We start from the raw sequence: 55429 nt of genomic DNA on the forward strand, positions 1-55429 counted from the left end.
CCGCCCCCGCAGCGGTTCGAGGCAGGGACCCCGATGATCACCGAGGCGATCGCGCTCCATGCCGCCATCGATTATGTCGATGCGCTCGGCCCCGATCGTCTGTTCGAGCATGAGGCAGGTCTGGCGCGCAAGCTTCGGGAAGAATTGCGTAAATCCAATGCCGTCACGTTGTTCGGGCCAGAGGAAAGCGCAGGTATCGTCTCCTTCGCGCTCGAAGGGGTTCACCCGCACGATCTCGGCACCATATTGGACGAAGAGAATGTCGCGATCCGCGCCGGCCACCACTGCGCACAGCCGCTGATGGACCACCTCGGCGTTCCCGCTACCGCGCGGGCCAGTTTCGGCCTCTACAGCGACGAAAGCGATATCGAAGCGCTGCTGCGCGGAATTGAAAGGACCCGGAGGATTTTCGGATGAACAAGCCTTCCGACGAACAGGATTTCATCGCTGCCCCATCGCCTGCCGATACGGTGGTCGGCAAACCACCACGCGCGCGGGTTTCGGACGCCGTCGACCCTGACGAGACCGCGGGCGAAAAGCTCGAGCGCAAGCGCGACTATCTCGAAGGCTTTCTCCAGAAGCAGCCTGAGGCCGAGAGCGCCACGGGTGCAGGCGGCAAGCTGCAGCAGGCGGTGATCGAAGCGCTCAAGGAAATCTACGATCCCGAAATCCCGGTCAATATCTATGACCTCGGCCTAATCTACGGCGTCGAGGTGGATGACGAATGCGATGTCACCGTCATCATGACGCTCACTACGCCGCACTGCCCGGTCGCAGAAAGCATGCCCGGCGAAGTCGAGCTGCGCGCGGCAAGCGTACCGGGCGTGCGCGATGCAGAGGTAAACCTGGTCTGGGATCCGCCCTGGGGTCCCGACAAGATGACCGACGAAGCGCGCCTCGAACTGGGGATGCTGTGATGCGCGACGCCAAGACCCGCCCCGCCCCCAAGGCAGCCGTGATCCTTACTCCCGGTGCGGAAAAGCGCATTGCCGAACTGATGGCGAAGGCTCCCGAGGATGCCATCGGGGTCAAGCTGTCCACCCCGCGTCGAGGCTGTTCCGGACTTGCCTATTCGGTCGATTACGTCACCGAAGAAACCAAGTTCGACGAGAAGATCGAAACGCCCGGCGGCACTTTCTACATCGACGGGGCCTCTGTGCTGTACCTGATCGGTAGCACGATGGACTGGGTGGAGGACGATTTCTCCGCCGGCTTCGTGTTCGAAAACCCCAACGCCAAGGGCGCTTGCGGCTGCGGCGAGAGCTTCATGGTCTAGATTGACCAAGGTCCGGCTGCGAATGCACCCGGCCTGCGCTTCCGGTGCTCACGGACTGAATGTCCGATGCGCGCCGGTTCTCGTCGGGGCACCTTCTCGCTCGAACCTGGCCCAATCTACCTTCTGAGTGCTCTCACACAGGCGGCCCGATCGACATCCTCGCCATCGCTCGCGCGGCGGGCTTCGACATGCGTTGCGCTCGGCTGTCCGCCCGGACGCAGCGGGTAGAGGTAAATGTCGAGCACGCAGGGCGCGCCGCTGAACTGCAGCTTCATCGCATCGCCCTCCTTCACCTCCAGCCGGGGGGCGCCGAACATATTGGCGAGCGCCGTCGCATCGCGCCCGATCACCCCTTCGAGGCCAGGCTGGTCCATGACCTTGGGAGCAATGAAACCCCGCGATGACGGGGCGGGCTGTACCGGCTGCTGCGGTGGCGGGCGCGTGGAGGTGACCGGCCTTTCGGCTGGGCGCGTCTCGTAGCTTGCAGGCACGCTGACACAGGCCGACAGGCTCGCCGATAGCGCGACGAGGCCGAGTAGACTACGCAATTCCGCCTCTCCCGCGGTGGACCATATGGGTTGCGCTCGCCGCGCCAAGGACGGGCGCGAGCAGGTTGAGGAACGGGACCATCAGCAGCCCCGCAATTGCCCCGCCGAGAACGAAACGCCGGCCCTGCCCGAGCGGGGCGATTTCGGTCTCGTCCTGCCGGTGGCGAAGCCAGACCATGTCCTGCAATTCGCGCCCGAGGAGGAAGGCATTGACCGCCCAGAACAGGATCGCGGTCCCGATGCCGGTGACCAGCAGCAGCGCTGCAAAGGGCAGGGCGATAATGTTGGCGAGCACGGCGCGCGTCGTCGACTTGATGCCATTGGCCATTTCTTCGCGCAGCGCGAGCGACCGTGCGTTGCCCGCCTCTTGCGGATAGTGCCGCGTTTCGACCGCCCGGACGACGTCTTCGGCAAAGAACTGCAGCACGAATAATGCGACGAAGCGGAACAGCAGCCATGCTCCGATCAAGGTGGCGAGGATGGCGAGCAGCGCTCCGGCACCGCCTCCGCCCTCCATTCCCGCCCATACGAAGAAGGCCTCGAACCCGAAACTCGCTGCCCAACCCAGCACGAGAAAGATTGCCAGTGTGATCATCAGGCTCTTGCCCAGGACCTTGAGGATCGCCGGATCGCCCAACTGGCTGAAAGACAAGGCTAGGGCACGGGGGAGCGACATCATCGTGGGGCCGGAGATCGCTTGGCCGGCGCCACAAGTCAACGCCGCCCTTGGCGATCACGCGACGAACCGCTAACCGCGCCCGACGAGATTCCCCCAAGCCCAAGATTCCCACTGGAGTATACATGACCGACCCCCGTTACGACGTCGTCGCGATCGGCAATGCCATCGTCGACGTGATGGCACCCTGCGAAGACGAACTCATCGAGGAGCTGGGTCTCGCCAAGGGCGGGATGACCCTCGTCGATACCGAGCGCGCGAAAGAGCTTTACGATGCCATGGGGCGCGCGACGGAAATTTCGGGAGGCTCGGCGGCCAACACCCTCGCCGGAATGGCCGCGCTGGGTGCGCAGTGCGCATTCGTCGGCCAGGTCGCCAAGGACCAGCTGGGCGATATCTTCGCGCATGACATCCGCGCAGTGGGCATCGATTTCGACACGCAGCCCCGCGAAGGTGACCCGCCGACCGCGCGCTGCCTCATCTTCGTGACGCCCGACGGCGAGCGGACGATGAACACCTTCCTCGGCGCGAGCCAGTTCCTGCCGCCCGCCGCCTTGGACGAGAACCTCATTGCCAGCGCAGGTGTGCTCTATCTCGAAGGCTATCTCTGGGACCCCGAAGAACCCCGCAGCGCCATGCGCCGCGCGATCGACGTGTCGCGCAATGCGGGCCGCAAGGTGGCCTTCACCGCTAGCGAGAGCTTCGTGATCGACCGCCACGGCGACGATTTCCGGGCGCTGATCGACGAAGGCAAGATCGACATCCTCTTCGTCAACGAACACGAACTTGCGACGCTTACAGGCGAGGATGATTTCGACGCGGGCCTCGCTGCCCTGGAAGACAAGGTCCCGACCCTGGTCGCCACCCGCAGCGCCAAGGGTGCAGTCGCGATCGAGAACGGCAACCGCGCCGAAGTCGCTGCCGAGCCGATCGACAAGGTCGTCGACACCACCGGCGCAGGCGACCTTTTCGCCGCAGGCTTCCTCACCGGCCACACGCGCGGCGAGAATCTCGAAACCTGCCTACGCATGGGCGCAATCTGTGCGGGCGAGATCATCAGCCATATCGGTGCCCGCTCCGAAAAGGATCTGAAGGCGCTGGTGGCGGAGAAGCTGGGCTGAGTTGCACTTCGCGCAAGTTGACGAAGTACATCCGCCCCGCCGGCTGATTCGTTTCCAAGGGCGCAACTGCAAAAAACCACGAAAGCCCCGCTGCCAAGGCGGGGCTTTTTTAGTGCGTCATAGGCGCGCTTTTTCAAGGAGCCGTCCCCGCCGTACCGTAGCGGCAGAGCTGTAGGAAAGACATTTCCGCCCCTCCTCGGGCACGAAAGAATTTCACTTCGCAACCTTGCGCCGCCGCCGTGCATGGTGAAGGAAATCCCGCGACGCAGCCCGCAAATCCGGGCGCGAGAGGATGACCAGCGGAGAGCGACGCAATGAATCTCGATTTCACCCCCGAAGAGCAGGCTTTCCGCGACGAAGTGCGCGCCTTCATCGCAGAAAACTATCCCGAGCACCTTGGCGATGTGGGCCTGCGCGAAGACCTCTCGCGCGAGGATTTCCTCGCCTGGCACAAGATCCTCGGCGAAAAGGGCTGGTCGGTCCCCGCATGGCCCGAGCAATATGGCGGCACCGGCTGGACCCCGACCCAGCGCTATATCTGGTCGGAGGAGAATGCGCGGGTGAATGCGGTCATGCCGCTGCCCTTCGGCGTGTCGATGGTCGGCCCCGTCATCTATACTTTCGGCAATGAAGAGCAGAAGGCGAAGCACCTCCCCGGCATCCGCAGCGGCGAGGTGTGGTGGTGCCAGGGCTATTCCGAACCGGGCGCAGGCTCCGACCTCGCCTCGCTCAAGACAACCGCGGTGCGCGATGGCGACCACTATGTCATCAACGGCCAGAAGACCTGGACCACGCTGGCCCAATATGCCGACTGGGGCTTCTTCCTCTGCCGCACCGATCCGGATGCCGCCAAGCCGCAGGAAGGCATCAGCTTCATCCTCGTCGACATGAAAACGCCCGGCGTCGAAGTGAAGCCGATCAAGCTTCTCGACGGCGGTTACGAGGTCAACGAGACCTGGCTCACCGACGTGCGCGTGCCGGTCGAAAACCTCGTCGGCGAAGAGAACAAGGGCTGGACCTACGCCAAGTTCCTGCTCGCCCATGAACGCAGCGGCATTGCAGGTGTCGCGCGCTCGAAACGCGGCGTGGAAAAGCTGCGCGAAATTGCTGCCAACGAAACGCTCGATGGCGCGCCGCTGATCGAGGACTTCGATTTCGCCCGCAAGGTGAGCCAGCTCGAAATCGACCTCGCCGCGCTCGAAATCACCGAACTGCGCACGCTGGCGGGCGAGCAGGCGGGCAACGGCCCGGGACCGGAAAGCTCGATCCTCAAGATCAAGGGCACAGAAATCCAGCAGCGCCTGACCGAGCTCACGCTGGAGGCGGTCGGCAGCTATGCCGCGCCCTATTATCACAGCATCGCGAACGACGACGGGAGCAACGAATATCCGGTCGGCCCCGACTATTCGGCGCATGCGGCGGAAACATATTTCAACATGCGCAAGACCTCGATCTACGGCGGATCGAACGAGATCCAGCGCAACATCATCACGAAAATGATCCTCGGCCTCTAAGGCCAGAGTTCTAGCGGAGAGAGACCCCGTGGATTTCAACTTCACCGAAGAACAGGACATGGTTCGCGACGGTCTGTCGCGCCTCGTCCGCGAGCAGTACGACTGGGAAACGCGCCGCAAGGCCATCGAGAGCGAGGCCGGATGGCGGCCCGAGATCTGGGCGCAGCTGGCCGAGCTAGGCATCCTCGGCATGCCCTTCAGCGAAGACGTCGGCGGCTTCGGCGGCGGCGCGGTCGATGCGATGATCGTGATGGAGGAATTCGGCAAGGGCCTGGTGGTCGAACCCTTCGTCCCCACCGTGGTCTGCGCGGGCGGCTTCCTCAAGCACGCGGGCAGCGAGTCCCAGCGCGAGGAGCACCTGTCCGCCATCATCGACGGCAGCCGCGTCTTCGCCTTCGCCTATGCCGAACCGCGCGGTCGCTATGACTATGCCGACCTTGAAACCACCGCGAAGAAGGACGGCGACGGCTACGTGCTCAACGGCCACAAGGCCGTCGTCATCGGCGCGCCCTGGGCGAGCCATTTCGTCGTCACCGCGCGCACCGGAGGCGATCGCCGCGACCGCGAGGGCGTGAGTGTCTTCATCGTCGACAAGAGCGCGGACGGCATCACCACCCGCGATTACGAGACCGTCGACGGCCGCCGTGCCTCGGAAGTCTATTTCGAGAACGTCTCGGTCCCCGCCGATGCGCTGATCGGGGAAGAGGGCGGTGCCCTGCCGCTGATCGAGCAGGTCACCGACGAAGCCATCGCCGCCCAGTGCGCCGAGGCCTGCGGAGCGATGAAGGTCGCGCACGCCATGACGCTCGAATATTCGAAGCAGCGCAAGCAGTTCGGCGTTCCGATCGGCAAGTTCCAGGTCCTCCAGCACCGCATGGTCGACATGTACACCGCTTACGAGACCGCGGTTTCGCTGACCTATCTCGCCACGATCAAGCTCGACGCAGGCGAAAAGGAGCGCAAGCGCGCGGCCTCGTCAGCCAAGGTCGGCGTCGGCCAGTCGGCGCGCTTCATCGGGCAGGAAGCGGTCCAGATCCACGGCGGCAACGGCGTGACCGACGAATATGCGGTGGGTCACTACTTCAAGCGGCTGACGATCTTCGAGAACGAATTCGGCAATGTGGACCACCATTTGAAGCGGCACGTTTCGCTGGGTTGATTGAGAAAATCCGAGGGGCCGTAGGTGCGGCTTCTCGGACCAACCGTGCCGGTTGCGGTCAGTCCGCTAACGACCCGATTGCGGTTCTAGACCTCACCTTCGAAGCTCGCCATAAGCTGACCTCGAAAGCTAATCGCGAGATAGTCCGATGCGCGTCGAACTCAGTTGCTGGCTTCCCAAGAAACCGGAATGGGTTTGGGAGCGTGTGCAGCAGTCCTCTACTTTAGACTTCGTGGCGGGACCTCTCATTCAATTTCGACCAAAAGCATCCGCCTTTCCGTCTGTTTGGAAAGAAGGAGACTATGCTGCCAGCATGCGCCTTTTTGGTGTCCTTCCAGTCGGCAATCAAACTATTGGGATCGAGTATCCTCCCGATGCACCACCGATGACGTTGCGGGACAATGGACATGGCACCATGGCCAAGAAGTGGGACCATTGGATTTTTGTCCGGTCTGAAGGAGAGGGAACTTACTATACTGACCGCGTGGACGTATCCGCTGGCGTACTCACGCCATTTGTGGCCCTCTTCGCAAAGCTCTTCTATTCTCATCGCCAACGCAGATGGAAGAAGCTGGCAGATTTGGCATAATATGTCTCTTATCGACAGATTGGCGCGCTAAGCAGACCGGCAGCTTTCCACCCAATTTCAGTCCTATCGGTTAACTCTCGCGTTGCCCGATAGCTGACATTCCCGGCGGCCGATCAATTCACCCATGCCGCTCGCGGCGCGCTTCGCGCACTGGCAGAACAAAGAAGCCCCGCCTCGGTTGCAAGGCGGGGCTTTTCTTTAGTGCAACCGCCGCATCAGCGCCGTTCGAATTCCTCGATCAGCGAAAGGATGTGGCCGCGGTGCGCGCGGGTTTCCGCGTTGGCCGAGCCGCCCGAGGCGATCGCCTTTATCTCCCTGATGCTGGCGAGTGCTGCCGAGCGCGCGACATAGTCGAAATTCGGCTGCGCCTGCGGCCCGACCGGTGTCTGCTGCATGCCGCCGCCCTTGCCGCCAGCGACCGCGAGCAGGCGGGTGACATATTCGATCTGCAGGTTCTGGCGGTAGGTGTTGACTGCCCCCGCCTTGTCGGCATCGAATACCATCCCGGTCAGCTCGTCCATGTAGCTGGCGACCGAATAGGTCCCGCCATATCGGCGTGCATCGGTCAGGCGCGACAGCACATTGGGGTGGAGCAGGTGGTTCAGCAGGCCGCGCTGCATCGTCAGGGCGCGGTCATGCGGCTGCGGGTCGATCCGCTCGCCAAACGCATTGAATCCGCGCCGCTGGATTTGCAGGCGGTTCAGCAGGTTCTCGCCTGCCGCGAAGGCATCGGGCGCGAGGGCGATGCGGTATACAGTCGCCAGGGCACGTCGCTGCTCTGCCGCGGGGACCGGGACGAAGGGCTGTTGCGCGCCCGACTGGCCGACATTGGAGCGGTTGTTGAATACCCCGCCGATCCAGCGCGATGCCACCTCGGCGGCGCGATATTTCTGCTGCGACAACAGGGCGTAGCTGGTGACCAGCGACTGGTAGCTGTCGCCCGGTTCGAGCACGCGGTCGGGCAGGTCGAGCATGGCCTGGTCCATCAGTGCGGCATGCTGCCCGGCCCAGGTGATCGGATCGTCCGACAGGTCGTTGATCATCACGCGGGGATCGATGTGGCGGCCGGGTGCGCGCAGGTCGTCGGCATCGTTGCCGAAAGCCAGTTGCGGCTCGGTCGAACGCGCGAGGATGCCGTCGATAGCGGCGTTTTCCGGGGTGTAGCCGAACTGGATCGCCCAGATGTCATAGGGGCCGGGGCGGTCGATGGCATACTGGCCCTGCGTTTCACCAGGCCGCGCGAGGTTGACCGCGGGATAGTCCATGACCGAATTGGTCGGGAGGACGCCCGGCGTGTCCAGCGCGTCGAGATCGACCGTGCTGGTGGAGCGCATGTTGTGGTTGAGCCCCAGGGTGTGACCGATCTCGTGGATGATCAGGTAATACAGATACTGGCGCACGAGCGGGTCGTTCTGCACCTCTGCCACGCCCTGCGCCGAGGCCAGGATGCGCGCGGTCATCAGATCCGCCTTGAGGCGGTCGCCGAGGTCGCAATCGCGGCCCTGGTGGTCATGCCCGGAACTCGCCGATTGTGAGCCGAAGATATCGGTCAGCCGCACGCCGCGGGTGATGAAGCTGTATTCGAGCATGATGTCGGCGCCGAGAATCTCGCCGGTCCGCGGGTTGGTGAAGCTGGGCCCGTAACCACCGAAAGGCGGATTGGGCGAGGAGGTCCAGCGAAGCACGTTATAGCGCACGTCGCCGGCATCCCACCGGGCATCGTCGGGCTGGATTTCCACCCGGATCGCGTTGGAGAACCCCGCCGCTTCGAAGGCCGTGTTCCACGTGAGCGCCGCATCGCGGATCATCCCGCGCAATTCGAGCGGTGTGGTATTCTCGATCCAGAAGGTGATCGGTTTTACCGGATCGGAGATTTGTGCGCCCGGGTCCTTTTTCTGCAGGCGCCAGCGATTGATGACATCGCGGTAGGGCGTGAAGGAATCGGAGGTGAGGTCGTCGACCTGGCTGGTGAAGTAGCCCACCCGGTAATCGTCGAAGCGCGGTTCGAATCCCGCTTCGGGCATTTCAAGGAAGGAATGCTGGACCAGGATCGCCACCGAACGGGCATCGGTTATGTCGGGGTTGCCGTAATTGACGGGCTTGGGATTGTCGAAAACATACTCGACGCGGAAATCGGTGTTTTCAGGGAAGTTGATCGCTTCGGCTATACGCGTCTTGTCCTTGGACAGCTCGCCAAGCGCGAAACTTTGCCCCGGTTTGGAATCCGGGTCCTGCCAGGGGCGAACCTGGTGGAGCGATTCGTTTTCGAGCAGCTCGTCGGCCGAAATCAGCACGCGCCGGCCGTCCTTGCTTTCCGCGGCAATGGGCAGATTGGCGAGCGGTGCGCGCGCGACATTGGCCGTGGCTGCACGCGAAATCGCATTGTCGGGATCGAAGTAATAGCTGGTGTTGATCGCCTCCACCTCGACACGGTCGAACCGGCGGTTGAAGCTCACGATCCGGTTGTCGCGGAAGTTGCCGCGGAAGTGGCCCGCTTCGACGGGACCGTTCTCGGTGTAGGTGAAGTAGATGAATTCGTCGCCCAGCTGCGAGGCGTCGATCTCCATGTAGATTTCGCCGGTTTCGGGGTCGCGATAAAGGGGAAACAGTCCCTCGGTCTTGGTGAAATCGGAAACGAAGGCGGCAATATCCTTCTTTTCCTCCTCGCCGGATTCCTTGTCCTTATCCTTGTCCTTGGCCTGCGCCCCGGTTGCCGAAAGCAGCGCCGCACTGGCCAGCAAGATCCACTTTTTCATCCGATTCCTCTCCTTGAAATATATTTTGTTCCGGCCTTCAGCCGTGCCGTTCGCGGCGCACTTCCCTTTGCCCGATATCACGGCGGCAGAAGCCGTCTCGGAAATCTATCGCGTCGACGGCTGCATAGGCCGCGCGCTGGGCTTCGGTGGCGCTTGAGCCCTTTGCGGTGACGTTGAGCACGCGGCCGCCGCTTGCGACGAGCTGGTCGCCCTCGCGGCTGGTCCCGGCGTGGAAGACCTTGGCGCCGTTTGCCTCGGATTCTCCCAAGTCGATGCTGCCGCCCTTCTTCGGCGTACCGGGATAGCCCTCTGCCGCCATCACCACCGTCAGCGCAAAATCGTCGCTCATTTTCGGCGGTTCGATCTCGCCCAGCCGTCGCTCGGCGCAGGCGAGCATCAATTCGACGAGGTCGCTCTCCAGCCGCATCATCAGCACCTGGCATTCGGGATCGCCGAAGCGGACGTTGTATTCGATCAGCTGCGGGCCCGATTTGGTCAGCATCAGCCCGGCATAGAGCACGCCGGAATAGGGCATGCCTTCCTCGCGCATGGTGCGCACGGTGGGCTCGATGATTTCCTTCATCGCCTGTTCGCGCAGCTTGTCGGTCAGCACGGGGGCGGGCGAATAGGCGCCCATGCCGCCGGTGTTGGGGCCTTCGTCGCCATCGCCCACGCGCTTGTGGTCCTGCGCGCTGGCGAGCGGCACGATGGTCTCGCCGTCGGTGAGTGCGAAGAAGCTGGCCTCCTCGCCGGTCAGGAATTCCTCGATCACCACCTCGGCGCCCGCGCTGCCGAACTTGCCATCGAACATCTCGGACAGCGCGTGCTGCGCCTCCTCGCGCGTTTCGGCGATGACCACGCCCTTGCCTGCTGCGAGACCATCGGCCTTGAGCACGAAGGGGGCATCGAAGCGCTTCAATTTACCCCATGCCTCTTCGAGCGAGGCGGTGCGGTAGTATTTGGCGGTGGGGATGCCTGCGCGCTCGCACAGATCCTTGGTGAAGCCCTTGCTGCCTTCGAGCTGCGCGGCGGCTTTCGAGGGGCCGAAGCTGAGGATGCCAGCTTGTTCGAGGCTGTCGGCCAAGCCTTCGACCAGCGGGCCTTCGGGGCCGATCACGACGAGGCCGATGGCCTCTTCCTCGCAGAACTTGACCACGGCCGCATGGTCGCTGCTATCGAGCGGGACACAGGTAGCGCATTCTTCCATGCCGGGGTTGCCGGGGCTCGCCCACAGCTTGTCGCACATCGGCGATTGCGCCAGTTTCCACGCCAGCGCATGTTCGCGCCCGCCGCTGCCGAGCAAAAGGATATTCATGGCCGCAGATTTCCCACCCGATGATGACACTGACGGTCTGGTAGCGAAGCCCCGCCCCGGCGACAACGCCGAGCCGCTGTCGGTGAGCGAAATCTCGAACATTCTGAAGCGCACGGTGGAGGACCGCTTCGGGTTCGTCCGGCTGCGCGGCGAATTGTCGGGGGTGAAGCGCGCGGCCTCGGGCCATCTCTACGCGGCGCTGAAGGACGAAAAGGCGGTGATCGATGCGGTCATGTGGCGCGGCAATACCCAGCGCCTGCCGTTCCAGCCGGAGGACGGGCTGGAAGTGATCGCCTCCGGAAAGCTGACGACCTATCCGGGGCGCAGCAAATACCAGATCGTTGTCGAGCGGATGGAACTGGCGGGCGAGGGGGCCTTGCTGGCGCTGCTCGAAAAGGCCCGCGCAAGGCTGGCGGCAGAAGGCCTGTTCGACGAGCGGCGGAAGCGCGCGCTTCCTTTCCTCCCGCGCACCATCGGCGTGGTCACCTCGCCAACGGGTGCGGTCATTCGCGACATTCTCCACCGGCTGGCGGACCGTTTCCCGAGCCGCGTGGTCGTGTGGCCCGTCCTGGTGCAGGGGCAGGGTGCTGCATCGCAGGTCGCGAATGCCGTGCGCGGGTTCTCGGCAATGCCGGAGGGCAATCCCGACCGGCCCGACCTCGTCATCGTTGCACGCGGGGGCGGCTCGATCGAGGATTTGTGGAGCTTCAACGAGGAAGAGGTGGTGCGCGCCATCGCCGAGTGCACGATCCCGACGATCAGCGCGGTGGGGCACGAAACCGACACCACGCTCGCCGATTTCGCCGCCGACCGCCGCGCCCCCACGCCCACTGCGGCGGCGGAGATTGCCGTGCCGGTCCGCGCCGAACTTGCCGCCACTCTTGCCGATTTCGGCGCCCGCAAGAAACGCGCGATCCTCAGGCCCGTGCAGCTGGGCCGCGAAAGGCTGGAGGCGCGCGCCGACCGGCTGCCCTCGCCCGAAGCCCTTCTGCAGCCGCAGGCGCAGAGGCTCGACGATCTGGCCACCCGCCTCGGCCATGGCCTGCGCGAAAGGGCGGCACGGGCACGCGAACGGCTGCAATCGGACCGCGCGCGGTTGAACGCGCCGCTGCTCAAGAGCCGCCTCCAACAGGCGCAGGAGCGATTAGCGGCGACCTCGCGGCTGATGGTCTCGCTCGATCCCGATAATGTGCTGAAGCGCGGCTATGTACGCGTGGTCGGACCGGAAGGGCGCACACTGACCGATGCGGCTGCTGCGGCAAAGCACGCGGCGCTGACGCTCAAGTTCCGCGATGGCGATGTGGCCGTTTCCACCGGCGAAGCCTCGCCGCCCGCCGCTGCACCCGCCCCCAGGCGCAAACCGGCGAAAAAGGGAACGCCGCCCGCACAGGACGATTTGTTTGGTTAGGCTTCAGCTGCTAGGGCGCGACCCATGTTGATGAACAAGAATTCCGGCCCCTCCTCCGGCGAGGCCAAGCTGCACTACGGCCCCAACGGCTTTCGCGTCCTGCGCACCGGCAACCACGTGTTCTGCGCGGCAAGCGGCGTACCCATCCCGCTCGAGGAATTGCGCTACTGGTCGGTCGAGCACCAGGAGGCCTATGCCACGCCGCAGCTCGCGACCGAGCGGCTGAAGCCGTGACGCTCTATCGGGTCGCGCCTTTCCTCTTTTTCGCTACGACTGCATGTGCCCTGTCTGCCGAGCCCGTCGCCCGGCCGGAGCCTGCACCCACGCCGACTCCGTCGACGGCCTCGGGGCCTGCGCGCCCGCCTGCCGGGCAGCTGCCGCCCGCCATCCCTGCACCGCCAGCTCCGGTGCGCGAGGAATTCCGCATATCCGGCAAGCTTGAACAGGGCGGCTGGATCAAGGGCCTCGTCCCGATGGGCACGGTATCGGCGCGGCTGGGCGATGAGGAGATCGATTTCGATGTGAATGGCGCGTTCTTCGCGGCATTCGATCGCGATGAAGGGCCCGTGGCGCAGCTCGAAGCGACGCTTGCCAGCGGGAAAGTCGTGACCCGCGAGCTGGCGATCAAGCCGCGCTCCTGGGACATCGAGCACGTCAATGTCGCGCTCCGGCCCTCGACATCTTCGGAGGCGTTTCGCAAGCGGCGCGCCGTGGAGCTCGAAGCCATCTGGACCTCGCGCCAGAAGGATACCGATGCACAGGGGTGGCGAAAGGATTTCATCTGGCCCGTCACGGGGCGCATTTCGGGCCGCTTCGGTTCGCAGCGCATCTATCGCGGTGAGCCCGGCAGTTATCACTCGGGCCTCGATATCGCTGGCGGCGCCGGTACGACCTATGTTGCACCCGCAGACGGCACCGTGGTGCTGGCAGAGCAGGATTACAGTCTCGAGGGGCAATTGCTCATCATCGATCACGGGCAGGGACTGAACAGCGCCTTCCTCCATTCTTCGGCGCTGCTGGTGTCCGAGGGGCAGGCGGTGAAGCAGGGGCAGCCGCTGGGCCGCATCGGCTCTTCGGGCCGCGCAACCGGGCCGCACCTTCACTGGAGCCTCGTGTGGAAGGACAAGCGGCTCGATCCGCTGCTGTTCCTTCCGCCCATGCCCTGACGAAAGGCGCGCCCATGGGGGCCAAACGCAAATGGCTGGCCGTGCTGGTGGCGCTAGCGCTCGCGCCCGGGACTTTCCTGCGCAGCGAGGTCGTGCGCGATTATGGCTCGCCGGTCACGATGACGGAGCTTGCATTCGAGGCGGCAACGAGCGGACCCTTGAGCCTCGAGGGGGTGTGGCAGCTATCCAGCGAGAACGACTGGTTCGGCGGATATTCGGCACTGGAAAGCCTGCCCGATCGTTCTTTCTTAGCTGCGAGCGATCGCGGGCGGCTGTTGGAAATCCCGATGCCGAGCGAACAAACGGGCGTGCCGCAGATCACTTCGTTGCCGGGCTTCCCGCGCTTGCCGGAGGACCGGGCGGATGTGGAGGCGCTGGCCATCGATCCTGCCACCGGCCGGAGCTGGGTCGCGATCGAGACCAACAACCGTATCCGCCGCTTCTCGCCCAGCCGCCCGCGCCATTCGCATAATAGGCCGGAGGCGATGAAGCACTGGCCGCTCAATGCCGGGGCGGAATCGATGGTCCGCATGCCGGGCGGGCGTTTCCTCGTCATCGCCGAGGCGGATATGGGCGGAGGGCGGCATCGCGGACTGCTCTTCTCCGGCGATCCGGTCGAAAGCGACGAGGTCACGCGTTTCGTGCTTGAGGGAGAGGAGGGCTATACCCCGTCCGACGCGGCAAGACTGCCCGACGGCCGCGTGGTCGTGATCCTGCGCAAGCTCGCCTTCGGCTGGCCCTACAGCTTCAAGGTGAGGCTGGCGGTCTTCGATCCAGCGATGATCAGGCGCGGAGCCACCATCGGATTGCGACAGGTGGCGACGATCGACACGCCCTTCCCGACCGACAATTACGAAGGCATCACCGTGACCAGCGAGGATGGCGGGGACTGGATCGCCTGGATGATCTCGGACGACAATTTCAACCGCTACCAGCGCACGCTGCTGCTCAAGCTGCGCTGGGCGAGGAACCCCTCGCAGACACGGCAAAAGGCGCGCAGGTAGACCCCGCGCGCCTTTTCGTATCCCGATAGGATCAGCGCCGAAGCGCCGCCAGCTCTTACGAAGCGGCGGCAGCCTTCTTCAGCTCGCGCTTCACCTTGAGCGCGTTGGCCGAAAGCTTCTCGTCGCTGGTCTTCATCAGCCAGTTGTCGAGGCCGCCATTGTGCTCGACCGAACGCAGGCCCTGCGTCGAGACGCGGAACTTGAAGCTGCGGTCCAGCTTTTCGCTCATCAGCGTGACGTTCTGCAGGTTGGGCAGGAAGACGCGCTTGGTCTTGTTGTTGGCGTGGCTCACATTGTTGCCGACCTGGCGGCCCTTGCCGGTGAGTTCGCAAATACGCGACATGATAAGTCTCTTCGTTCGAATGGGCGGGCGAGTTCCCTTGGCCGCGACAAGCGGGTGCGGGGCTCATTATTCCCGGAAAGCGGCGCGCATAGCGGCGGGTAGCCGAATCGTCAAGCACGTTGCGCCTTGCCGGGGCGCGGGCTAGCGAGGCGGCAGATATGTCGTCCTGGACCCTTCCGCAACCGATGAAACGCGCGCTCGACCTCGCCGAGGCGAGTGCGGCTACGGGCGAGGTGCCGGTGGGCGCGGTCATCACGCGCGGCGGGGAGATAATCGCCGAGGCGCACAACGCCCCGCGCGAGACCTGCGATCCTACCGCCCATGCGGAGGTCCTGGCGATTCGCCGCGCGGCCGAGGCGCTGGGGCAGGAACGCCTGACCGACTGCGAACTTTGGGTCACGCTGGAGCCCTGCGCCATGTGCGCCGGCGCCATCGTCCACGCGCGGCTGGGCAAGGTCTATTACGGCGCGAGCGATCCCAAGGGCGGTGCGGTCGAACACGGCGCGCGGGTGTTCGAGCAGGAGCAATGCCTGCACCGGCCCGAGGTCTATTCGGGAATGGGCGAGGCGAAAGCGGCAGAGCTGCTGCGCGCTTTTTTCAGCGCGAGGCGCTAATCATTTCCTCATAGACCGATCCTAAACGGCATGTCTGGAGGAGGGTTTGCATCATGGACGGCAAGACAATGCTTTGGCTCGGCGTCGCTGTCATCGCTTTCGGCGGCTACAAGCTTTTCGGAGTGATCCCCGGCATCGGGCTGGCGGTGGCCGGCGGGATTTGGGCCTCGCGACAATAGGCGGCAGGCCTCACTTCCAATGACCGCGCCAGCCCCGCGCTACGCGTAGGTTCTCGCAGGCGCTGCCAAAAGCATCAGCGAAACATCATCGTCCCATCATGGCTATAGCGGCCGCTTCCCAGCATCTTCACCACCGATTGGTGCGAGGAGGTGTCCATGCAATGTGCCCATGGTATCAAAGTCTTTGTTGCAGCGCTGTCGGTTCTTGCGCTCGCCGCGTGTGGAGGTGACGATTCACCTGCAAGCGCACCCCCGTCGAGCGAAGGTGGTGGCGGCAATACGCCCGACCCACCTGCGACGGCGAATCTTCCGCTCGCACCCTTCGGGCTCACTCAGGATATGCAATTCGAAATGGTCGGCTACCAGACCGTTTCTCGGTCGGATGAGCCGGATCAGCTCGCACTGGCAGGAGACAAGGGCTCGCTTGAATGGTCGTCCTCGGAAAAGACCTACCTGATCTCGCTCGCCGACCTTGGCAGTGGCAAGCTCGTCTATACTTTCTCCGGTGAGGATCGCAATCCGAGTGCCTTTTCGATTGTCCAAGCGGACGGAACGACGGCCGGAGCGTACGTGACCCTGCTTCTCGACGGTGAGAGTTCGCGCAAGATCTACTGGCAATCGGCAGACGGGGTTACGCCCTTCGTCTACGCTGAAGCAATCTACGGCATCCCTGTCCCTGCGGGCAGCCTGCCGGACACGGGTTCCAGGATTTTCGTGACCGACACGAGCCCGCAAGCTGCAATCGAGGTCGATTTCTCAACGGGCAAGGTAAGCGGATCGATCACCAGCTATTTCGACGGCGGCGGCTTCTACCCGCCCGGCCCGAAGGAGACGGCAATCCTCGAGCCTGCCGACATTCTGCCCGATGGCACATTCGTCGCGAAGCTGACGATCGAAGGCGCACCCAGCCAGGGCTTGCTTCGCGGTCGCCTCTTCGGGGCCTCGGCAAACGAGATTGGCGTCTATTTCGATGCACCCGTACGCTGGGATCAGAGCGGCACCTGGGCGCGGTGGAGGACAGTTTTGCGATATCCGGTCTGTGCCACCTGCAATTGAGGCGAACGGCAGTTGTCGGATGGTGCCCGGCCTTTGGCAGAGGCGCTAGAGTCCCCGCCAGATCTTCGCCGGCCTGTCATTTCCCGCCCCGTATAGGGAGGTATTGCAGCGGGTCGGCATGAAGCGCTCGTCGTAGCAGAGGCGCACCTCTTCCAGCCAACCCTTCTTGTCGAGGTGCACGCCGATGGCCTCGGGAAACCAGCCCGGATTGGCGTCGGCGAGGCGCGTTCGGATCTTGCCTGCGGTGAGATTGTCCTCGCGGCTGATGCGCACGAAATCGGGAAAGCGCAGGCCATTGTACAGGATGCGGGTGACCTTGAAATAGGTCTCCGGGCGGCGCGTCATGCAGGTGCCGTGCTTGGCCCATTCATGCACGAGCAGCGCCGCGTCGGGGGTCATGCAGAGGTTCCTGCGCGCCTCGCTCGCTGGCAAGTCCCCGCCGCCGCACCATTGCGGCCATGTGTCTCCGCTTTCGGGCCACAGGCCGTGGACGGTGAAACCGAAGCGACCCTCGCGTCCCGAACACTGGCGGGCATGCTTGGCCGAGCTTTCGCGGAAGCGGCAGAATTCGGGCGACCACGTCAGCGCCAGCGTATAGCCGGTAACCGGCAGGCGGCGCGGGCGCTCGGTTTCCGGCGCAGGCAGCTCGACCCTTTGCGGAAGCCGGCACTGGAAGGATTGTGCCTGCGCGACCTGCGGCAATGCCGCTGCCGCGCAGGCGATACCTATCTTCGATATGAGGCGTCTAGGCGCCACGCTTGGCCGCGAACCATTCCTTCGCGTCCGGTTGGAACAGCATGTAGATCGCCGCGATGGACATGATCGTGCTGACGATGCCGGTGATCTGCATCATGTCGAACCCGGTGGTCGAAAGCCCGACGAAGATGCCGAAAATGCTCCACAGGACGAAGAGGATCAGGATCCATTTGACGAACTCGATCCGCAGGATCGAGATCAGGAACCACAATGCCATGCTGATGCCCACGCCGAAGACTACGCCGGCGATGATCGCGCCGCTGCCTATGCCGCTGTCGGCTTCGATGCCCTGTGTCGCCATTTCCGCATTCATCTGGTCCATCATCATGTCCCAGCCGAAAACGATGCCGAGCAGGCCTACGACGACCGAGCCGATATAGAGCAGGTCGAATTTCTTGATTGAATCGGGTTTTGCCACACGTCCCTCCCTGATGGCATCTGCGATGCGGGAGGGAGTGCAACGCTTTTACAGCGGCGTAAAGTCCAAACCGATATCGGCTGCGGGCGCGCTCTGGGTGAGGCGGCCGACGGACACGTAATCGACGCCCGTTGCGGCCTTGGCCCTGATCGTATCGAGATTGATCCCGCCGCTTGCCTCGGTGGGCACGCGGCCGGCGACCAGCGCCACGGCCTCGCGCAAGGTGGGGGGCTCCATATTGTCGAGCAGCAGGCGGGTCGCGCCTGCCTCCAGCGCGGGTTCGATCTGGTCGATCCGGTCGACTTCGCAGATGATGTCCTCGACCCCTGCCTCGACCGCCCGGCGCACGGCCTCGCCGACCGAACCGGCCACGAGCACGTGGTTGTCCTTGATCATTGCCGCATCCCATAGGCCCATGCGGTGGTTCGCCCCGCCGCCCATGCGCACCGCGTATTTCTCGAGGTGGCGCAGGCCGGGAATGGTCTTGCGCGTATCGAGCAGGGTGCAATCGGGATTGTCCATCGCCGCCACATATTCGGCGACCATGGTGGCGATACCCGAGAGGTGCTGGACGGTGTTCAATGCCGCGCGCTCTGCGGTGAGCATGGCGCGCGCATTGCCTTCGAGCCGCATCAGGTCGGTGCCGGAAGGAACGCTGGCGCCTTCGTGCACGAGGATGTCGATTTGCATGTCCGGGTCGAGCGCGCGGAAGAACGCTTCAGCGACCGGCAGGCCTGCAACATGGATCGCGTCGCGCGTGTCCATGACGCCGGCGAACCGCGCATCGACCGGGATCACGCTTTCGCTGGTGACGTCATGCCCCCCGCCCGGCAGCCCTTCTCCGAGATCCTCGGCCAGCGTGTCTCGAACGAAGCTTTCGATGTCGAAGCCGGGGAGGGTGAGTTCGTCAGTCATCGCTTCCTTTCGCAAAGGTCTTGGCAAGGCCCTCGGCAACGCGAGCCCGGATTTCGGGCAGGCCATCCTCGATAAGCTTTACCGCTCTACCTGTGGTGAGCGAGGGATCTTCGCCTTTGAGCGGCTTAATCTTGCCGCCGATCCCGCGCATGACCTTGTAGGAGGGCTTGTCGTCCTCGCCGAAAATCCGGACGATATAGATCCAGCTGGCCGTCTGCCCGGTCAGCGAGAAACGCATGATCTTGATTTCGCGCGTGATCACTTCGACCGTGCATCCGCTTGAGCCGCCGGCCAGCGGCGGTGAGGATTGGCTGAAATTCAGGACGTCGGGTATCGGTGCGGCGCGCTCGAGGGTGAAGTTATATCCATCGAGCACAAAATTCGCGAACAGGTTTTCGAGGATCGCGGCCTGATTGTCTTGCGCGAAGGTTTCCGCGAAAGATGCTGCATTGGGCAGGCTCGAATAGGAAAAGACAACCGAATCCGAGCTGACCGACTGCGCCACCACATAGTCGGTCGGTACGAGCCGCAGAGTGCACTCGCGCGCGTTAGCAGGCACAGCGGCAAGCATCGCCGCCATGACCGCGCCAAGGATCGAGATTATTCGCATGCCCCCCATCACGTTTGTCAGTGGACGAAGCGCGCCACGACGTCACGATAGCTGCGTGACACCTTCACCTCGGCGCCGCTGTCGAGCACGAGGAAGCATTCGCCATTGGTGTGCGGCTTGACCTGGCGGACCTGGTCGAGGTTCACGATCGTGCTGCGATGCACGCGCTGGAAGGTGCGCGGGTCGAGGCGGCGTTCGAGATCCTTCATCGTCTCGCGCAGGATCAGCGAATTGTCGCCGGTGTAGATGCACATGTAATCGCCTGCGGCCTCGATATGCTCGATCGTGTCGACCTCGACGCGGAAGATCTGGCCGCGGTCCTTGACGTTGATCAGCTTCTCGTAGCGGCCGGAAGCTTCGGTATCGCCTTCGTCCATGTCCTGTGCGGCTTCCGGAGCCACTTCGGACAGGACACCGCGCAGGCGGTCGGCTTCATCGGAGCTTTTCTTTTCGGCAAGGCGCTGGCGGACGCGTTCGATCGTGTCGGCGAGCTTGTCCTCGTCGACCGGTTTCATCAGGTAATTGACCGCATTGGCCTCGAAGGCGCGGATCGCGTGTTCCTGGAAGGCAGTGACGAAAACGAACAGCGGCGGTTCGATTTCCATCACGCCCTGGACCACGGAGAACCCGTCGAAGCCGGGCATCTGGATGTCGAGGAAGACGAGGTCGGGCTTCAGCGTCTTGATCGCGCGGATCGCCTCGCGTCCGTTCTGGCAGGTTTCGATCACCTCGACATCCTCGAAAGGTTCGAGCCTCAGCTGGAGGCCCTGGATGGCGAGTTTTTCGTCGTCGACGAGGATCGTGCGGATAGTCATTTTGCGGTACTTACCTTGGTGGGGGCATTTGCAGGGGTAACGCCCGTGGCGCTGGCTTGTTTCAGCGATTGTGTCGCGGGCGAAGCGGCAGACGGCTCTTCTTCGTCGGCCAGTTCATGCGGAATCTCGATCAGGACGGTGAAACCGCCGCTTTCCGGGCTGCGGATTTCGAAGCGATGGTCATCGCCATAGGCCTGGCTCAGGCGGTCGCGGATGTTGGCGAGGCCGACCCCGGTGGAATCGCGGCGCTTGTGCGTGGCCATGACGGCAGGCAAATCGTCGGCCACCCCGCCCACATCGACGCCGGGGCCGCTGTCGGCGACGGTGATGCGCAGTCTCGGCCCGACAATCTGGGCGAGAAGCGAGATCTCGGCGCCCTCTTCCTGCGGGCTGACGCCGTATTTGATCGCATTTTCGATCAGCGGCTGGAGCAGCATGGAGGGAATTTGCGCCTTGGCCGCGCGTTCCTCGACGCGGAATTCGGTTTGCAGGCGCTCTTCGAAACGCATGCGTTCGATTTCGAGATAGAGCTTCAGCGTCTCCACTTCCTGCTCGACCGACACCTTGCCTCCCGGCTGGGTGACAAGCGTATGGCGCAGGAAACTCGATAGCCGCGTCAACATGGCATTGGCGGGCTTGGTCTGGTTCAGGAGGACCAGCGTGGAGATGGAATTCAGCGTGTTGAACAGGAAATGCGGGTTGAGCTGGTAACGCAGCATGGCCAGCTGCGCGCTCGTCGCCTGCGCTTCCAGTCGTTCGAGCCGGTCGGCCTGCTGCTCGACCTGGAGGAAGAAATTGATCGCGTAATACAGCGCCGACCATGCGCCGAGCAGCGTCAGGTCGAAGAAGTAGATGCCGATCAGGATGCGGACGAAGCCCGTTTCCGCTGCTGGACGGGTCAGCCCCAATACCCAGCTGTCGATGAAGGCGAAGATGCCCACCGCGACCGCCAGCGCCGCAGCCGTACCGCCCCATGTCACCAGCGGCCTCTGGCGGATCAGATAGGCATAGACGACCGACAGGATCAGGCTGATCGAAAAACCCGTGATCGTCGCGATCAGGATGACGAAGAAAAACTCGAGCGGCTGGCCGTTGGCAAAGGCCGACATGGCGCGCAGCAGTGCCGATCCGCCCCAGCCTGCCAGCTGGAGGTTCCAGAACGCCTGGTTCTTGTTGTCGAAGAACGGCGTGGGATTGAGCGGCAACACTGCCATCGGCTGAGCCTCCTAGCCCAATTGCGCGCAGCTTTGCCAGCCGCTACTCTTCTTCAGGTAGTTGGAGAGAGCCGATGAACAAGCCCGAAAACCTCGCCCATTCGCTGGCCGAACGCGCCAAGTTCCGCGAAATGAAGGAGGGGACGAAGGAAGACTGGGCGATCATCGGGGCGGAATACCGCGCTTTTGCCAAGGATTTGCCCGACCGCGTGCTCGACCATCTGAAGCTGCTCGACGGCGATTTCGGCGGCTTTCCCGTGTGCCGGCTCGAACATTCGCTGCAGACCGCGACTCGCGCGCATCGCGACGGGCGCGACGAGCAATATGTCGTGATGGCGCTGCTCCACGACATCGGCGATACGCTGGGAAGCTACAACCACCCCGAGGTCGCCGCCGCGATCATCAAGCCCTTCGTGTCCGAGGAAGTGCACTGGATCTGCCAGAACCACGGCGCTTTCCAGGGCTATTACTATTTCCACCATCTCGGCATGGACAAGGACATGCGCGAGAAATTCCGTGATAGCCCTCATTTCGAGGCCTGCGCGGAATTCTGCGAGAAATACGACCAGGCCGCCTTCGATCCCGATTACGAGAGCGAAAGCCTCGAATTCTTCGAGCCGATGGTCCGCCGCGTGATGGAAAAGCCGCTTGCCTCGATGTACAAGGCGGCTGTCGAGGAATGAGCGCCTAACCCTCGCCGTCTTCGATGATCTGCGCCAGCGCTTCATAGCCGATAGCGCCTTCGAACGGTCGGTCACCGTAGATCCAGCTGGGCGTTCCGGTAAACCCGAGCTGGTTGGCAAAGCCGGCATTGCGCGCCAGTTCAGCAGTCGCTTCGTCGGACGCGCCGAATTCCCGCGCCGCTTCCATGTCGAGCCCGGCTGCCTGCGCCGCAGCGGCAATGTTCTCCGCCGTCGGCTGACCGGTCTCGAACATCGCGTGGTAGAATTGCTCGTACTTGCCCTGCTTGGCCGCGGCCAGCGCCATGCGGGCCGGAACGTCGCTTCCCTGGAACACGGGCCATTCGCGCACCACCACGCGCAGCTCGGGATCGGCGGCGATCAGCCGGTCCACATCGGCCACGCTCGCGCGGCAGTAACCGCAGGCATAGTCGGTGAACTTCACCAGCGTCTTCGAGCCATTGGGATTTCCCAGCACCGCGCCTTCGAAGGGCGTGCTGACCGGGCCGGAGATGGAAGCCATGCGCTCGGCCGATTGGTTGGCCTGGTAGGCCTCCGCCATTTCGGGCAGGATATCGGGATTGGCGACGAGGTATTCGCGCGTCTGCGAATGGCCGAGGCCGGTGAAGGAAAACAGCGCCGCGCCGCCAAAGCCGGCCACCAGCGCGATCACTACGGTCAACAGGTGTTTCATATCGCCCCCGGTATTCCTAGCGCCTGCGCTTGTCGCAATTGGCGCGGTCCATTTCGCACAGCATGTCCATCATCGCCCTCGCTTCCATCGCCACGTCCTGCGCGCGAAGCCAGTCGGGCGAGCCGTAAGGCAATTGCGCTTCGGCCGCCTGCGCGCTGCGCAGGGCGAGCGGGTACTGCCGGTTCATCACCTGCTGCTCCGCGCTTGCCAGCCGCGCGCGCGCCATGTCGCCGCGCGCCGCATAGACTACGCCCAGCTGGTACCAGGCAAAGGGATTGTAGCGATCGCGTCCCACGGCGGCACGCAGGACCTGCTCGGCTTCCTCGAAATTCGCCTCGTCCTCGGTGGCGATGAGCGCATGGCCGAGCATGGAAGCGATCAGCGGTTCGGAGCGGCTGATCTCGACAGCCTTGCGCAGCGGCACGATCGCCTCCTCCGGACGGCCCGATTCGAGCAGGACCTGCCCCTTCAGCTCGAGAAAATAGGGATCCTCGGGCGCGCGCTCGATCAGCGCGTTGGCCGCATCGAGCGCCCGGTCCACCCGTGCTTCCTTGTGATAGGCATAGGCGCGCGCCAACAGCGCGGGCGTCGAGCGGTCGCTCTCCGGATAGTCGCGCAGCGTGAACTGAGGCTCGGCCACATAGCCCTGCAGCTTGGCCTTTATCCGCTGGAACTTGGCTTCCCATTCCTGGTTTGGCGGCTTGTCCCATGCCGGATCGACGACATAGACTTCCTTGAGCTTGGCGATGCGGTCGCCCGAAAGCGGGTGGGTGCGGTAGAAACCGGCCTCGTCGTTCTGCTGGATGCCGCGCCGGAACTCCATCGAAAGCAGCTTGCCGAAGAATTCGAGCGAGCCCTTGCCCGTGATCCCCGCTTTCGAGAGGTACTCCGCACCGGCGGCATCGGCGCTGGCTTCCTGCGTGCGGCTGAAGGCGAGGAACTTGCCCAGCGCCGCCTGCTGGCCCGCAGCCATAATGCCCATCGCCGCCTCGCCCGACCCGGCAAGCATGGCGCCCAGCCCGGCGAGCATCGACAACAGCGTGATCCCGGTCGCCGTCTTCATTCCCTCGCCGTAGCGCACGATATGCCCGCCGGTGATGTGGCCGAGCTCGTGCGCGATCACGCCCTGCACCTCGTTGGCGCTGTCGGCGGCATCGAGCAGGCCGCTATGGAGGTAGACGGCCTGCCCGCCTGCGACGAAGGCATTGACCGAAGGATCGTTGATAAGGACGATATTGACGTTGTTCGGCTGCAATCCGGCCGCCTCGATCAGCGGCTCGGAAATCTCGCGCAGGAAGGCTTCGGTTTCCGCGTCGCGCAACACCGATTGGGCGGCGGCGGGTTGCGCGGCCATGATGGCGAGCGCGAAAAGGGCGAGAATATGGGAAAGAAGCCGCATCGGCGCGCAGCCTAAGGCCTTTCGGCCTGAACCGGAACTGAAACCCGCAGGAACTGCATCACGCGGTCGAAGACCTGCGGATCGCGCCGCCATGGATTGGTCAGCGCGAGCAGCGGGGCATTGTGATCCTTGCCCGCGAGGTAAAGCGTCTGCGCGCGCGCACCCTTCTCACCGAGCGCCTTCTCGAGTGCGCGTGAATTGCGGATGCGCACGGTCACATCTTCCTCGCCATGCACGAGGAGAACGGGGGGCGCATCGGCGCGGGCGTGGTTGACCGGCTGGCTTTCGGGTCCCGCCCCCACGCTTTCGAAGGCGGCACGGCTGCGGTCGGTATCGAAGGGATAGAAATCGTAAGGTCCCGATAGCCCGACGACGCCCCTGATGCTCGAAACGGGCACTCCGGCCTCCTCGAGCCATCGCGTATCGAGCGCGACCTGCATGGCGTTATAGGCCCCGGCCGAGTGGCCGGAGAGCACGATGCGGTCCGGATCGCCGCCATATTCGGCGATGTTCGCGCGCACCCAGGCGATGGTGGCTGCCGTGTCTTCGAGCATGGCGGGATAGCGCCCCGGCCCGTTCATACGGTAGCCGCCGAGCACCACGACATAGCCCTCGGGGGCGATATTGCGGCCGATAAAGCCATAGTCGACCGGATCACCATGCGCCCATGCGCCGCCGTGGAAGAAGACGAAGACCGGTTGGGTGCCTTGGGCGTCGCCGTCGCGATAAACGAACAGCCGTTGCTGGGCGGCCGGACCGGTGCTGGCCTCGCGGACCATCTCAACGCTGGATTTCGGACCCGCCAGGGCGTCGATCGTGTCGAGCACGGCAGGCGCATTGCGTTGCAGCGCGATCCACAGGCCAAGCCCGGCAACCAGCACGAGGGCGAATAGGATTCCGGCAGTCCACATCAGTCGCCGCCTCATTCCGCAGCCTCGGCAGTTTCGCCCTTGCCGACCGAATCGACGATCTTTTCTGCCTCGCCGTCGTGCAGCAGGCCGACCGAAGCGAGGAACTTGTGCCCTTCGCTATAGCCCTCGCCCAGCCAGAGCGGGATCTTCGCGGCCTCGAGCGAGGCTTTGGCGGCGAGTTCTTCCGGGCTCATCACCTCGCCCACCTTGCGGATGAAGACGGCGCGGATTCGCTCGGGGCTTTCCTTCGCGATATCGGCAAAGGCGGTGAGGTCTCCTTGCGAATCGTCCCCGATGAGCGCGAACCTGATGTCGGGATAGGTCTCGATGATGCCAAGGATCGCGGCGCGCTTGTGCGCACCGTGGCTGGAAGAGCCAAAGGTCTCGCGATTGAGGCCCCAGTCGCGCAGGTGGATCGGCCCCAGGGGCAGTCCGCGCCCCTTCATATAGGTCACGAGGTAGGAAAACAGGTTCCACGGGCTCGACGAGACATAGAAGAAGGGTCGGCGCGAGGCGGGCATGTGGTCGCCTGCATGGCCTTCGCCTTCGGGCAAGCCGTCATTGCCGCCCAGCGCATTGTAGAACATGTCCGCGCCGGGCACGAGGATGCGCTCTTCGGGCATCTGCATGAGCACGCGCCGCCAGTTGCGCATGACCGCGCGGAAATTGCCGGTAATGCCGGTCTCGATGATGGTGTCGTCGATGTCGGAGATCATGGCGAGCCCGGTAGCCTTGCCGGGGGCGAGCACATGGCCGTCGGCGCATTGGTCGCCCTCGCCGTTCTTCCAGTGGAAGGTGACGGTCTCCCAGGCGGGATATTCCTCGTATTCCCAGTCGCCCTCGAGCCTTATGTCGAAGTGGACGAAGCCTTCCTTGTCGGTGATGCCTGTGTGGCGGAGCGTTTCACCGGCGGGCGATTTCACTTCCAGCTCGACAGGGAGGTCCTTCACCTCGTGGCTGGCGAACTGGCCGAGCATGCGGCGCATTGCGCGCCATTTGCCGGTCTTGCCGAATTCGCTTTTTCGCGAACGCAGCGCGCGGACGGTGATGTGCAATCGTTCGCGGTTGCGATAGCCGAAATAGGGCTGGATGCGGACGGGCGCGGTGGGCAGGAACGGCATGGGGCGAACCGCTAGCGCGCGGTCCGCCCCATGCTCAAGCTAAATCTCAGAACGGCTTAGCCGTGCTGGCGCAGCGCAGCGGCCTTCATTTCCTCGAAATGGTCCTCAAGGTCGCGCGGGGCGATGTCGGGCTGGGCGCCCGACTTGCCATCGGAGGCGAGCACGGCCTTGATCGAGATGTCGAAGGCCTTGCCGACTGCTTCATATAGCGCGCGGCGGTCCGGATCGGTGGTGGTGCGCGCCGCTTCGGCAAGTTCGTTGACCGCGGCGAGCAGGCCGTGGAGTGTCTCGGGCTCGGCCTGAGCCTCGGCTTCTGTCTCAACGGTTTCCTCGGTTGCGACCGGCTCTTCATCCGCTTCTGCAGCATATCCCTCCGCAACCGGTTTATAGGCGGCTTCGGCTTCATACTCCGCGACAGGCGCCGGGTCGTAGCTATCTTCGACGGTAGCCGGTTCGGTGGCGTCGGCGTCTGCGACGATCTCTTCTTCGAAAGTCTCGTCGAGGATCAGTTCTTCGCCGAGTTCGAGCGGCTCGTCCTCGTCGACCACCTCGGCTTCGACAGGCGCTTCCGGCTCGTGGGCGTATTCGGTTTCGACCACTTCGGCCTCTACTGCTTCGGCCTCTACCGGTCCCTCTTCCGAAGCAGCATAGTCCTCGCCGCTCCAATCGGTTTCTACCGGCTCGATTTCGGCAGTTTCGATTTCCTCTGCCGGCTGGTCGGCGAATTCATCTTCCGAGACTTCGGCGGGGCTCTCGTCGACCGGCGAGTAGTCGTAATAGCTCGGAGCGGCAGCTTCCTCGACCACCGGCTCGGCATAGTCCGCTTCGGCTTCCGGCTCGTAATTCCCGGCCGGGGCAGGGTCGTAGGCGTAGGCCTCTTCCTCGTCCTCTTCGTCCTCGTCATATTCCTGAAGCGAAAGGACGCTGTCGACCGACGGGGCCTTGGGCTTGAACAGCTGGCGTTCTTCCTCGCCGTCCTCTTCCTCGCTCGGCGTGTCCGAAAGCGTGGCGAGATCGACGGTCTTCTTGCCGCGCGTTCCCGAATTCACCAGCGAGAGCAGGCGGCTGTTGAGATCGATATTGGCGAGCGGATTGACCAGCTCGTCGACATCGTCCTCCGGCTCTTCCTCCTCGTCCCATTCGGGCAGGCCATAGTCCGACGCGGTGGTGATACCGCCCTGCGACGGCTCTTGCGTTTCCTCGTCCTGCGATGCGCCACCGATCGGGTTGCCGAGCGCGTCCACCGCCCGCTTCGCTTTGGGCGCGGAGGGCGTTTCTTCGAATGCCGGATCATAGCTCGGCTCGTAGGGTTCGGGAGTGTAGCTGTCGGTCACGGTCTCTTCCTCCTCTTCCTGGCCGAAATTCGGCGCAGGCAGGTCATCGAATGCGTCGTGGTCGGAATGTTCCGCGCCGCGCAGTTCGAGGATATTGTCGTCGCTTGCCCAGGGGTCCGCCTCTTCGGGCGCTTCATCCGTCGCATGCTCGACTTCGGGTTCCGCCTCGGCGTGCGGATCGAAATGAATGATTTCGGCGGTTTCGAACGCCTGCTCTTCTTCGACGACCGGCTCGCCTCCGAAGGCCGCCTGTGCCTCGAGCGCCGCATCGATTTCGCTCAGCAGCGCGTCGGCGGTCTGCGCGTCGGCGACTTCCTTCCAGTTCACCACGGCGTAGACGAAGTCGATCGTGTCGTGGTCGGAGGAATAGGGCAGCAGGATGCCGCGATAGGCGACGCTGCGACCCTTGGCATTGACCGATTCGGCCTCGAAGGTGACCGGCGCCTGTGCCTGAACGACCTTGAGGTAATTTGCCGCAACCTTGCTCAGCAGCGAATCCTGCGGAATTTCGCTGAGCTCTTCGATCAGATCGTGCAGGCGGCATTCGTCGCGCAGCTCGGCGCCGATGAAACTCAGCGTCGGCGTTTCGCTTCCGGTCGAGAAGTCGAGCAGGACCGAATAGGGACCGAAATCGCCAAGGAATTCAGGCTCGAGGTCCTCGATATGCGGGAGATTTTCCTCGCCCAGCTGGCTTGCCCAATGATTGTAGGCGCGCACCTGCATGCGGCGCTCATCCTGGCCGACGACCGACGGCGGCGGGTTGGAATGCGCGCCGTCGTCATAGGCCGCATCCGGGTAGGAATCTTCAGGCGTGCCGTCCCCGTCGAACGCGCCGAAATCTCCGCCAAGCCTGTCCATTGCAGCAAGTGTCCCCAAAACCAGTGGTGTTCGAGGATCGGCTATGCGCCCGACGTGCTGAAAAAATGGTTAAGGCTGTCTCAACTCTCTTAGCCGCGAAGTCAGAGCATATAGCGCATGCGGATCGTCATCGCGCGGTCCTGTGCGCCATGTTCGAACACCGCATCGGAAAACTTGGGCGGCCCCATGCGCACGGGCGCATCGCGCGAGAAGCCGAAGCCTTCCTTGGGCATCATTCCCAGCGCGCGGTCGGCCTTGCCATTGGCGTTCTCGTCATGAAGCAGCGCGATGGCATAGCGCCCCGGCTTCACGTCGGTAAAAGTGAGCGTAAGCGTCCCCTCGTGCGCGGCAACCTTCGCAGCTTGCGCTCCCGCGACACCGCGGCATTTGGGAAAGCTTTTCTCGTTCGTGGTCATGCAGGCGAGCACCACGCCATCTGCATTGCGCAGGTTCGTGACGGTCACGGTGATCGTCGAACCCTGATCGGCTGCCGGAGCACCGGCGCCGAGCGCCAGTGCCGCAAGCGGAAGCAGGGCGAGCCGCGTCATATGGCCTCGCTCAAGCCCTTGTCGGTTCCGCACAGCCGGTCCCAGAAGCGGAAATACAGTCCGTAATTGCATCGATACTCTTCGTGATGTCGCTGGTGATGGCTGGCCGTTATCAGCCATCCCCCTAACCGCGAGTGAACCAGACGGCGCGGAAACATTTCCCAGCCCATGTGGTTCGTGACCCCCATCACCGTCATCACCAGCAGCACGAGGCCGAGCATGGCGACGTGGATCGGCACGACGAAGACGAGCAGCGGAATGACGATCGCGCCCGTGATCGCTTCCCAGGGGTGGAAGCTCATTGCCGCCCAGGCGGTTGGCGGGCGGCTGGCATGGTGGACGGCGTGCATGGCACGGAACCATGCGGGCCGGTGCATCAACCGGTGCGTCCAGTAGAACCAGGTGTCATGCAGGAAGAGGTAGAGCAGCGGGGCGAGCGGCAAGTACCAGATCGGCATCGCATCCCATTCGGTATAGATCCGCGTCCAGCCGCGCTCCTGCCAACCCCATGCGACCACGCCGGCCGGAATGCCGTAGATCGCTGCCGAGGCCAGCGACCAGCCGATTTCCTTGCGGATCTGCGGCCCCAGTTTCGCGTGATAGCCGGGCAGCCGCCGGTTGGTTGCCCAGGCAAAAATCCCGCTCGCGGCCAGATAGCGCAGCGCGACGATCGCGGTCATGGCAGCGGCGGATAGGAGGATGGCGGTCCACATGGCGTTGGCGCTTCCTATGCCGCAAACGCGCAGGCGATAACAGGCGCTTCGCCTATTCCGAATTGCCCCAGGGCGCGCAGTGTGGATCGCCGGTCACAGTCGCTCGGCGCATGGCGGCCCTTGCAAGGCGCTCGACCTCGGTCTTGCGCCGCGCGGCGGCGAGCGGGTGGAGCGGAGCGGGACGCACGATCTCGCCGTCATAACCGTCCGCCACCACGATGCCGCAGCAGTCGGGGCGATAATCGTCATTGTCGAGCACGCCGCGGTCGAGATGCGGCGGCAGGCCCCAGTAGAAACGGTCGCAGAAATCGAGGTAGTCGGGCCACTTGCCATCGCCGAGAAGGTCGCCGCGCGCCACTTTTACCTCGACGATCACGATCCGCCCCTTGGGATCGAGCCCCATCAGATCCGCGCGCCGCCCGTTGCGCAGCGGCATCTCGGGCATCAGCCAGACATCGTTGCGTGCGAAGAGGCGCTGGATACCGCGGCACACGCTCGCCGCATCGCTCGCAGCGTCGGAAGAAGGTTCGATAACGGGAGAATCGCTCATGGCGATTGATTGGAACAGAATGGGAACGCGGTCAAGCCGCGAGCGGTCTCGTCAGGCCGGAGCGACAGCCAGCACCGCTGCGCGCGCGCTGTGAAACTCGCGCCACAGCGTAAGCGCCGCGCTGGTCGTATCCTGACCCTGCGCCGACATCGACAGCAGCGCCCTCAGGCCCGGCTGCATGACGGCGGCAAGGTCGTCGATCCCGCGCGCGACCAGTTCGAACTTCGCCCCGCCGAGATCGACGGCGCGTTGCGGCAGGTCGCGAATATCCTCATCCACCTGTTCCTCGCCCAGTTGCGCGAGGATGGCGACAGCGGCAGCGGCTTCGTGAACCGCATCCCACTGCACGGCGAGCGCTGCAGGTTCGCCAAGGCGGGCATCCGGGCCTGTCGCCGGCGGCAGCATTGTCGCAAGCGACAGGTCGAATTCGTGGGACATCGAGCTCATGGTCAGCGAAGCTACGCCGGTGCGCTTGCCAAATTCCTAACGCGCGATTCAGCAAGCGCGCTTTTTTCTGGCAGGTCCGCTGCCCGCTTGCTAAGCGCCCCGCCCACGGCATGCACCCGTAGCTCAGCTGGATAGAGCGCTGCCCTCCGAAGGCAGAGGCCACAGGTTCGAATCCTGTCGGGTGCGCCATTTCGTTTCGCGCTGCCGCCTTGCCACTCCAGCGGATTTTTTCTGCGCTAACGCTTCACTGCTTGAGCGCGTCTTTTCTGCGCTATCGCTTCGCTAGTTGAGCGCGGCCCTCGCCAAAGTGCGCAAAACTTCCTAGATCGGCTCCCGAGCCACCTATGGAGCCGCAAATCTACCAGTTCGACGACCTTCCGAAACAGGTAGGTGACGAGGCGAAAGCCCCGCCACGCGGTGATCCGCACCAGCAGCGGATCGGAGTAATCTTCAGCGCGCGCAGTCATCACAACAAGGGCCGCGAGCCCGATTTCGGCAGCCGCGAGAACGTCAGCATCGTGCGTCCCGAAAAGCGCAGCGACATCGCCCATGCACTGGCCGGTTTCGCGCAGGAAGGGATCGGCCTGCTCGTCATCAGCGGCGGCGACGGGACGGTGCGCGACGTGTTGACCATGGGGCAGGCCGTTTTCGGCGACAACTGGCCGCAGCTGGCAGTCCTGCCGCGCGGCAAGACCAATGCCCTCAATGTCGATCTCGGCAGTCCGCGCGACTGGTCGCTGACGCGGGTGATCGCTGCTTTCGAGGACCCCGAAGGCCGGCGCGTGACCCGCCGCCCGCTGGCGGTCAGCGAGATCGGAAGCGACGATCCGCCGATGCTCGGCTTCATCATGGGTGCGGGCGCCTTCGCCCTCGGCGTCGATGTCGGCCAGGATGCGCACAAGGCCGGCTTCTTCAATTCCCTCGCCGTCGGCATGACCAGTGCCTGGGGAATAGCGGAATCGCTGTTCGGCTCGGACGAGAACCGCTGGCGGCGCGGGGCCGCCATGGACCTGCGCTACCTCCCCTCGAACGAAAGGATGGAGCGCTCTGAGCACGGCAAGCCGGAGCGGCGCACGATCATGCTGGCCTCGACGCTCGAGACCATGCCGCTCGATATCAAGCTGTTCGGAAAAGGGCAGGGGCCGATCCGCCTGGTGGTGCTGGACCATCCGCGCAGGCGCATCCTTGCCTCGCTCCCGGCGATCCTTACCGGATGGCATCCGCGCTGGCTCGCCGGTGCCGGGTTGCATCATCTCGAGGCCGAGGGCTTCTCGATTGCGCTCGATTCGCAATTCATCCTCGACGGCGAGCATTTTCCCGGTGGAAGCTACCGTGTCGAGCAAGGCCCCCAGCTGACCTTCGTCGCCGGGTGAGCGAGACACTTCACAGCCGTATCGCCGCTTCGCTGACGCGCGAGGTGCGCAGCGAGGTCGCGGCCTATGCAGCGATGCTCGGGCGCGAAGCCGGGGCGTGCGCGGTGCTGTTCTACGGGTCGAACCTTCGCACCGGATCGCTCGAAGGCGTGCTCGATTTCTACGTCCTGTTGCCAGGTGCCCAGCAGGAGAAAATCTGGCCTCGTGTGAGCTACCGCGAATGGGAGCACGCAGGCGAGACCCTGCGCGCCAAGATCGCGACGATGAGCCTTGATAAATTCGCCGAGGCCGCGCGCGGGGACAGCCGCGACACGACGATCTGGACGCGTTTCGTCCAGCCGAGCGCGCTGGTCTGGTCGGGTGGTGAGGGCGTGAATGCGCTTGTCACCGAAGCAATCTGCCAGGCGGCGCGTACGGCTGCGCGTTTCGCTGCGGTTCTCGGGCCAGATCGCGGTGCACCCCAGGATTTCTGGCGCGCGCTGTTCCAAGCGACCTACCGCGCCGAATTCCGTGTCGAGAAGCCGGGGCGCGAGGATTCGATCCTGTCGGTGAATGCCGACCATTTCGACGGCTTGCTGGCGCTGGCATGGGAAGCGGACGGCATCCTTTTCGCGCGCGAGGGCGAGCAGCTCTCCCCGCAGATACCCGCACATCGGAGATCGGCGATCCTGCGCGAATGGAGGGCGCGCGAACGCATCGGCAAGCCGCTCAACATCCTGAGGCTCGCCAAGGCCACCACGACCTTCGAAGGCGCCGCGCGTTACGGTGCATGGAAGCTCGAGAGGCACACGGGAATCGCGCTCGAAGTCACGCCCTTCCGCGAGAAGCACCCGCTCCTCGCCATGCCCGGTGCCGCAATCGACCTGTGGCGCGCACGGAGGCGCCGGAAATAGGGATTACCGGTAGCGCATCCGGATCGAGATGCTCTCGACCCCGTTCGCCACATCGAAGCCCACCTTCTTGTAGCTCGGCTTGCCGAGGTTGAAGATGTTGATCGACGGGTTGTTCGACATGGCCCCGCCATCGCCGAAGATGTCGGTCTCGCCGTCACCGTCGAGGTCGTGGCGCACTGCGATGCCATAATGGCCCGCTGCGGGAAGCGGCATGCAGAAACGCATGGTGCCCGCCTTGGCAGGCGCTTCCATGCGGTAGATCCAGCGACCCTTCTCCAGCCAGTCGGCCTTGGTGGCGCGATACGACTGGATGCGGATCGTGCCCTTGCTTTCCTTGATATCGGTGATGGCGACCATCACGGCAGGCCCCTTGCCCGCGGCACATTTGCCGGGGTCATGGGTGATCTTTTCGCGATATTGCGCCTCGGCAGGTACGGCGAACGCCAGCCCCGTGAGGGCGAGCGCGGCGGTCCCGGTAATGGCGGCGAATTTGCTGGTCATCGAAAATGGCCCCGTAATCTGCGTGTCGAGGCGTCGAAACCCGCCTCTGCTTGATGCCGTTCTAGCAAAATGCGCTGAATTACGCCTGAATTTCCTATTCAGTCCCCCGCGATACGCCCCTTGTCGAGACGGACGACCCGGTCGGCAATATCGGGCAGCAGACCGCGATGCGCGATCGCAATCACGGTGCGCTTCTCGGTCATTGCATGAAGGGCCGCGGCAATCGCATTCTCGCTCGTCGCATCGAGCGCGCTAGTCGCCTCGTCCAGCACGACGAGATCGGGATCGCGCATCAGGGCGCGGGCAAGCGCGATCCGCTGGCGTTCTCCGCCAGACAGCGCAAGGCCGCCTTCGCCGAGGTCGCAATCGATGCCTTCGGGCAGCGAATAGACGAAACCGGCGGAGGCCTCTTCGAGCGCGCGCTTCATGCGCTCTTCGTCGGCATCGGGATCGGCCCAGAGCAGATTGTCGCGCACCGTTCCGGAGAAGAGCACCGATTCCTGCTGGACATAAGCGATCCGCGAACGCCAGGCGCGCCGCGATGTGTCGTCGAGCACGGTGCCGTCGACCGCGATTGTCCCGGCATCGGGCGCGATCAGGCCAGCCGCCACGTCCGCGAGGGTACTCTTGCCGCAGCCGGATGGCCCGGTGAGGACAAGCAGCTGGCGCGCGTCGATTTTGAGCGAAACGCCCGACAGGGCAGGGCGGTCGGCACGGTAGGCGATCGCGATCTGGTCGAGCACGATGCTGTCCGACAGGCGGGGAGAAGCGTCGAGGGAAGTCGGTTCATGCGCCTTTCTCGCTTCCTCGATCAGAGTGAGTGCCTCGTCGATGGCCGGGCGAGCATGGTTCCACCCCTGCGCGCTGGCCTGCAACTGCCCGAGAAGCGGCAGGGCGCGCACGAAGATCGCTGCGAGCGGGAGCAATATGGCCAGCGGCATCGCAAGTGCGCCGAGGGCAAACCACGCCAGAAGTGCTGCCGCGATCGCGCCGCCGATCTGCAGTGCAGCCTGCCCCAATGCGCTGTCACGCACGAAGCTGCGCTCCTGCCGGCGCAGATCGTCAAGCGCCGAGGCGATTTCCTGCTGCGCACGTTCCTCGCGGCCGTAGCTCTTGATGACCCGCAGCGCGCCCAGCGTTTCGCCCAGCCGGGCATAGAGGCCGTCGTTCGCCCGACTGAGCTTCTCGCCCAATTGCCTGGCCCTCCGCAGCAGCGGCAGGAAAGTAAGGAGGACGAGCGCTCCGGCAGCCCCTCCGGTGAGTGCGGCAGCGGGCGAAATGGCCAGTGCGGCGATGGCGAGCGCCAGTAGCGAGAGCGACAGCCTCACGAGCGCTGCGAACATATCGACCGCATAGGAGGCACGGTCGATATTCGAGATGAGTAGGGCCTCGCTGGTGCTGCGTTTCAGGCGCGACAGCCAGCGCCAGTCTGCCCCGAGAAGGGCCTCGGTAGCCCGCAGGCGCAGTCCGTCGACGACCGCGACCTGCAAGTCCTGCACGGCAAGGCGGCGCGCGATCTCGGCAATAGCGCGGATGACCACCAGCACCACGAAGCCGGCGAGGATCGTCGAAGGCGAAAATTCGTCCAGCGAGATACCGAGCGGCAGCTGCGCCGGTGCGTCGGATAATTGGGCGAGGAGCGGGACCAGCAAGACGAAGCCGAGCCCTTCGCTTACCGCAGAGACCAGCGATATCATGGCGAGCCTGCCCGTTGCCGCGCGCCCGGCGATTTCGACCAGCGCCCCGATCCGCAAGGCTTCGCTTCGCCGCGCCATCAGAAGTCGTTCCGCTTTTCGGCATGGCTGACGAAACTTGCCGCGGTCAGCGCGCGGGTAAGACCCATCTCGCGCGGCAGCCTTTCCTGCGCCGCACCCGGCGTCGTCTCCGGCCAGTCCGCCAGCAGGCGCTGCATGCGGTCGATATCGAGGATCTCGGATAGCTCGCGGTGCGCGCGGATCGCTTCGGACTGCGCAACGAGTTCGGCGCGCTGGCGGGTGAGGCGCGCGTGCCAGTCGACATTGTGCCGCCCCTGCCTCACTTCGTGTCGCTGCTCCTCGGGCATGATCCCCTCCGCCACGCGCCTTGCCAGATAACGGTCGGTCCCGCCACGTCGCAGCTGGTCGGTGGGCAGGCCATGGCAGAATTCGAACAACGGGCGATAGGCGGTGACGTCGCGGTGGGCGAGTCCATGGAGGCGCCCGAGACCGAGGTCGAGATCCTCTCCGCTATCTGCGCTCGCCCACATGGTTCGGATGGCCTGCTTGCGTGTCGCGGGGATGGGCGGCCGGTCGAAGGCGCTCGGCACGCCGCGCCCGCGCCATTTCGCTGCCGCTTCCTCGCTCAGCAAGGAGCCGAGGGGAATGTCGCCGAAACGCTCTGGGTGCGCGAATTTGCGGATCGCTTTCTGCAACGGGGCAGGAAGATGCGGCAGGACCGCCATCGAGAGGAGCTTGCGCAGCTGCGAATGCTCGTGCTCGTCGGTAGCGTCTGCAAGAAGCCTCCGCAGCTGCCGCAGCTTTCCCTTCCGCAGGGATTCGGGGGCAGCCCAGCCTGCATCCATGCTGATATTGAAATTGCCGTGGAGCGCGGTGAACATCGCGTCGCAGCCATCTGCTCGCGCCGCTTCGAGAAGGGGGTGGAAGATGCCGATATTGGCAATGTTGGCCGTCGGCACCTCGCTGCGGGAAAGCAGGTCGCGCAGGCGGTGGTCATGCCCGCCCTCGGCGGCGGGGAAATGGGCTTCGATCCGCGGATGCATGGCGGCAAAGCGGCGGACCATTTCGCGCTCGTCCCCGAAGCGGTTCGGCGGCACCCACCCGTCCCAGTCCTGGTGCGGACCGAAGGTGTAGCTGTGTAGTCGCTGTTCTACGGGCATCTGCCCGAGCAGGGCCGCCGCCGCCAGCGGACTGTCGAGACCGCCCGACAGCATGATCGCAGGGCGCTCGACCCCGGCAAGGGCGCCGCGTGCAGCCTCGCCCAGCAGCTCCCACGCGCGTGCGACATAATCATCGTCACGCGCGAAGCGGACCGAAGGCACTTCCGTCGGGTCGTAATAGCGCTCCAGGCGCCACTCCGCGCAGTCGATCCTGACACGGCTGCCGAGCGGCACGCGTCCGATCCCCCGGAACCATCCCACAGGTTCGCAATCGTGATGCGCATAGGCCAGCTGGTCGGTGAGGTAGTCCCAGTCGATGCGCTTCTCGACGCCGGCGGCGAACAGCGCGCCCAGCAGCGGCGAGGCGGCTTGCACCTCCCTGTTCGCGACGAAGTGCATCGGCGGGGCGGTCCACGGCGACCTGACGAGGCGCAGGCGTCCCGGCCCTTCGAGGGAGATCGCGCAATAGTGCCCGACGAGTTTGAGGTCGGCCGCGTCACCCCAGCGCTCCAGAGCGGCAGAGTAGATCGCCGCGGGCGTGGCGTCGCGTGGCAGGCCGAGCTCGCGCGCACTGTCGGCGCGGTTGTCGATCCTGCCGAAGAACAAGGTGCCGGAGCCAGTCTCGCTGTCCGACCAGAGGTCGAATTCACCCGAGCGACAATGTGGCGGCGCCTGTCGCGGATCGTCGCCCAACGCACGTCCGACAGCGGCGAGTACGGGCGGCTCCAGCCCTCCCGCGCGCCGGACTGCAGCGATCATGCGTTAGGTCGCGCTCAGGAAGAACGCATGTTCGGGCCGGCCTGCAGCCCCACGCCGTCAGGTCCGGCGATATCGCGCAGCGCGCCGAGCTTTTTCAGCTCGGGCTTTTCCCAGCGCGGCTTGGTGCTCGAAGCGACCGTTTTGTCGTTGCTCATGGCTCGAAATCCCTTTTGCCGCACAATAGCATGCTGCCCGTTAACGTCAAAATGCGGCTATCCCTCGCGCTTTACCAGCGCCGCCTTTTCAAGATCGTTAATAAGAGCCGCGACGTCGGCTGCGATTGCCTCGCGCTCGCCCGCGTGAGCGGCTGCCATCTGATCCGAGATCGCCTCTTCGCTTCGCGTCCCGTCGATTGCGTCCCACACCGCGCGGCCCGTGCCGGAGAGCGAAAAAAGCTCGCCCCCGTCGAGGTCGACGATCAGCACTTCGTCGTCGACTACGGTTGCGATGAAGTTCTCGGTACATTTGCGAATGGCGCCCATCCGCGCCTCCTAGCGTTGCCTTGGGCGCAATCCAAGCCCGCCTGCTCGTGGATAAGCCGGTGGGGAATCTTGTGGAAGAGAGGTGGAGAGAGGTATTTCGGCTGCATCCAGGCTAACCTTCGAACCGAAAGCCGCGACAGGCCATGACCGTCCCGCTGATTTCTCCGAGCATCCTTTCCGCAGATTTCGCGCGGCTGGGCGAGGAGGTTCGCGCGGTCGACGAGGCCGGTGCCGACTGGATCCATATCGACGTGATGGACGGGCATTACGTTCCCAATATCACCATCGGTCCGGCGGTGGTGAAGGCGCTCCGCCCGCATACGGACAAGACCTTCGACGTCCATCTGATGATCGCGCCGGTCGACCCCTATCTCGAGGCTTTCGCCGAAGCGGGTGCGGACATCATTACCGTCCACCCCGAGGCGGGGCCGCACATTCACCGGACGCTGCAGGCGATCAGGAACCTCGGCAAGAAGGCTGGCGTGGTGCTCAATCCGGGCACGCCCGCAAAGATGCTCGACTACCTCATCGAGGAAGTCGACCTCGTGCTGGTGATGAGCGTGAACCCCGGTTTCGGCGGGCAGAGCTTCATCCATTCGCAGCTCAGGAAGATCGAGGCGATCCGGAAAATGATCGACAAGAGCGGGAAGGATATCCGGCTCGAGGTCGATGGCGGGGTCGATCCGACCACAGCACCGCTTTGCGTCGAGGCGGGTGCTGACGTGCTGGTCGCAGGATCCGCGACTTTCCGCGGCGGGCCGGAGAAATATGCTTCCAATATTGCCGCGCTCAAGCAGCGAAGCGGTAGCGCGGAAGATAACGCCTTGAAGGGGCAGGGATGAGCGAGGGCCGTGCCGCCTTCGCCGAGCGCGACACCGAATGCGATAGCGGCGCAGTGCAGGTCGCCCTGCCGTTGTTCGGTGATCCCGAGCCGCTGGTGGAAGAGGCCGAAGTCGAAGTCGAAGAGACCGTAGAAGCCAAGTCGGAGCCGCTGGTCGAAAAAGCACCGGCACCTCCGCCCGAACCCGAATACGACCCCGAACCTCTGGAACCGGCGCGCGCGCTCGTTCCTGCCGATTTCGCCCTGCCCGATCCGGGGCCGGTCCACGCCGCCATGCGCTGGGCCTACCGCATGGGCGTTCCCGCGAGCTTCATCTGCGCGCCGCTGCGCAAACCTGCCAAGCCGCGCCTCCTTGCAATGGTCGAGACCCCGCTTGCGGGCGACCGCGCAGCCGGGATGGCCTTGCGCGCGGGGCACTTCCAGGTTGCGGGGCTCAAGGCGCCCATCGGCAAGCTCGACTATGCCTCGCCTTCGAAACTGACCGCACCCTTTGCGCGCGCCGTCCATGGCTTCACCTGGATGCGCGATCTGTCGACCTCGGCCCCGCGCGGACAATGCGCCGACACCTCGACGCGGATTTTCAAGGCGTGGCTCGCCAAGAATCCCGAACCGGGCAAGGGTCCGGCGTGGGATGTCGAGCTTGCGGGGCTGCGCCTCCTCAACTGGCTGGTGCACGCGCCGGTTCTGCTTTCGGGTGAGGGGGAGAAGCTTAAAGAACCGCTGCTCGACGCGATCGAAACCACGGCGCGCTGGCTCGACCGGCAGGTGGCAAGCGGTGAGGGAAGGCTGGCGCAGGTAACCGGCTGGGTCGGGATCGTGGCGGCAGGCCTGCTGCTGACCGACGGCAAGCCGCGCAGGCTGCACGGCGAGGCTGGCCTGCTCCGTACGCTTGGCGAAATGGTCAGCGACGATGGCGGCGTGCTCTCGCGCAGTCCCACGGCGCAGGCGCAGGCGATTGCATTGCTGGTCGATTTGCGCGCTTGCTACGCGGCGGTCCGGCGCGACCCGCCACCCGCGCTTGCCGCCATGCTCGGCTTGCTGGTTCCTGCACTTCTTTCCCTTCGGATGGGCGACCGCGGCCTCGGCAGCTGGCAGGGCAGTGCGGCCATGTCCGAACCTGCGCTCGATGCGCTGGTCACTGCGAGCGGCGTCCGCGCGCGCCCCATGCTCGAAGCGCGCCACTGGGGTTACCAGCGCGCTCGCTCGAAAGACGGCGTGCTGGTATTCGATGCCGCACCGCCGCCCAAGCCGCGCCACGCACGCCACGGCTGCGCCTCCACGCTCGCCTTCGAATTCTCGCATCGCAACCATCGCATCATCGTCAATTGCGGCGGCGCCGAACTGGCTGGCGCACTCGTCCCTGCACGGATCGAGCAGGGGCTGCGCGGCACCTCGGCGCATTCGACGCTGGTGCTCGACGAGGCCAACTCCACTGCGGTGCTGATCGGCGGGCAGATCGGCAAGGGTGTCGAAGAAGTCGATTTCCACCGCGAGACGGTACATACCAACCAGCGCGAGGGCACACGGCTCGAAGCCTCGCACAACGGCTATGCCGCGCGGCATGGGCTACTGCATCGCCGCATCCTGATCCTGTCGGACGACGGCAGCGAATTGCGCGGCGAGGACGTGCTCGAGCCTTCGGGCAAGAAGGGTAAGCGCGGCAAGATCGGCTTTGCGATCCGCTTCCACCTCGGACGCGGGATCGATGCCAAGCTGACCGACGACGGGATGGGCGTGCATCTCGCCCTGCCCGACGCAAGCTACTGGCAATTCCGCCTCGCAGGCACTAGCGGCGAGGCGCACTGCACGCTGGAGGATTCGCTCTGGGTTGATGGCCATGGCCGTCCGCACGGCGTGCAGCAGATCGTGGTCGAAGGCATGGCCGCGCGCGGCGGGGAACGCTTCCCCTGGCTGCTTAAACGAATGGGGTGATTTCCAAGTGACTGACGTGGCGATCAAGCGGGCACTGCTCTCGGTGTCCGACAAGAGCGGATTGGTGGACCTGGGCAAGGCGCTGGCGGCCAAGAATGTCGAACTGGTGTCGACCGGTGGCACGGCAAAGGCGCTGCGCGAAGCGGGGCTCGAGGTAAAGGACGTGTCCGACCTCACCGGCTTTCCCGAGATGATGGACGGCCGCGTCAAGACGCTGCACCCCATGGTCCATGGCGGATTGCTAGCGGTGCGCGACAATCCCGAGCATGCCGCCGCCATGTCCGAACATGACATCGGCGCGATCGACCTCGTGGTGGTCAACCTCTACCCCTTCGAGGCGACCGTGATGCGCGGCGCCGAACGCGACGAGATCATCGAGAACATCGATATCGGCGGCCCGTCCATGGTCCGCAGCGCGGCGAAGAACCACCAGTATGTCACCATAGTCACCGATCCGGCAGACTACGATACGTTGGTGAGCGAACTCGAAGCGACCGGTGCGACTTCGCTCGACTTCCGCCGCAAGTGCGCGGCCAAGGCCTTCGCGGCGACCGCTGCCTATGACAGCATGATCAGCCAGTGGTTCGCTTTCGCTGACCAGCAGCAGACCTTCCCCGATTTCCTCGCCGTAAACGGCAAGGCGCCCGTCGAGCTGCGCTATGGCGAAAACCCGCACCAGAAGGCCGCGCTCTACACGCCTGCCGGCCCGCACGGGAAAGGCATCGCGCAGGCCGAACAGCTGCAGGGCAAGGAACTCAGCTACAACAATTACAACGACGCCGATGCCGCGCTCGAACTCTGCGCGGAATTTGCGGGCGGCGACCCGGCGGTGGTCATCGTCAAGCACGCCAACCCCTGCGGCGTGGCGCAGAGCGGCAAGCTGATCGACGCGTGGAACGAGGCGCTCGCCTGCGACAGTGTTTCGGCTTTCGGCGGCATCGTCGCGGTCAATACCGAACTCGATGGCGAAACCGCCGAGGCGATCTGCCAGATCTTTACCGAAGTGGTCATTGCGCCCACGGTCAGCGATTCCGCGCGCGAGGCCTTCGCGAAGAAGAAGAACCTGCGCCTGCTCGTCACCGGCGACCTGCCCGATCCGCGCCGCGGCGGCCTGCTGGTCAAGCCGATCACCGGCGGCCTGCTGGTACAAACGCGCGACAATGGCGCGATCTCCGAGGCGGACCTGAAGGTCGTCACCAAGCGCGAGCCGACAGAGCAGGAGCTGAAGGATTGCCTCTTCGCCTGGACCGTTGCGCGCCACGTCAAGTCGAACGCCATCGTCTATGCCAAGGACGGCGCGACGGCGGGCATCGGTGCTGGCCAGATGAACCGCCGCGATTCCTCGCGCATCGCGGCGATGAAGGCAGCCGAAGCGGCCGAGAAATACGGCTGGGACCAGAGCCGCACCGTAGGCAGCGCAGTTGCTTCGGACGCATTCTTCCCCTTCGCCGATGGCCTGCTGGCCGCTGCGGAGGCGGGTGCGACCGCGATCATCCAGCCGGGCGGTTCGATCCGCGACGAGGAGGTCATTGCAGCGGCCGACGAGCAAGATCTTGCGATGGTGTTTACCGGAATGAGACACTTTCGGCACTAGTCCCGAAACGGTTCGGCCCTCCGGCTGAACGCTTCACAACCGACGCATTCAGGACGTTGCAATCGCACGACGTGTAACCACGTAGGATATTCCTACGAAAGAACAGAACATGAGCCTCTTCACCCCCGACCTCTACCGCAATTTCGGCATCGGTTTCCTTGCCGGAGCCTTCGTCGTTGCCTTCGCCAACGGTGGCGAGATCGTCTCCGCGATCGCAGCGATTATCTGATGCGCCGCCTGCCCCTCCTCCTTGCGGCTGGGGCACTCGCATTGACCGGCGCCTGCCAGCAGCCCGCGCTTGCCGCCGAGAAGGTGGTCGAAGCCCCTGCCGCCCAGCGCACGGCCAAGGAATCAGGCGGACTCAAGACCGCTATCTTTGCCGGTGGCTGCTTCTGGGGCGTCGAGGCTGTTTTCAGCCACACCAAGGGCGTCACCAGCGCCGTCTCAGGCTATCACGGCGGCACCCAGCGCCAGGCACAGTACAAACTTGTCTCCTCCGGCGTGACCGATCATGTCGAGGCCGTGAAGGTCACCTATGACCCCAAGGTCATTCGCTATGACCAGCTGCTGCGCATCTTCTTCTCGGTGGTGATCGACCCAACGCTCAAGAATCGCCAGGGTCCCGACCGCGGGCCACACTATAATGCCGAGCTGGTCCCGGTTTCCGCCGAGCAGCGCGCGGTGGCGAGCGCCTATCTCGCGCAGCTGAAGAAAAGCGGGAAGTGGGACCGGCCGATCGTAACGAGCATCGAACCGGCGCGCACTTTCTATGCAGCAGAGGAATACCACCAGGACTTTGCCGCCAAGAACCCGCGCCACGGTTATATCGTGCGCTGGGACGCGCCCAAGGTGGCGGCCCTGAAACGCCTCTATCCGGGCGTCTACCGGTCCGAGTTCAAGCGCGACTGACTTGCGAAGCCTCGCGCGCGAGCCTACCTCTCGCCCATGGCAGGACACGCACACGCACATAAGGAACATTCGGGCGACGCGCTGATCGACGCGGCCCGCATGACGCTTACCGACAACGGCGAACAATGGACCGGCATGCGCCAGTCCGTCTTCGAGGAACTCGCGCGGCATGAAAAGCCTGCCAGCGCCTACGACATCGCGGACAATCTCTCGGCGGCGCGTGGAAAGCGGGTGGCGCCCAACAGCGTCTACCGCATCCTCGATCTCTTCGTGCGCACCAATCTCGCCAACCGGATCGAAAGCGCCAACGCCTACCTCGTTAACACGCACCCGGGCTGCCGCCACGATTGCATCTTCCTGATCTGCGACGATTGCGGGAAGGCGACGCACATCGACGATGACCGCGTCACGGGCGCGCTGCGCGAAGCGGGCAAGGACGCAGGCTTTACCGACGTGCGCCCCGTGGTCGAATTGCGCGGCCTGTGCGACGATTGTGCCGCCTGACGGCGCGTCCGAGGCGACGACTGTGCCGCACTACGACAGAACGTGCATTTTTATCGATGAACCGTTCATCGACAGTTTCGAAAACCGAGTGTAGAGCATTCGTATGAGTGAACGCCCCAAGACGCCGCTGCTCGACACGGTCGATACCCCCGCAGACCTTCGCAAGCTTGAGCAGGACCAGCTACGCCAACTGTCGGATGAACTCCGCGCCGAGATGATCGATGCTGTCGGCACGACGGGCGGACACCTTGGTTCGGGCCTTGGCGTGGTCGAGCTGACCACAGCCATCCACTACGTGTTCGACACCCCGACCGACAAGCTCATCTGGGATGTTGGTCACCAGTGTTATCCGCACAAGATCCTCACCGGCCGCCGCGACCGGATTCGCACGCTGCGCCAGGGTGGCGGTCTCAGCGGTTTCACCAAGCGCGCGGAAAGCGAATACGACCCTTTCGGTGCGGCGCACTCCTCGACCTCGATTAGTGCGGCGCTCGGCTTCGCGATGGCGAACAAGATGCAAGGGCGCCCGGGCCGCGGCATCGCGGTAATCGGCGACGGCGCGATGAGCGCCGGCATGGCCTATGAGGCGATGAACAATGCCGAACAGGCAGGCAATCGCCTCGTGGTTATCCTCAACGACAACGACATGTCGATCGCGCCGCCGGTTGGCGGCCTGTCGGCCTATCTGGCGCGCATGGTGTCGAGCAGTGAATACCTCGGCCTGCGCAGCATGGCCTCGCGCATCGCCAAGAAGCTTGGGCGCCGCGTGTGGGGCGGGCTGGAAAAGGCCGAGGAATACGCGCGCGGCATGGTCACCGGCGGGACCATGTTCGAGGAATTGGGCTTCTATTACGTCGGCCCGATCGACGGGCACAATCTCGACCACCTCATCCCCGTGCTCGAAAACGTGCGCGACAGCGAGGAGGGCCCGGTCCTGATCCACGTCGTCACCAAGAAGGGCAAGGGCTACGCACCGGCGGAAAACAGCGCCGACAAGTATCACGGCGTCGCCAAGTTCGATGTCGTCACCGGCGAGCAGAAGAAGTCATCCGGCGGACCGCCCGCCTACCAGAACGTCTTCGGCGAAACGCTCGCCAAGATCGCCGATACCGACCCGCGCATCTGCGCCATCACCGCCGCCATGCCGAGCGGCACGGGAGTCGACAAGTTCGCCAAGGCGCATCCCGACAAGGCCTTCGACGTCGGCATCGCCGAACAGCACGGCGTGACCTTCGCCGCCGGCCTTGCCGCCGAGGGCATGCGTCCCTTCGCCGCGATCTATTCGACCTTCCTCCAGCGCGCCTACGACCAGGTCGTGCACGATGTGGCGATCCAGAACCTGCCCGTGCGCTTCGCCATCGACCGCGCAGGGCTCGTGGGTGCGGACGGCTGCACCCATGCCGGCAGCTTCGACATCACCTATCTCGCTACGCTGCCCAACATGGTCGTCATGGCCGCCGCCGACGAGGCGGAACTGGCCCATATGACCTATACCGCCGCGCAATATGACGACGGCCCCATCGCCTTCCGCTACCCGCGCGGCGCGGGCACCGGCGTTGAGATTCCGGAGAAGCTGGAGAAGCTCGAAATCGGCAAGGGCCGGATTGTACGCGAAGGTTCCAAGGTCGCCATCCTGTCACTCGGCGCGAGACTGGAAGAGGCCAAGAAGGCTGCCGACCAGCTCGAAGCCAAGGGCCTATCCACGACGGTTGCAGACATGCGCTTCGCCAAGCCGCTCGATACTGCGCTGATCGAAAAGCTGATGCGCACCCACGAGGTGGTGGTGACGATCGAGGAAGGCGCCATCGGCGGCCTCGGCGCACACGTGCTGACCTTTGCCTCGGACGAGGGCCTGACCGACACCGGCCTCAAGGTGCGCACCATGCGCCTGCCCGATATCTTCCAGGACCAGGACGATCCGACGAAGCAGTATGACGAGGCGGGTCTCAACGCGCCGCATATCGTCGATACGGTGCTGAATGCGCTGAGGCACAACAGCGCGGGCGTGGAAGAGGCGCGAGCCTGATATTCTTTTTCCGGCCAAACGTGATAGCGAGGCCGAGGAAATCTTTCCGAAGGGAATTCGAATTGTTGAAGATGCGTAGCCGGGTCGCAGCCCTGGCGGCTACCACGATCGGTGTGATCGGTCTGTTCGCAGGACCTGTAAACGCCAATGAACTGGTCAATCGCATGAGCGATCTTGCCTGGGCATTATCGCCCAAACCATACGTGGCGAGCGGCGAGCTTTCCTCGGCGGGACTGGGCGAGTTCCTTTTCGAACAGGACCTTTCGCCCCTTTTGGAGGCCATACCGGACCCGGACCATCAACTGACCTTGTCGAACCGGCTGGGCGACAATCGGCCGCGCTCGCTCAGGCTCCTGCGCTTCGGACTCACCAAGGGGAGCGTCAACGGGACGACCTATTGCTCGGTTGTCGGCCCCAAGAGCTCTACGCAGCGCCTCTGCCTGCTCGACCCTGACGACAATGGGATTTTCGATTACTACGGACGCGCTTTCTCGGCGGAAGGCCAGTTCACTAAGATACAACTGCTCGCGAAGTTCGAACCCATTGCCCTGCCTTATACGACGAAAGCGGCGTCCGGCCCCGGACTGGTTCGTGCCGGGATCATCGTCCATAAAAAGGGCGAAAGCTACCTCGCGCGCTTTGCGGTAGATAATGGCAAGCGTGCCCAGCTTCTGCGAACCTTCGAAGATGTCGGAGGAGTATGGAAGGCTCGCAAGGGTGACGACCCGGGCGTCTCCTTTGATGCGGCGACGCTGCCGACAACCATCCGCCTCCATGGTGCCGAGATCGAAATTCTTGCAGTGGACGGTAAAAGCCTGAGCTATAGGGTCATCAAACCGTTCGCCCAGGACGAGCTCTTTGCCATCGCGCATGGAGGGAGCTTCCAGTAAGGAGCAGGTGGGCGAAGCAAGCGATGCCAAGAGGGGAAAGGAAACGAGTATGAGTCTCCTCGATATCGCAACAGCGGACCACGTCTCCACCCTCACCCTCAACCGTCCCGACAGCATGAACCCGCTCGGCGCGTCGGGGGACGGGGATGCCTTCGTCGCCGCTTGCGATGCCATCAATGCCGATCTCGATGTCCGCTGCGTTATCCTGACCGGCGCGGGGCGCGCCTTTTCTGCGGGTGGCGACATCAAGGCGATGAAGGAAAAGACCGGCAATTTCGGCGGCACCGCGCCTGAAATCGCCGATGGCTATCGCAACAACATCCACAAGATCCTGCGCGCGCTTTACTCGCTGCGCGTGCCGCTGGTTGCGGCGGTCAACGGGCCGGCGATCGGGCTGGGCTGCGACCTTGCCTGCCTCGCCGACATGCGCATCGCCAGCGACAAGGCGAAGTTCGGGGTCACCTTCCTCAAGCTCGGCATCATTCCGGGCGATGGCGGCACGTGGATTCTTCCCCGCATCATCGGCGAGGCGCGAGCTGCGGAGTTGTTCTATACGGGCGATGTGATCGATGCGGCCACAGCGCTCGACTGGGGGCTGGTGAGCCGCGTGGTCGAACATGAGGCGCTGATGGACGAGGCGCAGGCGCTCGCCGCCAAAGTTGCGGCCATGCCCCCGCACGCCTTGCGGCAGGCGAAGAACCTCATGCGGCAGGGACGCTCGGTGACCTATGACGCAGCACTCGAAATGGCTGCCAATGCGCAGGCGCTGATGCACGCGACCGAGGACCATATGGAAGGCGTCAATGCGCTGCTCGAGAAACGCGCCCCGCAGTTTCGGGGTCGATAAATATTGACTAAGTGTATTAATGTAGTAATACACGCCCCATGATCTCGACAGCTGTTTTCGCCATCGCCGCGGCGGGCCCCGTATCTACCTATATCCGCTCGGGACAGGACGGGAGCGAAGCCGAAACGATCGCAGTTTTTGCGCGCGCGCCGGACGAGGTGCATGTCGTGAAGATGCGCGAGCCGTGCACCAGCGCGGCCTATGTTACCGCACGGCTGGATGGCGATACCGGCCAGGTCCTCTCGCTGGCGGGCGGGAGACTGACCCGCGAGCTAGGGCAGGCAGTGCAGGCAAAGCTGAGCCGAGAGGGCGAAGGTGCACTGGTCATCGATGCGGGTGAAGGGAGTCGGGACTGGCACCGGTCCCGGTCGACGAGCGCTGGGTGCTCTACGATTTCGACTTTTCCGAATGGATAGCTCACCCTCCGCGTGAAATCCTGCTCGGTGAGGATTTCGCCGTCGACCTTCCGCTATTCTGGATCAAGAACGGCGTCAGCCTGTCCAATCTCGGCCGGCTGGAAATGACATACGCGGAATCGGGTGAGCATCGCGGAAATCAATTCCACTACTATCACGCAGGCGGCACGGCGCTTGGCTCAGATCGGGGAGAATTCTGGTTCGCCGAGGACGGCCGTCTGCTCGATGCCGTCATGCCCATTCCCAACCATTCCGAATATCGCGACCTTCGCTTGCGCCTGATCGACACGACGCGCGGGGAGCAAGCATGGCGCGCCTTGCTCGCGCGGCATTGGGAAGGCTGCGACTAGTCGCTACGCCCAGCGCCAGATGCCGGCGGGAATTCCGTTCGCATGGATGTGACCATAGGTCGCCGCCAGCCAGATGACGATCCCGCCGATCCACGCGACGGCACCCGCTCGCGCCAATCCGCCAAAGCGCGGCCAGTAACTGGTCTTCGCTTCCCAGCCCGCCCAGGCCTCTCCCATCAGCGCCTCTTTCTTGCGGTCCTGCATGTTTGCGCCGACCACGGCGAGGAAACCAACGGCCCCTGCCATTACCAGCTGCCGAGGGGTTGGGCTGAGCAGAACATGCGTCGCCGCCCATAGCGCGAAGCTCCACATCATCGGGTGGCGGGTGACATGGAAAACACCGTGCGGCTCTTTTGCTGCCAGCTTATCGGCACCGGGTGCAGGCAGGGCGGGATTGCCGATAAAGCTCCCCGCCAGCAGTACGGAGGCGAGCAGCATGATCGCACTCGCCACGATCCAGACGACCTCGCCCATGCCATCCCACAGCGGCTGTCCGCCCGGCCCGACATCGCGAAAGGCCATCACGGCCCAGATGAAAGTGCCTAGCGCGACCAGCGAATAGAGCCCGCGAAACCCGTTCTCGCCGATGGTCTTCACGATCGGCGCGCGCAGCGGATGCGAGAGTGCGAAATGCGTGCCGACGAAGGCAAGCGATGCAGCAGCAAGCGAAGTCAGCGGGTCCATGGCAATTCCTCCCTTGCCCGCATGCCTATCACAGGAAATGCCTAGCGGTCATATCCCTTGGGTAGGTCGCTTTCGTCGAGATCGCGGTAGCGATCGCGCAGGCGCGTGCGATGGTTGCCCAATGGCTGTTCGACACCGTCGATCCAGACCTTCACCGGTGCGCTGTCGAGCTCGAGCGGGTCGCCGTCCCACAGGACGAGGTCGCCCCGTGCGCCGCCCTCCAGCACGCCCGTATCGGCCAGTCCCGCGATCCGCGCCGGGACCGAAGTGATCGTCGCAAATGCCTCGCCCCAGGTCAGACCGGTGGCGCCCGGCACCCGGCTGATCGCAACCATGTTGCCCGCCTGCTGCGGCAGGCCATGCGGCAGGTCGCCGCGCGAATCATAGCCGCCGATCGCCACAGTCACGCCTGCATCGACCATGCGGCCGACATTGCTCTGCGTAGCGGCCATCTGCTCGAAACTCACCGGTAGATCGCGAAGCGCGACCGTTATCACCGGCACGCCTGCCGCAGCGATCCGCTCCGCCACCATCCAGCCTTCGGTCGCGCCGACCAGCACCATGTCCAGCTTGGGGAAGTCCTCGCGCAGCGCGATGGCCGAAAGGATATCGATGGCCCTTTCTACCTTCACGTAAAGTTTCTGCTGTCCGTTCACCACGGGGACGAGGGCCGCTGCGTCGAAGCGCGAGAGCAGCACGTCGCTGTCCCGCTCTGCGCGGCCGGTCATGCGCGGGTCGAGCGGCACGTCGTCGCCGGTGCGGGTGGGGCCGGTGCGCGTATTGCCTGTCAGCCGCGCATCGTCGCCGTAGCGCGCCGCTTCGCGAAGGGCATTGCGCAGCAGGGCATGGGCGGATGTGCGGCTTCCGCCCGCAAGCCGCCCGCCGCGCTCGCCCATTTCGACCACTTGGAAGGCGCGGGGACGCGTGACCGCGTTGAAGTCGGCGCCGAGATCCACGATGGCACCCTGGCCGCCGAATATGCTCGCGCTGGCGATCGGCATGACAGAGGCGCGCGTGACACCGCCCGTCCTTGCAACGGCGATCCCTTGCGAGGCGGGATTGATCACCGGCGAAACGTCGAGTGCGGCAGAGAAGGGCGATCCGCCCGCACCGCGATCGTCGCTGTCGGAAACCGCCTCGACATCGACGATGCCGAGCGTGGTGATGCTGGCGAAAATGCCTGGAGTGACCCACATGCCGGTGCCGTCGATGATCTCGCCCGAACGGACGGGATCGATTTCGCGCCCTACTGAAGCGATCCGTCCGTTGCGAACGACAACCGTGGCGCCCGCGACAGGCTCGCTCCCATCGCCCGCCGCGACCGTGGCGTTCGTGATCGTGAAATCCTGCGCAAGGGCCGGTTGTGCGCACAGGACGAGGCTGGCAGCTGCAAGAAGGATAGCGCACTTCATTTGACGTCTCCTTCACCCGGATGGCCAAGCTCGAAATCGCTCACCGGTCTCAGCGTCGGGTCATGCATGTCATACATCAGCGCCCCGTCGATCCAGACCTTTTCGGGACGCGAATAAACCGACAGCGGGTCGCCGTTCCATAGCACCACGTCGGCCATCTTGCCGGGAGCAAGGCTGCCCGTCATCGCGTCGATGCCCATGGCCTTGGCGGGATTGAGCGTGATCCAGGAGATCACCTCGGCATCGGGAATATCGATCCCCATCCGCCGCCCTGCACCCTGCGCCTTGGCGGCTTCCTGGTTGAGGCGCTGGATGCCCATCTCGTCGTCCGAATGGATCACGGTGCAGGCCCCTGCATTGTGGATCAGGGCAGCGTTCTCGGGGATGGAATCATACTGTTCCATCTTGCCGCCGTACCATTCGGCCCAGACCGCGCTGCAAATGCCGTTTTCGCGCAGCAGGTCGCCGATCTTGTAGCTTTCGACCGCGTGGTGGAAGGTCGAGACGCGGTACCCCATCTCCTTGGCCATATCGATCACGAAGGCCATTTCGTCCGCGCGGTAGCAGTGGTTGTGGACGAGGATCTGGCCTTCGAGCACACCCTTCAGCGTCTCCTTGGCGAGATCGCGCTTCTTGCCATCGTAGGCGCGCGCATCGAGCCATGTCTGCCGGTTGAGCGCGAAATTGCCCATGCGCGTCGCGGGCATCCGGTTGCGGTTTCCGTACACCCGCTTGGGGTTCTCGCCGCAGGCCATCTTGAAGCCATAAGGCGCGCCGGGAAACTTCATCCCCTGCACGGTGCGGCTGGGGACGTTCTTGAGCGTGGCCGATCGCCCGCCCATCAGGTTCGCAGAGCCGGGGAGGATCTGCAGGCTGGTGACGCCGCCATTGGCAAGCGCGCGGCTGAAGCCGGGGTCCTGCGGCCAGACCGAATGTTCGGTCCAGACTTCGGGCGTGGCCGGACTGGTCGCCTCATTCCCGTCCGAATGCGCGTCGACCGCCGGGCTCGGATAATTTCCGAGGTGCGAATGGATGTCGATGATGCCGGGGGTAACGAACTTGCCCGCTGCTTCGATCCGTCGATAGCCCTCCGTCGAGAGGCTCCCATCCCCCACCGCCACGACCTCGCCGTCGCGGAACAGGACGGTGCCATTGTCGATCCGGCCGCCCGCACCGTCGTAAACGGTTGCGCCGACGAGTGCGGTCGGCAGGCCGGGATAGGGCTCGTAAGTCGAGGCGAAAGGCGCCCTCTCATCCACCCCCTTGGGTGCCGTCCAGGCTTTCGTTGATGGCGAGGCGCCTTCGGGTTTCGCCTGTGCGGTAGCGCAGGCTGCGAGGCTCGCCGACAATGCGAGCAGGACGACTTTCTGCATTGGGTCCCCCATAAAAGAACGGGCCGGAGCATTGCTGCCCCGGCCCATCCGGTCAATCACGTTTGTCGGAGCCGACCGGTTATTCGCCGATTGGCCCGATCTCGTGTCAGGCGCGTGTGGTCGGGTGGACGCCCGCTTCCTGCGCTTCGAGGCCGGCACCTGCCTGACCTTCGAGGTCGTCGCCGACATTGTCGTCGCGCAGCGTGTCGAGGTGCATCAGGCGCTTGATCAGCGGGCTGACCACCATCACCGCGACACCGATGCCGACGGCATACCAGCCCACAGTCGAGTAGACGTCGAGGACGACCTGCTTGCCGGCCTCTTCACCCACACCCTCGCCGCCGGTAGCGGCAGCGATCAGGCCGGCTGCGAAGTTACCCGTGGCCGAGGCGAAGAACCAGGTGCCCATGATGAGCGAGGCCATATGGCCCGGGCTCAGGCGGTTCATTGCCGACAGGCCCACGGGGCTGAGGCAGAGTTCGCCGGTCGTGTGCAGCAGGTAGATGAGGAAGATGAAGATGACCGGCGTCGGCACGTTGATGCCGGCGCTTTCCGCGCCCCAGACGAGGACGAGGAAGCCGAGACCCACCTGGATCACGGCGAGGCCGAACTTCATCGGCGTGCTCGGTTCCGCACCCTTGCGCGCGAGACCCTGCCACAGCATCGCGAAGAGCGGTGCCAGCAGCACGATGTAGATCGCGTTGATCGACTGGAACATCGAGGCGTTCACGCCTTGCGTATCGACATGGCGATCGGTGAAGACGTTGAGCGACGAACCCGCCTGCTCGAACAGCGCCCAGAAGACGATCGACACGAGGATAAGGAACATGGCCGCGAAAATGCGGTCACGCTCGTCGGGTGCCAACTTGGTGACTGCTGTGAACAGCACGTATGCCACGAGACCGCCGCCGAAAACGCCAAGGACGGTGCCGACCAGTTCTTGGTACTGGATTGCGAGCCAGCACAGTGCGACCATGGCGAGGCCGAGGCCGTAGACTACGAACTCCTTGCCGCCCTTGATCGCTTCGGGATCCTTTGGCTCGCCCTTGCCCATGAGCAGCGGCTTGCCGACGATGAAGAAAATCAGTCCGATGAGCATGCCGACACCGGCAAGGCCGAAGCCGTATTCCCAGCCATAGGTCTGGCCGAGATAGCCGCAGATGATCGATGCGGTTGCCGCACCGACGTTAATGCCCATGTAGAAGATGGTGTAGGCCGGGTCGCGGCGCACGTCGGTGCGGGCATAGAGCTGTCCGACGATCACCGAGATGTTCGCTTTGAGGAAGCCCGAGCCGACGATGATCAGGGCCAGTGCAGCCCAGAACACATTGATCATGGGGTTGTCCTGGCCGAGCGATCCGTCGCCTTCGAAGGCCATGAAGAAGTGGCCGAAGGTCAGCAGGACGGCGCCGAAAAGCACGGCTTTGCGCTGGCCGATATAGCGGTCGGCCAGATAGCCGCCGACAACCGGTGCGATGTAGACCAGCGCCGTATAGGCCCCGTAGATCACATAGGCCTTCTCTTCCGCGAACATCCAGTGCTGGATGAGGTAGAAGATCAGCAGGGCGCGCATGCCGTAATAGGAGAAGCGCTCCCACATTTCGGCCATGAACAGCAGGAACAGGCCTTTCGGATGCCCGATAACCTCTGCCTGAGGACGCGTGATGAGAACCACGCCGCCGATGAGAAATGCCGCCAGTGCAACGACTGCGACTCTGAATGTCCACATTTCGAACGCTGAGTCGAATGTGAAGAACATGCCTTCGACCATGAAAATGGGGTATCCCTCTATTGTCAATTGCCCGCGTCCGGCGCGGGGTTCTCCCTTGAAGCGGCGCACCCTAGCGTCTCGCGCGCGCATGTGAAGCATTAGTTACAGTCGCGACCACCTTGGCTTCGAGAGCGGTCCCTCCGCGCGGGAACCTTGCGCGCCGCGCTGTATTATGGCACTGAAGCACTATTGTCTGTCCGGGGACCCGTCATGAGCAACCAGTCCAAGCCCGTTTACCTCAAGCTGCGCGACCAGATCGCGGCTGCCATTATCGACGGGCGGTATCCAGAAGGCGAGATGCTGCCATCGGTGCGCGCGCTTGCCGCCGAGCAGGGCGCCAACCCGCTGACGGTGGCCAAGGCCTACCAGCAGTTCCAGAACGACGGGCTGGTCGAGGTGCAGCGCGGTGTCGGAATGTATGTCGCCGATGGCGCGGCCAGAGTACTACGCAATCGCGAACGCGATGCTTTCCTCAGCGAAGAGTGGCCCGAAATTCGCGAACGGATGGACCGCTTGGGGATCGCGCCCGCGGAATTGCTTACCGACGCTTGAGCCGGAAACTGGCTCGGCACTCCAGATTTAACAAAAGCTACCTTGCGGAAATGGCTAGATTCTGCCACTGAATGTTGATGGGGAGCGTCTCGGCGACGGCCACAATGGCCGTAGCAATTCATGAACCGACGATCGTCACGCACGGTCGGGAGAGCGCAAAATGATCCGATCCGAACTTCTGGCAGCCATCGCGGAAGATAATCCCGAACTGCGCGCCGAAGAGGTCGAGCAAGTCGTCGACATTTTCTTCGAGGAAATTTCCGAACGCCTGGCCGAAGGCGGCCGCGTCGAATTGCGCGGTTTCGGCGCGTTCTCGACCCGCGAACGCCAAGCCCGCCAGGGCCGCAACCCGCGTACCGGCGAAGCGGTCGACGTGCCCGCCAAACGCGTGCCCTATTTCAAGCCGGGCAAGGAAATTCGCGAGCGCCTCAACGAGAATTGAGCACGCACCGCTTTCGCTTGGCGATTGCGGGATTCCCATCTTCGCATTAGGCACGCCCCTGCCGGTTCGGCGGGTGTGGCGGAATGGTAGACGCCGGGGACTTAAAATCCCCTGATCCTTGATCGTGTGGGTTCGAGTCCCACCACCCGCACCAATTTTCGCGAACCGATTCTGTACAAGGCGTCCCTCCTGCGCCCGGACGATCGCCATGCACCCCACGCGACCGCTCGCGAGTGGGCTCGGTATTTCAGAGGCTTGGCTTTCCGACTGTCGGGCGCGCTGACAAAACCTTCCGCATCTTTATCCAAGTATTAACCCGTAGCTTCCTATCAAATCGATCAACAGGGGCGCTGGTCCAAGACAAGCGCGAGAGGGGCAGACCTTCCGCGATCTTGGGGGTATTACGAAGATGGATTTTTCCGCAGGATTCCAAGCGGACATGCAGGGTTACGATGGGGCCGAGAAGCGGGGGGCGACGCGCTATACCTCGCTTATCCGTTCGGCGAAGCTGGTGTCCGGGCACGGCGAATTCATCTGCGTTATCCGCGACGTGTCTTCGACCGGCCTTTCGCTGCGGACCTTCCACGCCCTACCCGACGAGCGGATTCTGTCGCTCGAACTGCAAAACGGCGAAACCTACGAGATCACCGAAACCCGCCGCAACGGTCGCGAGGCGAGCTATCGTTTCGATCGCCCGGTCACGGTCGAGCGGCTGATCCACGAAAGCTGGAACTTTCCCAAGCGCCAGCTGCGCCTGAACATCGCCGTGCCGCTGCAGCTATCCTCGCTGTCCGGCGGCGGCGAAGCGGAGACGGTAAACCTGTCGCAGCAGGGCGCACGCGTCACCTGCGACGCCCCCTTCGCCATCGACCAGTCGATCCGGGTCACCTCGGACAGTTTCCCCGAAACCCGGGCAAAGGTTCGCTGGCGCAAGGACAAGAGTTACGGGCTAGTGTTCGAGAACACCTTCTCGCTGCGTGAATTCGCGCTGATGGCGGCATCGGTCCAGTGCCCGGGCTTGCTTGAGGAAACGCCCGACGCCGCCTGAAAATGCGAATTATTTTGTGATCGCGGCCCGGCGTTAACTTCCCCCTAACCATTTTCCTTCACTCCCGGTCAGGCAAGAAAACTCGGGGGTATAAATGACTACGACAAACAAATCGCTCAAAGTCGATGTTGCTATCATCGGGGCTGGTCCTGCAGGCCTCACGGCTGGCTACCTGCTGACCAAGCAGGGCAAGACCGTGGCGATCATCGAGAAAGACGATACCTACGTTGGCGGCATCAGCCGCACGG

59 protein-coding genes, 2 tRNA genes and 1 pseudogene (2 of these 62 running past the window's edge) are annotated in these 55429 nt (G+C 64.1%); 33 read left to right on the plus strand and 29 right to left on the minus strand.

Annotation, left to right across the window (positions count from 1 at the left end):
• The 3 genes in view from K3178_RS11230 to K3178_RS11240 are tightly spaced (each overlapping or abutting the next) and all read left to right on the plus strand, a layout consistent with a single transcriptional unit that may run on beyond the window.
• Positions 1-417, plus strand: partial view of a cysteine desulfurase gene (locus tag K3178_RS11230; RefSeq protein ID WP_221571511.1) — the final stretch only. Its footprint begins 813 nt before the window's first position; only the last 417 of its 1230 coding nucleotides appear in the window; the start codon falls outside the window, past its left edge; the stop codon is at positions 415-417.
• A complete protein-coding gene (locus K3178_RS11235) occupies positions 414-917 on the plus strand; it encodes an SUF system Fe-S cluster assembly protein (protein ID WP_221571512.1) in 504 nt (167 codons plus the stop codon). Before K3178_RS11230 ends, K3178_RS11235 begins: the two co-directional genes overlap by 4 nt.
• Positions 917-1276, plus strand: a complete 360-nt coding sequence (locus K3178_RS11240; protein WP_221571513.1) for a HesB/IscA family protein — start codon at positions 917-919, stop codon at positions 1274-1276. The genes K3178_RS11235 and K3178_RS11240 overlap by 1 nt, the downstream gene beginning before the upstream one ends.
• Before the next feature lie 116 nt (positions 1277-1392).
• On the opposite strand, the gene K3178_RS11245 is transcribed toward K3178_RS11240, so the two are convergent.
• Entirely contained in the window at positions 1393-1824 is a 432-nt protein-coding gene (locus tag K3178_RS11245; RefSeq protein ID WP_221571514.1) for a hypothetical protein, read from the minus strand.
• Positions 1817-2503 carry an EI24 domain-containing protein gene (locus K3178_RS11250; RefSeq protein WP_221571515.1) on the minus strand — a complete coding sequence of 229 codons (687 nt, stop codon included), beginning with the start codon at positions 2501-2503 and terminating at the stop codon, positions 1817-1819. Before K3178_RS11250 ends, K3178_RS11245 begins: the two co-directional genes overlap by 8 nt.
• 122 nt (positions 2504-2625) lie before the next feature.
• On the opposite strand from K3178_RS11250, the gene K3178_RS11255 reads away from it, so the two are divergent.
• The 4 genes from K3178_RS11255 (at position 2626) to K3178_RS11270 (ending at position 6883) form a co-directional block, all read left to right on the plus strand.
• Positions 2626-3621, plus strand: a complete 996-nt coding sequence (locus K3178_RS11255; RefSeq protein ID WP_221571516.1) for an adenosine kinase — start codon at positions 2626-2628, stop codon at positions 3619-3621.
• Positions 3622-3935: 314 nt separating this feature from the next.
• Positions 3936-5135 (plus strand): acyl-CoA dehydrogenase family protein, encoded by a 1200-nt coding sequence (locus K3178_RS11260; RefSeq protein ID WP_221571517.1) that lies wholly within the window; start codon positions 3936-3938, stop codon positions 5133-5135.
• 28 nt (positions 5136-5163) lie between these two features.
• Entirely contained in the window at positions 5164-6294 is a 1131-nt protein-coding gene (locus K3178_RS11265) for an acyl-CoA dehydrogenase family protein (protein WP_221571518.1), read from the plus strand.
• Between the two features lie 148 nt (positions 6295-6442).
• Positions 6443-6883, plus strand: a complete 441-nt coding sequence (locus K3178_RS11270; RefSeq protein WP_221553434.1) for a hypothetical protein — start codon at positions 6443-6445, stop codon at positions 6881-6883.
• 215 nt (positions 6884-7098) lie between these two features.
• On the opposite strand, the gene K3178_RS11275 is transcribed toward K3178_RS11270, so the two are convergent.
• The gene (locus K3178_RS11275) at positions 7099-9639 is read right to left on the minus strand and encodes a zinc-dependent metalloprotease (RefSeq protein ID WP_221571519.1); all 2541 of its coding nucleotides are present in this window, start codon (positions 9637-9639) and stop codon (positions 7099-7101) included.
• 37 nt (positions 9640-9676) lie between these two features.
• Complete coding sequence (purD, locus tag K3178_RS11280) at positions 9677-10954, minus strand: phosphoribosylamine--glycine ligase (RefSeq protein ID WP_221571520.1); 1278 nt, start codon at positions 10952-10954, stop codon at positions 9677-9679.
• On the opposite strand from purD, the gene xseA reads away from it, so the two are divergent.
• The 4 genes from xseA to K3178_RS11300 are packed head-to-tail and all read left to right on the plus strand — an operon-like array spanning position 10953 to position 14532.
• The gene (gene xseA, locus K3178_RS11285) at positions 10953-12362 is read left to right on the plus strand and encodes an exodeoxyribonuclease VII large subunit (RefSeq protein ID WP_221571521.1); all 1410 of its coding nucleotides are present in this window, start codon (positions 10953-10955) and stop codon (positions 12360-12362) included. The two genes, purD and xseA, sit on opposite strands and share 2 nt — an antisense overlap.
• A gap of 24 nt (positions 12363-12386) precedes the next feature.
• The gene (locus K3178_RS11290) at positions 12387-12596 is read left to right on the plus strand and encodes a DUF2093 domain-containing protein (RefSeq protein WP_221571522.1); all 210 of its coding nucleotides are present in this window, start codon (positions 12387-12389) and stop codon (positions 12594-12596) included.
• Entirely contained in the window at positions 12593-13528 is a 936-nt protein-coding gene (locus tag K3178_RS11295) for a M23 family metallopeptidase (RefSeq protein WP_345719896.1), read from the plus strand. Before K3178_RS11290 ends, K3178_RS11295 begins: the two co-directional genes overlap by 4 nt.
• Positions 13529-13542: 14 nt before the next feature.
• Positions 13543-14532: an esterase-like activity of phytase family protein gene (locus K3178_RS11300; RefSeq protein ID WP_221571523.1), complete on the plus strand. Its 990-nt coding sequence runs from the start codon at positions 13543-13545 to the stop codon at positions 14530-14532.
• A gap of 55 nt (positions 14533-14587) precedes the next feature.
• On the opposite strand, the gene rpmB is transcribed toward K3178_RS11300, so the two are convergent.
• The gene (rpmB, locus tag K3178_RS11305) at positions 14588-14875 is read right to left on the minus strand and encodes a 50S ribosomal protein L28 (protein WP_006832776.1); all 288 of its coding nucleotides are present in this window, start codon (positions 14873-14875) and stop codon (positions 14588-14590) included.
• A 158-nt stretch (positions 14876-15033) separates the two neighbouring features.
• Here rpmB and K3178_RS11310 point away from each other — a divergent pair, with 158 nt between their 5' ends.
• The 3 genes from K3178_RS11310 (at position 15034) to K3178_RS11315 (ending at position 16724) form a co-directional block, all read left to right on the plus strand.
• Positions 15034-15489 carry a nucleoside deaminase gene (locus K3178_RS11310; RefSeq protein ID WP_221571524.1) on the plus strand — a complete coding sequence of 152 codons (456 nt, stop codon included), beginning with the start codon at positions 15034-15036 and terminating at the stop codon, positions 15487-15489.
• Positions 15490-15542: 53 nt separating this feature from the next.
• Entirely contained in the window at positions 15543-15668 is a 126-nt protein-coding gene (locus K3178_RS14325; RefSeq protein WP_282098864.1) for a hypothetical protein, read from the plus strand.
• A 156-nt stretch (positions 15669-15824) separates the two neighbouring features.
• A complete protein-coding gene (locus tag K3178_RS11315; RefSeq protein ID WP_221571525.1) occupies positions 15825-16724 on the plus strand; it encodes a HupA family protein in 900 nt (299 codons plus the stop codon).
• A gap of 45 nt (positions 16725-16769) precedes the next feature.
• Here the strand turns inward: K3178_RS11315 and K3178_RS11320 are convergent, their stop codons facing one another.
• The 6 genes from K3178_RS11320 to K3178_RS11345 are packed head-to-tail and all read right to left on the minus strand — an operon-like array spanning position 16770 to position 21452.
• Positions 16770-17480, minus strand: coding sequence for a ribonuclease T2 family protein (locus K3178_RS11320; protein WP_345719897.1), 711 nt, complete (start codon positions 17478-17480; stop codon positions 16770-16772).
• On the minus strand, positions 17470-17898 hold the full coding sequence (locus K3178_RS11325) for a hypothetical protein (RefSeq protein WP_221571526.1): 429 nt from the start codon (positions 17896-17898) through the stop codon (positions 17470-17472). Before K3178_RS11325 ends, K3178_RS11320 begins: the two co-directional genes overlap by 11 nt.
• A 48-nt stretch (positions 17899-17946) precedes the next feature.
• On the minus strand, positions 17947-18813 hold the full coding sequence (nadC, locus tag K3178_RS11330; protein ID WP_221571527.1) for a carboxylating nicotinate-nucleotide diphosphorylase: 867 nt from the start codon (positions 18811-18813) through the stop codon (positions 17947-17949).
• Positions 18806-19423: a hypothetical protein gene (locus K3178_RS11335; RefSeq protein ID WP_221571528.1), complete on the minus strand. Its 618-nt coding sequence runs from the start codon at positions 19421-19423 to the stop codon at positions 18806-18808. Before K3178_RS11335 ends, nadC begins: the two co-directional genes overlap by 8 nt.
• 17 nt (positions 19424-19440) lie before the next feature.
• Entirely contained in the window at positions 19441-20238 is a 798-nt protein-coding gene (locus tag K3178_RS11340) for a LytR/AlgR family response regulator transcription factor (RefSeq protein ID WP_221571529.1), read from the minus strand.
• Positions 20235-21452 carry a sensor histidine kinase gene (locus K3178_RS11345; protein WP_221571530.1) on the minus strand — a complete coding sequence of 406 codons (1218 nt, stop codon included), beginning with the start codon at positions 21450-21452 and terminating at the stop codon, positions 20235-20237. Before K3178_RS11345 ends, K3178_RS11340 begins: the two co-directional genes overlap by 4 nt.
• A 74-nt stretch (positions 21453-21526) precedes the next feature.
• Between K3178_RS11345 and K3178_RS11350 the strand changes: the two genes are divergently transcribed.
• Positions 21527-22135, plus strand: coding sequence for an HD domain-containing protein (locus K3178_RS11350; protein WP_221571531.1), 609 nt, complete (start codon positions 21527-21529; stop codon positions 22133-22135).
• Between the two features lie 4 nt (positions 22136-22139).
• On the opposite strand, the gene K3178_RS11355 is transcribed toward K3178_RS11350, so the two are convergent.
• From K3178_RS11355 to K3178_RS11395, 9 genes are all read right to left on the minus strand, one after another.
• Positions 22140-22826 carry a DsbA family protein gene (locus tag K3178_RS11355; RefSeq protein WP_221571532.1) on the minus strand — a complete coding sequence of 229 codons (687 nt, stop codon included), beginning with the start codon at positions 22824-22826 and terminating at the stop codon, positions 22140-22142.
• Between the two features lie 16 nt (positions 22827-22842).
• Positions 22843-24225 (minus strand): M48 family metalloprotease, encoded by a 1383-nt coding sequence (locus tag K3178_RS11360; protein ID WP_221571533.1) that lies wholly within the window; start codon positions 24223-24225, stop codon positions 22843-22845.
• 11 nt (positions 24226-24236) lie between these two features.
• A complete protein-coding gene (locus tag K3178_RS11365) occupies positions 24237-25136 on the minus strand; it encodes an alpha/beta hydrolase (protein ID WP_221571534.1) in 900 nt (299 codons plus the stop codon).
• A gap of 11 nt (positions 25137-25147) precedes the next feature.
• Entirely contained in the window at positions 25148-26257 is a 1110-nt protein-coding gene (locus K3178_RS11370; protein WP_221571535.1) for a phosphatase domain-containing protein, read from the minus strand.
• Between the two features lie 56 nt (positions 26258-26313).
• Positions 26314-28449: a PAS domain-containing protein gene (locus K3178_RS11375; protein WP_221571536.1), complete on the minus strand. Its 2136-nt coding sequence runs from the start codon at positions 28447-28449 to the stop codon at positions 26314-26316.
• A 101-nt stretch (positions 28450-28550) separates the two neighbouring features.
• The gene (locus K3178_RS11380; RefSeq protein ID WP_221571537.1) at positions 28551-28997 is read right to left on the minus strand and encodes a DUF2141 domain-containing protein; all 447 of its coding nucleotides are present in this window, start codon (positions 28995-28997) and stop codon (positions 28551-28553) included.
• Positions 28994-29710 carry a sterol desaturase family protein gene (locus tag K3178_RS11385; protein ID WP_221571538.1) on the minus strand — a complete coding sequence of 239 codons (717 nt, stop codon included), beginning with the start codon at positions 29708-29710 and terminating at the stop codon, positions 28994-28996. The genes K3178_RS11380 and K3178_RS11385 overlap by 4 nt, the downstream gene beginning before the upstream one ends.
• 52 nt (positions 29711-29762) lie before the next feature.
• Positions 29763-30260, minus strand: a complete 498-nt coding sequence (locus K3178_RS11390) for an MmcB family DNA repair protein (RefSeq protein WP_221571539.1) — start codon at positions 30258-30260, stop codon at positions 29763-29765.
• A gap of 51 nt (positions 30261-30311) precedes the next feature.
• Entirely contained in the window at positions 30312-30698 is a 387-nt protein-coding gene (locus tag K3178_RS11395; protein WP_221571540.1) for a hypothetical protein, read from the minus strand.
• A 121-nt stretch (positions 30699-30819) separates the two neighbouring features.
• On the opposite strand from K3178_RS11395, the gene K3178_RS11400 reads away from it, so the two are divergent.
• From K3178_RS11400 to K3178_RS11410, 3 genes are all read left to right on the plus strand, one after another.
• Positions 30820-30896: transfer RNA gene (locus tag K3178_RS11400), tRNA-Arg, on the plus strand.
• Between the two features lie 155 nt (positions 30897-31051).
• Positions 31052-32080, plus strand: a complete 1029-nt coding sequence (locus K3178_RS11405; protein WP_221571541.1) for a diacylglycerol/lipid kinase family protein — start codon at positions 31052-31054, stop codon at positions 32078-32080.
• On the plus strand, positions 32077-32973 hold the full coding sequence (locus K3178_RS11410; RefSeq protein ID WP_221571542.1) for a hypothetical protein: 897 nt from the start codon (positions 32077-32079) through the stop codon (positions 32971-32973). The genes K3178_RS11405 and K3178_RS11410 overlap by 4 nt, the downstream gene beginning before the upstream one ends.
• A 3-nt stretch (positions 32974-32976) precedes the next feature.
• Here the strand turns inward: K3178_RS11410 and K3178_RS11415 are convergent, their stop codons facing one another.
• The 5 genes from K3178_RS11415 to K3178_RS11435 all read right to left on the minus strand — a co-directional run bounded on the left by K3178_RS11415 (position 32977) and on the right by K3178_RS11435 (position 37590).
• Positions 32977-33474, minus strand: coding sequence for a DUF2141 domain-containing protein (locus K3178_RS11415; protein WP_221571543.1), 498 nt, complete (start codon positions 33472-33474; stop codon positions 32977-32979).
• 98 nt (positions 33475-33572) lie between these two features.
• Complete coding sequence (locus K3178_RS11420) at positions 33573-35249, minus strand: ABC transporter ATP-binding protein (protein ID WP_221571544.1); 1677 nt, start codon at positions 35247-35249, stop codon at positions 33573-33575.
• Positions 35249-37108: an asparagine synthase-related protein gene (locus K3178_RS11425; protein ID WP_221571545.1), complete on the minus strand. Its 1860-nt coding sequence runs from the start codon at positions 37106-37108 to the stop codon at positions 35249-35251. The genes K3178_RS11420 and K3178_RS11425 overlap by 1 nt, the downstream gene beginning before the upstream one ends.
• 14 nt (positions 37109-37122) lie before the next feature.
• Positions 37123-37263: a hypothetical protein gene (locus tag K3178_RS11430; RefSeq protein ID WP_221571546.1), complete on the minus strand. Its 141-nt coding sequence runs from the start codon at positions 37261-37263 to the stop codon at positions 37123-37125.
• Between the two features lie 57 nt (positions 37264-37320).
• Complete coding sequence (locus K3178_RS11435) at positions 37321-37590, minus strand: PqqD family protein (RefSeq protein ID WP_221571547.1); 270 nt, start codon at positions 37588-37590, stop codon at positions 37321-37323.
• A gap of 143 nt (positions 37591-37733) precedes the next feature.
• Between K3178_RS11435 and rpe the strand changes: the two genes are divergently transcribed.
• The 10 genes from rpe (at position 37734) to K3178_RS11485 (ending at position 47899) form a co-directional block, all read left to right on the plus strand.
• Positions 37734-38432 (plus strand): ribulose-phosphate 3-epimerase, encoded by a 699-nt coding sequence (rpe, locus tag K3178_RS11440; protein WP_221571548.1) that lies wholly within the window; start codon positions 37734-37736, stop codon positions 38430-38432.
• Positions 38429-40363, plus strand: coding sequence for a heparinase II/III family protein (locus K3178_RS11445; protein WP_221571549.1), 1935 nt, complete (start codon positions 38429-38431; stop codon positions 40361-40363). Before rpe ends, K3178_RS11445 begins: the two co-directional genes overlap by 4 nt.
• A gap of 7 nt (positions 40364-40370) precedes the next feature.
• Complete coding sequence (gene purH, locus K3178_RS11450; protein ID WP_221571550.1) at positions 40371-41957, plus strand: bifunctional phosphoribosylaminoimidazolecarboxamide formyltransferase/IMP cyclohydrolase; 1587 nt, start codon at positions 40371-40373, stop codon at positions 41955-41957.
• Between the two features lie 228 nt (positions 41958-42185).
• On the plus strand, positions 42186-42866 hold the full coding sequence (gene msrA / locus K3178_RS11455; protein ID WP_221571551.1) for a peptide-methionine (S)-S-oxide reductase MsrA: 681 nt from the start codon (positions 42186-42188) through the stop codon (positions 42864-42866).
• Between the two features lie 36 nt (positions 42867-42902).
• Entirely contained in the window at positions 42903-43370 is a 468-nt protein-coding gene (locus K3178_RS11460) for a Fur family transcriptional regulator (protein WP_221571552.1), read from the plus strand.
• A 103-nt stretch (positions 43371-43473) separates the two neighbouring features.
• Positions 43474-45396: a 1-deoxy-D-xylulose-5-phosphate synthase gene (gene dxs, locus K3178_RS11465; RefSeq protein WP_221571553.1), complete on the plus strand. Its 1923-nt coding sequence runs from the start codon at positions 43474-43476 to the stop codon at positions 45394-45396.
• A 62-nt stretch (positions 45397-45458) separates the two neighbouring features.
• Positions 45459-46286, plus strand: a complete 828-nt coding sequence (locus tag K3178_RS11470; protein ID WP_221571554.1) for a hypothetical protein — start codon at positions 45459-45461, stop codon at positions 46284-46286.
• A 49-nt stretch (positions 46287-46335) separates the two neighbouring features.
• Positions 46336-47133 carry a crotonase/enoyl-CoA hydratase family protein gene (locus K3178_RS11475; RefSeq protein ID WP_221571555.1) on the plus strand — a complete coding sequence of 266 codons (798 nt, stop codon included), beginning with the start codon at positions 46336-46338 and terminating at the stop codon, positions 47131-47133.
• Positions 47134-47171: 38 nt separating this feature from the next.
• Positions 47172-47549, plus strand: coding sequence for a hypothetical protein (locus tag K3178_RS11480; RefSeq protein WP_221571556.1), 378 nt, complete (start codon positions 47172-47174; stop codon positions 47547-47549).
• Complete coding sequence (locus K3178_RS11485; protein WP_221571557.1) at positions 47516-47899, plus strand: hypothetical protein; 384 nt, start codon at positions 47516-47518, stop codon at positions 47897-47899. The genes K3178_RS11480 and K3178_RS11485 overlap by 34 nt, the downstream gene beginning before the upstream one ends.
• Positions 47900-47902: 3 nt before the next feature.
• Here K3178_RS11485 and K3178_RS11490 read toward each other — a convergent pair whose 3' ends face one another.
• From K3178_RS11490 to K3178_RS11505, 4 genes are all read right to left on the minus strand, one after another.
• On the minus strand, positions 47903-48583 hold the full coding sequence (locus K3178_RS11490) for an NnrU family protein (RefSeq protein WP_221571558.1): 681 nt from the start codon (positions 48581-48583) through the stop codon (positions 47903-47905).
• 41 nt (positions 48584-48624) lie between these two features.
• Positions 48625-49995 carry an amidohydrolase family protein gene (locus K3178_RS11495; RefSeq protein ID WP_221571559.1) on the minus strand — a complete coding sequence of 457 codons (1371 nt, stop codon included), beginning with the start codon at positions 49993-49995 and terminating at the stop codon, positions 48625-48627.
• Complete coding sequence (locus K3178_RS11500) at positions 49992-51368, minus strand: amidohydrolase (protein WP_247713734.1); 1377 nt, start codon at positions 51366-51368, stop codon at positions 49992-49994. Before K3178_RS11500 ends, K3178_RS11495 begins: the two co-directional genes overlap by 4 nt.
• Positions 51369-51474: 106 nt before the next feature.
• Positions 51475-53139, minus strand: coding sequence for a peptide MFS transporter (locus K3178_RS11505; protein ID WP_221571561.1), 1665 nt, complete (start codon positions 53137-53139; stop codon positions 51475-51477).
• 210 nt (positions 53140-53349) lie between these two features.
• Between K3178_RS11505 and K3178_RS11510 the strand changes: the two genes are divergently transcribed.
• From K3178_RS11510 to K3178_RS11530, 5 genes and pseudogenes are all read left to right on the plus strand, one after another.
• Positions 53350-53691, plus strand: coding sequence for a GntR family transcriptional regulator (locus K3178_RS11510; RefSeq protein WP_221571562.1), 342 nt, complete (start codon positions 53350-53352; stop codon positions 53689-53691).
• 142 nt (positions 53692-53833) lie between these two features.
• A pseudogene (locus K3178_RS11515) lies at positions 53834-54133 on the plus strand (integration host factor subunit beta); the annotation flags it as partial.
• Between the two features lie 69 nt (positions 54134-54202).
• A tRNA-Leu gene (locus K3178_RS11520) sits at positions 54203-54287 on the plus strand.
• A 255-nt stretch (positions 54288-54542) separates the two neighbouring features.
• A complete protein-coding gene (locus K3178_RS11525) occupies positions 54543-55181 on the plus strand; it encodes a PilZ domain-containing protein (RefSeq protein WP_221571564.1) in 639 nt (212 codons plus the stop codon).
• Positions 55182-55275: 94 nt separating this feature from the next.
• Positions 55276-55429: the 5' end (the start) of an NAD(P)/FAD-dependent oxidoreductase gene (locus K3178_RS11530; RefSeq protein WP_221571565.1), read on the plus strand. The gene runs 1421 nt beyond the window's last position; the window shows 154 of its 1575 coding nt (coding positions 1-154); its start codon is at positions 55276-55278; its stop codon lies off the right edge, out of view.

Origin of the sequence: Qipengyuania sphaerica (genome assembly GCF_019711595.1) — a bacterium.
GTDB lineage: Bacteria > Pseudomonadota > Alphaproteobacteria > Sphingomonadales > Sphingomonadaceae > Qipengyuania > Qipengyuania sphaerica.

Excerpts from the sequence above, each read along its gene's own strand:
- K3178_RS11235 (WP_221571512.1), top strand. The coding sequence starts at position 414 with ATGAACAAGCCTTCCGACGAACAGGATTTCATCGCTGCCCCATCGCCT.
- K3178_RS11240 (WP_221571513.1), top strand. The coding sequence starts at position 917 with ATGCGCGACGCCAAGACCCGCCCCGCCCCCAAGGCAGCCGTGATCCTT.
- K3178_RS11250 (WP_221571515.1), bottom strand. The coding sequence starts at position 2,503 with ATGATGTCGCTCCCCCGTGCCCTAGCCTTGTCTTTCAGCCAGTTGGGC.
- K3178_RS11255 (WP_221571516.1), top strand. The coding sequence starts at position 2,626 with ATGACCGACCCCCGTTACGACGTCGTCGCGATCGGCAATGCCATCGTC.
- K3178_RS11260 (WP_221571517.1), top strand. The coding sequence starts at position 3,936 with ATGAATCTCGATTTCACCCCCGAAGAGCAGGCTTTCCGCGACGAAGTG.
- K3178_RS11270 (WP_221553434.1), top strand. The coding sequence starts at position 6,443 with ATGCGCGTCGAACTCAGTTGCTGGCTTCCCAAGAAACCGGAATGGGTT.
- K3178_RS11275 (WP_221571519.1), bottom strand. The coding sequence starts at position 9,639 with ATGAAAAAGTGGATCTTGCTGGCCAGTGCGGCGCTGCTTTCGGCAACC.
- xseA (WP_221571521.1), top strand. The coding sequence starts at position 10,953 with ATGGCCGCAGATTTCCCACCCGATGATGACACTGACGGTCTGGTAGCG.
- purD (WP_221571520.1), bottom strand. The coding sequence starts at position 10,954 with ATGAATATCCTTTTGCTCGGCAGCGGCGGGCGCGAACATGCGCTGGCG.
- K3178_RS11290 (WP_221571522.1), top strand. The coding sequence starts at position 12,387 with ATGTTGATGAACAAGAATTCCGGCCCCTCCTCCGGCGAGGCCAAGCTG.
- K3178_RS11300 (WP_221571523.1), top strand. The coding sequence starts at position 13,543 with ATGGGGGCCAAACGCAAATGGCTGGCCGTGCTGGTGGCGCTAGCGCTC.
- rpmB (WP_006832776.1), bottom strand. The coding sequence starts at position 14,875 with ATGTCGCGTATTTGCGAACTCACCGGCAAGGGCCGCCAGGTCGGCAAC.
- K3178_RS11310 (WP_221571524.1), top strand. The coding sequence starts at position 15,034 with ATGTCGTCCTGGACCCTTCCGCAACCGATGAAACGCGCGCTCGACCTC.
- K3178_RS14325 (WP_282098864.1), top strand. The coding sequence starts at position 15,543 with ATGGACGGCAAGACAATGCTTTGGCTCGGCGTCGCTGTCATCGCTTTC.
- K3178_RS11315 (WP_221571525.1), top strand. The coding sequence starts at position 15,825 with ATGCAATGTGCCCATGGTATCAAAGTCTTTGTTGCAGCGCTGTCGGTT.
- nadC (WP_221571527.1), bottom strand. The coding sequence starts at position 18,813 with ATGACTGACGAACTCACCCTCCCCGGCTTCGACATCGAAAGCTTCGTT.
- K3178_RS11335 (WP_221571528.1), bottom strand. The coding sequence starts at position 19,423 with ATGCGAATAATCTCGATCCTTGGCGCGGTCATGGCGGCGATGCTTGCC.
- K3178_RS11340 (WP_221571529.1), bottom strand. The coding sequence starts at position 20,238 with ATGACTATCCGCACGATCCTCGTCGACGACGAAAAACTCGCCATCCAG.
- K3178_RS11345 (WP_221571530.1), bottom strand. The coding sequence starts at position 21,452 with ATGGCAGTGTTGCCGCTCAATCCCACGCCGTTCTTCGACAACAAGAAC.
- K3178_RS11350 (WP_221571531.1), top strand. The coding sequence starts at position 21,527 with ATGAACAAGCCCGAAAACCTCGCCCATTCGCTGGCCGAACGCGCCAAG.
- K3178_RS11355 (WP_221571532.1), bottom strand. The coding sequence starts at position 22,826 with ATGAAACACCTGTTGACCGTAGTGATCGCGCTGGTGGCCGGCTTTGGC.
- K3178_RS11360 (WP_221571533.1), bottom strand. The coding sequence starts at position 24,225 with ATGCGGCTTCTTTCCCATATTCTCGCCCTTTTCGCGCTCGCCATCATG.
- K3178_RS11365 (WP_221571534.1), bottom strand. The coding sequence starts at position 25,136 with ATGTGGACTGCCGGAATCCTATTCGCCCTCGTGCTGGTTGCCGGGCTT.
- K3178_RS11370 (WP_221571535.1), bottom strand. The coding sequence starts at position 26,257 with ATGCCGTTCCTGCCCACCGCGCCCGTCCGCATCCAGCCCTATTTCGGC.
- K3178_RS11375 (WP_221571536.1), bottom strand. The coding sequence starts at position 28,449 with ATGGACAGGCTTGGCGGAGATTTCGGCGCGTTCGACGGGGACGGCACG.
- K3178_RS11380 (WP_221571537.1), bottom strand. The coding sequence starts at position 28,997 with ATGACGCGGCTCGCCCTGCTTCCGCTTGCGGCACTGGCGCTCGGCGCC.
- K3178_RS11385 (WP_221571538.1), bottom strand. The coding sequence starts at position 29,710 with ATGTGGACCGCCATCCTCCTATCCGCCGCTGCCATGACCGCGATCGTC.
- K3178_RS11390 (WP_221571539.1), bottom strand. The coding sequence starts at position 30,260 with ATGAGCGATTCTCCCGTTATCGAACCTTCTTCCGACGCTGCGAGCGAT.
- K3178_RS11395 (WP_221571540.1), bottom strand. The coding sequence starts at position 30,698 with ATGTCCCACGAATTCGACCTGTCGCTTGCGACAATGCTGCCGCCGGCG.
- K3178_RS11405 (WP_221571541.1), top strand. The coding sequence starts at position 31,052 with ATGGAGCCGCAAATCTACCAGTTCGACGACCTTCCGAAACAGGTAGGT.
- K3178_RS11415 (WP_221571543.1), bottom strand. The coding sequence starts at position 33,474 with ATGACCAGCAAATTCGCCGCCATTACCGGGACCGCCGCGCTCGCCCTC.
- K3178_RS11420 (WP_221571544.1), bottom strand. The coding sequence starts at position 35,249 with ATGGCGCGGCGAAGCGAAGCCTTGCGGATCGGGGCGCTGGTCGAAATC.
- K3178_RS11425 (WP_221571545.1), bottom strand. The coding sequence starts at position 37,108 with ATGATCGCTGCAGTCCGGCGCGCGGGAGGGCTGGAGCCGCCCGTACTC.
- K3178_RS11430 (WP_221571546.1), bottom strand. The coding sequence starts at position 37,263 with ATGAGCAACGACAAAACGGTCGCTTCGAGCACCAAGCCGCGCTGGGAA.
- K3178_RS11435 (WP_221571547.1), bottom strand. The coding sequence starts at position 37,590 with ATGGGCGCCATTCGCAAATGTACCGAGAACTTCATCGCAACCGTAGTC.
- rpe (WP_221571548.1), top strand. The coding sequence starts at position 37,734 with ATGACCGTCCCGCTGATTTCTCCGAGCATCCTTTCCGCAGATTTCGCG.
- K3178_RS11445 (WP_221571549.1), top strand. The coding sequence starts at position 38,429 with ATGAGCGAGGGCCGTGCCGCCTTCGCCGAGCGCGACACCGAATGCGAT.
- msrA (WP_221571551.1), top strand. The coding sequence starts at position 42,186 with ATGCGCCGCCTGCCCCTCCTCCTTGCGGCTGGGGCACTCGCATTGACC.
- K3178_RS11460 (WP_221571552.1), top strand. The coding sequence starts at position 42,903 with ATGGCAGGACACGCACACGCACATAAGGAACATTCGGGCGACGCGCTG.
- dxs (WP_221571553.1), top strand. The coding sequence starts at position 43,474 with ATGAGTGAACGCCCCAAGACGCCGCTGCTCGACACGGTCGATACCCCC.
- K3178_RS11475 (WP_221571555.1), top strand. The coding sequence starts at position 46,336 with ATGAGTCTCCTCGATATCGCAACAGCGGACCACGTCTCCACCCTCACC.
- K3178_RS11480 (WP_221571556.1), top strand. The coding sequence starts at position 47,172 with ATGATCTCGACAGCTGTTTTCGCCATCGCCGCGGCGGGCCCCGTATCT.
- K3178_RS11490 (WP_221571558.1), bottom strand. The coding sequence starts at position 48,583 with ATGGACCCGCTGACTTCGCTTGCTGCTGCATCGCTTGCCTTCGTCGGC.
- K3178_RS11495 (WP_221571559.1), bottom strand. The coding sequence starts at position 49,995 with ATGAAGTGCGCTATCCTTCTTGCAGCTGCCAGCCTCGTCCTGTGCGCA.
- K3178_RS11500 (WP_247713734.1), bottom strand. The coding sequence starts at position 51,368 with ATGCAGAAAGTCGTCCTGCTCGCATTGTCGGCGAGCCTCGCAGCCTGC.
- K3178_RS11505 (WP_221571561.1), bottom strand. The coding sequence starts at position 53,139 with ATGGTCGAAGGCATGTTCTTCACATTCGACTCAGCGTTCGAAATGTGG.
- K3178_RS11510 (WP_221571562.1), top strand. The coding sequence starts at position 53,350 with ATGAGCAACCAGTCCAAGCCCGTTTACCTCAAGCTGCGCGACCAGATC.
- K3178_RS11525 (WP_221571564.1), top strand. The coding sequence starts at position 54,543 with ATGGATTTTTCCGCAGGATTCCAAGCGGACATGCAGGGTTACGATGGG.